Annotated in this window: 49 protein-coding genes (1 of these 49 cut by a window edge); 25 read left to right on the top strand and 24 right to left on the bottom strand. The window is 38.2% G+C overall.

The genetic code is table 11. The features are described 5' to 3' along the window. Positions 1-301 precede the first annotated feature (301 nt). Genes AAC026_RS06350 through sdaAB form a run of 3 tightly spaced genes read right to left on the bottom strand, consistent with a single transcriptional unit; the run spans position 302 to position 3,813 of the window. Positions 302-1,672: an HlyD family efflux transporter periplasmic adaptor subunit gene (locus tag AAC026_RS06350; protein WP_339696009.1), complete on the bottom strand. Its 1,371-nt coding sequence runs from the start codon at positions 1,670-1,672 to the stop codon at positions 302-304. A 1-nt stretch (position 1,673) separates the two neighbouring features. Continuing rightward, a complete protein-coding gene (locus AAC026_RS06345) occupies positions 1,674-3,122 on the bottom strand; it encodes a TolC family protein (RefSeq protein WP_339606180.1) in 1,449 nt (482 codons plus the stop codon). Positions 3,123-3,135: 13 nt separating this feature from the next. Then, positions 3,136-3,813, bottom strand: a complete 678-nt coding sequence (gene sdaAB, locus AAC026_RS06340; RefSeq protein ID WP_339606179.1) for an L-serine ammonia-lyase, iron-sulfur-dependent subunit beta — start codon at positions 3,811-3,813, stop codon at positions 3,136-3,138. A gap of 82 nt (positions 3,814-3,895) precedes the next feature. Here sdaAB and AAC026_RS06335 point away from each other — a divergent pair, with 82 nt between their 5' ends. After that, positions 3,896-4,702: an aminotransferase class IV gene (locus AAC026_RS06335; RefSeq protein WP_339696006.1), complete on the top strand. Its 807-nt coding sequence runs from the start codon at positions 3,896-3,898 to the stop codon at positions 4,700-4,702. Here the strand turns inward: AAC026_RS06335 and AAC026_RS06330 are convergent. The 9 genes from AAC026_RS06330 to AAC026_RS06290 form a co-directional block, all read right to left on the bottom strand. Next, positions 4,680-5,474 carry a thymidylate synthase gene (locus AAC026_RS06330; RefSeq protein WP_339696003.1) on the bottom strand — a complete coding sequence of 265 codons (795 nt, stop codon included), beginning with the start codon at positions 5,472-5,474 and terminating at the stop codon, positions 4,680-4,682. The two genes, AAC026_RS06335 and AAC026_RS06330, sit on opposite strands and share 23 nt — an antisense overlap. Before the next feature lie 336 nt (positions 5,475-5,810). Beyond that, positions 5,811-6,188, bottom strand: a complete 378-nt coding sequence (locus AAC026_RS06325; protein ID WP_339696000.1) for a hypothetical protein — start codon at positions 6,186-6,188, stop codon at positions 5,811-5,813. Between the two features lie 107 nt (positions 6,189-6,295). Then, the gene (locus AAC026_RS06320) at positions 6,296-7,435 is read right to left on the bottom strand and encodes a DUF4221 family protein (RefSeq protein ID WP_339695998.1); all 1,140 of its coding nucleotides are present in this window, start codon (positions 7,433-7,435) and stop codon (positions 6,296-6,298) included. 828 nt (positions 7,436-8,263) lie between these two features. Further along, complete coding sequence (locus tag AAC026_RS06315; protein ID WP_339695996.1) at positions 8,264-9,628, bottom strand: DUF5723 family protein; 1,365 nt, start codon at positions 9,626-9,628, stop codon at positions 8,264-8,266. A gap of 8 nt (positions 9,629-9,636) precedes the next feature. Next, positions 9,637-11,262, bottom strand: coding sequence for a hypothetical protein (locus AAC026_RS06310; protein ID WP_339695993.1), 1,626 nt, complete (start codon positions 11,260-11,262; stop codon positions 9,637-9,639). 27 nt (positions 11,263-11,289) lie between these two features. After that, positions 11,290-11,478, bottom strand: a complete 189-nt coding sequence (locus AAC026_RS06305) for a PspC domain-containing protein (RefSeq protein ID WP_339608288.1) — start codon at positions 11,476-11,478, stop codon at positions 11,290-11,292. Between the two features lie 23 nt (positions 11,479-11,501). Continuing rightward, positions 11,502-12,497 (bottom strand): endonuclease/exonuclease/phosphatase family protein, encoded by a 996-nt coding sequence (locus tag AAC026_RS06300; protein WP_339695992.1) that lies wholly within the window; start codon positions 12,495-12,497, stop codon positions 11,502-11,504. Positions 12,498-12,608: 111 nt separating this feature from the next. Next, on the bottom strand, positions 12,609-15,023 hold the full coding sequence (locus AAC026_RS06295; RefSeq protein ID WP_339695989.1) for an ABC transporter permease: 2,415 nt from the start codon (positions 15,021-15,023) through the stop codon (positions 12,609-12,611). Positions 15,024-15,112: 89 nt separating this feature from the next. Beyond that, entirely contained in the window at positions 15,113-16,216 is a 1,104-nt protein-coding gene (locus tag AAC026_RS06290; protein ID WP_339695986.1) for an alanine racemase, read from the bottom strand. A gap of 40 nt (positions 16,217-16,256) precedes the next feature. On the opposite strand from AAC026_RS06290, the gene AAC026_RS06285 reads away from it, so the two are divergent. From AAC026_RS06285 to AAC026_RS06270, 4 genes are all read left to right on the top strand, one after another. After that, a complete protein-coding gene (locus AAC026_RS06285) occupies positions 16,257-17,108 on the top strand; it encodes a DUF4349 domain-containing protein (protein WP_339695983.1) in 852 nt (283 codons plus the stop codon). A gap of 189 nt (positions 17,109-17,297) precedes the next feature. Further along, positions 17,298-18,149, top strand: a complete 852-nt coding sequence (locus AAC026_RS06280; RefSeq protein ID WP_339608293.1) for an SPFH domain-containing protein — start codon at positions 17,298-17,300, stop codon at positions 18,147-18,149. Between the two features lie 180 nt (positions 18,150-18,329). Then, positions 18,330-18,500 carry an Arc family DNA binding domain-containing protein gene (locus AAC026_RS06275; protein WP_339608295.1) on the top strand — a complete coding sequence of 57 codons (171 nt, stop codon included), beginning with the start codon at positions 18,330-18,332 and terminating at the stop codon, positions 18,498-18,500. After that, positions 18,500-18,880, top strand: coding sequence for an SdpI family protein (locus AAC026_RS06270; protein WP_339608296.1), 381 nt, complete (start codon positions 18,500-18,502; stop codon positions 18,878-18,880). Before AAC026_RS06275 ends, AAC026_RS06270 begins: the two co-directional genes overlap by 1 nt. A 12-nt stretch (positions 18,881-18,892) precedes the next feature. Here AAC026_RS06270 and AAC026_RS06265 read toward each other — a convergent pair whose 3' ends face one another. Continuing rightward, the gene (locus AAC026_RS06265) at positions 18,893-20,596 is read right to left on the bottom strand and encodes a glycosyltransferase family 39 protein (protein ID WP_339695980.1); all 1,704 of its coding nucleotides are present in this window, start codon (positions 20,594-20,596) and stop codon (positions 18,893-18,895) included. Between the two features lie 113 nt (positions 20,597-20,709). On the opposite strand from AAC026_RS06265, the gene AAC026_RS06260 reads away from it, so the two are divergent. From AAC026_RS06260 to AAC026_RS06250, 3 genes are all read left to right on the top strand, one after another. Continuing rightward, positions 20,710-21,096: a GtrA family protein gene (locus AAC026_RS06260; RefSeq protein WP_339608298.1), complete on the top strand. Its 387-nt coding sequence runs from the start codon at positions 20,710-20,712 to the stop codon at positions 21,094-21,096. A gap of 17 nt (positions 21,097-21,113) precedes the next feature. Beyond that, positions 21,114-21,653, top strand: a complete 540-nt coding sequence (locus AAC026_RS06255) for a hypothetical protein (protein ID WP_339695977.1) — start codon at positions 21,114-21,116, stop codon at positions 21,651-21,653. A gap of 134 nt (positions 21,654-21,787) precedes the next feature. Beyond that, entirely contained in the window at positions 21,788-22,423 is a 636-nt protein-coding gene (locus AAC026_RS06250; protein WP_339695974.1) for a peroxiredoxin, read from the top strand. A gap of 103 nt (positions 22,424-22,526) precedes the next feature. Here the strand turns inward: AAC026_RS06250 and AAC026_RS06245 are convergent, their stop codons facing one another. Beyond that, positions 22,527-23,234, bottom strand: coding sequence for a DUF4197 domain-containing protein (locus tag AAC026_RS06245; RefSeq protein WP_339695971.1), 708 nt, complete (start codon positions 23,232-23,234; stop codon positions 22,527-22,529). A 266-nt stretch (positions 23,235-23,500) separates the two neighbouring features. Between AAC026_RS06245 and AAC026_RS06240 the strand changes: the two genes are divergently transcribed. The 3 genes from AAC026_RS06240 (at position 23,501) to AAC026_RS06230 (ending at position 25,513) form a co-directional block, all read left to right on the top strand. Continuing rightward, a complete protein-coding gene (locus AAC026_RS06240; protein ID WP_339695968.1) occupies positions 23,501-23,794 on the top strand; it encodes a hypothetical protein in 294 nt (97 codons plus the stop codon). A 231-nt stretch (positions 23,795-24,025) separates the two neighbouring features. Continuing rightward, a complete protein-coding gene (locus AAC026_RS06235) occupies positions 24,026-24,532 on the top strand; it encodes a hypothetical protein (protein ID WP_339695966.1) in 507 nt (168 codons plus the stop codon). A 246-nt stretch (positions 24,533-24,778) separates the two neighbouring features. Beyond that, the gene (locus AAC026_RS06230) at positions 24,779-25,513 is read left to right on the top strand and encodes a hypothetical protein (RefSeq protein WP_339695963.1); all 735 of its coding nucleotides are present in this window, start codon (positions 24,779-24,781) and stop codon (positions 25,511-25,513) included. 127 nt (positions 25,514-25,640) lie between these two features. Here the strand turns inward: AAC026_RS06230 and AAC026_RS06225 are convergent, their stop codons facing one another. Together AAC026_RS06225 and AAC026_RS06220 are read right to left on the bottom strand one after the other, a co-directional pair. Further along, complete coding sequence (locus AAC026_RS06225; RefSeq protein ID WP_339695960.1) at positions 25,641-28,034, bottom strand: ABC transporter permease; 2,394 nt, start codon at positions 28,032-28,034, stop codon at positions 25,641-25,643. Between the two features lie 227 nt (positions 28,035-28,261). Beyond that, positions 28,262-29,125, bottom strand: coding sequence for a winged helix-turn-helix domain-containing protein (locus tag AAC026_RS06220; protein WP_339695957.1), 864 nt, complete (start codon positions 29,123-29,125; stop codon positions 28,262-28,264). Between the two features lie 177 nt (positions 29,126-29,302). On the opposite strand from AAC026_RS06220, the gene AAC026_RS06215 reads away from it, so the two are divergent. From AAC026_RS06215 to AAC026_RS06200, 4 genes are all read left to right on the top strand, one after another. Continuing rightward, complete coding sequence (locus AAC026_RS06215) at positions 29,303-29,920, top strand: hypothetical protein (protein WP_339695955.1); 618 nt, start codon at positions 29,303-29,305, stop codon at positions 29,918-29,920. 320 nt (positions 29,921-30,240) lie between these two features. Continuing rightward, positions 30,241-30,474, top strand: a complete 234-nt coding sequence (locus AAC026_RS06210; RefSeq protein ID WP_339695952.1) for a hypothetical protein — start codon at positions 30,241-30,243, stop codon at positions 30,472-30,474. A 115-nt stretch (positions 30,475-30,589) separates the two neighbouring features. Further along, positions 30,590-31,723, top strand: coding sequence for a DUF4221 family protein (locus AAC026_RS06205; RefSeq protein ID WP_339695949.1), 1,134 nt, complete (start codon positions 30,590-30,592; stop codon positions 31,721-31,723). Positions 31,724-31,844: 121 nt separating this feature from the next. Then, complete coding sequence (locus AAC026_RS06200) at positions 31,845-32,195, top strand: hypothetical protein (RefSeq protein WP_339695947.1); 351 nt, start codon at positions 31,845-31,847, stop codon at positions 32,193-32,195. Positions 32,196-32,679: 484 nt separating this feature from the next. Here AAC026_RS06200 and AAC026_RS06195 read toward each other — a convergent pair whose 3' ends face one another. After that, positions 32,680-32,925: a hypothetical protein gene (locus tag AAC026_RS06195; RefSeq protein ID WP_339695944.1), complete on the bottom strand. Its 246-nt coding sequence runs from the start codon at positions 32,923-32,925 to the stop codon at positions 32,680-32,682. Between the two features lie 129 nt (positions 32,926-33,054). Between AAC026_RS06195 and AAC026_RS06190 the strand changes: the two genes are divergently transcribed. The 3 genes from AAC026_RS06190 (at position 33,055) to AAC026_RS06180 (ending at position 37,187) form a co-directional block, all read left to right on the top strand. Next, on the top strand, positions 33,055-36,003 hold the full coding sequence (locus tag AAC026_RS06190) for a class I tRNA ligase family protein (protein WP_339695941.1): 2,949 nt from the start codon (positions 33,055-33,057) through the stop codon (positions 36,001-36,003). A 269-nt stretch (positions 36,004-36,272) separates the two neighbouring features. Then, positions 36,273-36,662, top strand: coding sequence for an endonuclease domain-containing protein (locus AAC026_RS06185; protein ID WP_339608994.1), 390 nt, complete (start codon positions 36,273-36,275; stop codon positions 36,660-36,662). 87 nt (positions 36,663-36,749) lie between these two features. Continuing rightward, positions 36,750-37,187, top strand: a complete 438-nt coding sequence (locus tag AAC026_RS06180; RefSeq protein ID WP_062592827.1) for a hypothetical protein — start codon at positions 36,750-36,752, stop codon at positions 37,185-37,187. A gap of 201 nt (positions 37,188-37,388) precedes the next feature. On the opposite strand, the gene AAC026_RS06175 is transcribed toward AAC026_RS06180, so the two are convergent. Together AAC026_RS06175 and AAC026_RS06170 are read right to left on the bottom strand one after the other, a co-directional pair. Next, on the bottom strand, positions 37,389-38,279 hold the full coding sequence (locus tag AAC026_RS06175; RefSeq protein ID WP_339695938.1) for an alpha/beta hydrolase: 891 nt from the start codon (positions 38,277-38,279) through the stop codon (positions 37,389-37,391). Positions 38,280-38,352: 73 nt separating this feature from the next. Continuing rightward, positions 38,353-40,515, bottom strand: coding sequence for a glutamine synthetase III (locus tag AAC026_RS06170; RefSeq protein WP_339695935.1), 2,163 nt, complete (start codon positions 40,513-40,515; stop codon positions 38,353-38,355). A 233-nt stretch (positions 40,516-40,748) separates the two neighbouring features. On the opposite strand from AAC026_RS06170, the gene mtaB reads away from it, so the two are divergent. From mtaB to AAC026_RS06155, 3 genes are all read left to right on the top strand, one after another. Next, positions 40,749-42,068 (top strand): tRNA (N(6)-L-threonylcarbamoyladenosine(37)-C(2))-methylthiotransferase MtaB, encoded by a 1,320-nt coding sequence (mtaB, locus tag AAC026_RS06165; protein WP_339695932.1) that lies wholly within the window; start codon positions 40,749-40,751, stop codon positions 42,066-42,068. Positions 42,069-42,246: 178 nt separating this feature from the next. Next, complete coding sequence (locus AAC026_RS06160) at positions 42,247-42,543, top strand: hypothetical protein (protein ID WP_339695929.1); 297 nt, start codon at positions 42,247-42,249, stop codon at positions 42,541-42,543. Positions 42,544-42,669: 126 nt separating this feature from the next. Beyond that, complete coding sequence (locus AAC026_RS06155) at positions 42,670-43,143, top strand: heme-binding domain-containing protein (RefSeq protein WP_339607799.1); 474 nt, start codon at positions 42,670-42,672, stop codon at positions 43,141-43,143. A gap of 103 nt (positions 43,144-43,246) precedes the next feature. On the opposite strand, the gene AAC026_RS06150 is transcribed toward AAC026_RS06155, so the two are convergent. Further along, positions 43,247-45,652: a thiamine pyrophosphate-dependent enzyme gene (locus tag AAC026_RS06150; RefSeq protein WP_339695926.1), complete on the bottom strand. Its 2,406-nt coding sequence runs from the start codon at positions 45,650-45,652 to the stop codon at positions 43,247-43,249. A 473-nt stretch (positions 45,653-46,125) separates the two neighbouring features. Between AAC026_RS06150 and ald the strand changes: the two genes are divergently transcribed. Beyond that, positions 46,126-47,241: an alanine dehydrogenase gene (gene ald / locus AAC026_RS06145; RefSeq protein WP_339607801.1), complete on the top strand. Its 1,116-nt coding sequence runs from the start codon at positions 46,126-46,128 to the stop codon at positions 47,239-47,241. Between the two features lie 218 nt (positions 47,242-47,459). Next, a complete protein-coding gene (locus tag AAC026_RS06140; protein WP_339695923.1) occupies positions 47,460-48,032 on the top strand; it encodes a hypothetical protein in 573 nt (190 codons plus the stop codon). Between the two features lie 185 nt (positions 48,033-48,217). Here the strand turns inward: AAC026_RS06140 and AAC026_RS06135 are convergent, their stop codons facing one another. The 4 genes from AAC026_RS06135 to AAC026_RS06120 all read right to left on the bottom strand — a co-directional run bounded on the left by AAC026_RS06135 (position 48,218) and on the right by AAC026_RS06120 (position 53,298). Then, positions 48,218-49,129 carry a DUF6607 family protein gene (locus AAC026_RS06135; protein WP_339695920.1) on the bottom strand — a complete coding sequence of 304 codons (912 nt, stop codon included), beginning with the start codon at positions 49,127-49,129 and terminating at the stop codon, positions 48,218-48,220. Positions 49,130-49,205: 76 nt separating this feature from the next. Continuing rightward, positions 49,206-50,297, bottom strand: a complete 1,092-nt coding sequence (locus AAC026_RS06130; RefSeq protein ID WP_339695917.1) for an HmuY family protein — start codon at positions 50,295-50,297, stop codon at positions 49,206-49,208. Further along, positions 50,294-52,564, bottom strand: coding sequence for a TonB-dependent receptor (locus AAC026_RS06125; RefSeq protein WP_339695914.1), 2,271 nt, complete (start codon positions 52,562-52,564; stop codon positions 50,294-50,296). Before AAC026_RS06125 ends, AAC026_RS06130 begins: the two co-directional genes overlap by 4 nt. A gap of 101 nt (positions 52,565-52,665) precedes the next feature. Further along, on the bottom strand, positions 52,666-53,298 hold the full coding sequence (locus AAC026_RS06120; protein WP_339607806.1) for a response regulator transcription factor: 633 nt from the start codon (positions 53,296-53,298) through the stop codon (positions 52,666-52,668). A 189-nt stretch (positions 53,299-53,487) separates the two neighbouring features. Between AAC026_RS06120 and AAC026_RS06115 the strand changes: the two genes are divergently transcribed. Next, positions 53,488-54,777 carry an aminopeptidase P family protein gene (locus AAC026_RS06115; RefSeq protein ID WP_339695911.1) on the top strand — a complete coding sequence of 430 codons (1,290 nt, stop codon included), beginning with the start codon at positions 53,488-53,490 and terminating at the stop codon, positions 54,775-54,777. Positions 54,778-54,783: 6 nt separating this feature from the next. Then, positions 54,784-54,810: the 5' portion of a GNAT family N-acetyltransferase gene (locus AAC026_RS06110; protein WP_339695908.1), read on the top strand. The gene runs 414 nt beyond the window's last position; the window shows 27 of its 441 coding nt (coding positions 1-27); the start codon lies at positions 54,784-54,786; the stop codon falls past the right edge of the window.

The following is a 54,810-nucleotide window of genomic DNA, read 5'->3' as shown; positions in this document are numbered from 1 at the left end:
CCGACAACAAAAGCTTCTGAGAAATCAGAGGCTTTTTTGTTTTTAGGCCTTCAATATTCTAGTTAAGAGGTCATAGGTGCGCTCCGAAGTCTCGGAGCTGCCACACTTACCTACGCCTTGTTAATTGATCTATGCGCCCTTATTTGAAGTGGATTCCATTATAAATAACCTACGCTTCTTCAGAGGCTTTCATTTCCTACTTAGGAACCATTCTTTCATATTCAAAAAAAATCCCTGTAAGTAGAAATTACTTACAGGGATAAACATACTTTTAAATGCCCTTTAAAGGCTTCTCTTGATCTTAGTTATTAGAAGTAGCACCAAAGTTCTTGGCAGCAGTTTTCTCAATTAAGTCTCCTTCTTTGATGGTTTTAGATACCACCAAGAATGGCCCTGATACTACAACATCACCTTCTTTCAAACCTTCTAACACTTCGATATTGTCGTAATCACTGATACCAGTTTTCACCACAACCATTTTAGCTTTTCCACCTTCATCAATGAATACCACTTCTTTGGTTTCATCTTTGGCAGATGCATTGGTAGTCGCTACCGCATTTGCCCCACTAGTCTGTCCTTCAGTTACCACTTTAGCGTTCGGGTTTCTGGTTGTTACAGCAGATAATGGTACAGAAAGCACTCCTGATTTTGTGTTAGTGATAATTTCTACGCTGGCTGTCATACCAGGTCTAAATGGAGAAGCACTTTGAATTTCAGAAAGCAAGTCTGCGAAAGACTCATTCAAGATTCTGATTTTCACTTCAAATTCAGTTACTGCATCAGCTGACGATTTAGTGTTTGCTGTGTTAGCAATTGAGGTTACAATTCCTCTAAATTTTTTATCCATTGAGCTGTAAGAATCAACATCAATCACTGCCGTATCTCCTTGAGTTACTCTAATGATGTCGTTTTCATTTACATCTACTCTAACTTCCATCATTGTCAAGTCTGCAATACGCATCATTTCAGTACCCGCCATTTGCTGAGTTCCAACAACACGCTCTCCTTTTTCAACATCTAGTTTGGATACTGTTCCAGAAGATGGAGCTCTTACTACAGTAAGCCTAACGTTCTCTTCTGCTTCTTCTACAGTAGCTTGACTTGACTTAATTACATACTCAGAAGCGTTAACGCTTTCTTTAGCAGCATCTAAATTCTTTTTAGCTACTTCATAATTGGCTCTCGCAGTTTCAAAATCTGATTCAGATATCACATTCTCTTTTCTTAACTGCTCAGAACGTTCAAAGGCTTGTTTAGACTGAAGCAATTGAGCTTCATTTCTAGCTACCTGTGCAATGCTTGAAGCCAAATTGGCCTTTTGCTGATTTAAGTTTGCTCGCGCTCTTTCTAGTGCAGATTGTAAGTTATCAGGTCTGATTTTCACTAAAATCATTCCTTCAGTTACAAATTCTCCTTCTTCAACATTTAACTCAATAATCTCACCCGCCACATCTGGACTAAGCTTGATTTCCGTTACGGGCTGAACTACACCAGAGGCAGTTACCTTTTCTACAATAGTAGCTTTTTTGGCTGATGCCATCTGAACTTTTAATGTCTTAGGCTGGCCAATGAAGCCCGCTTGCTTGCCAACCACGGCAATTACTAAAATCAGTACTACCGCTACTAACAGTATATAGATTAGTTTATTTGATCCTTTCTTTTTCTTAGCCATGTTATTGTAATGTAATTGGGTTCCCTAAATAGAAATCTAAAATCTTTGTTCTAAAAATGTACTCGTATTTGTTACGAATTAAATCTGCTCTTGCTGAAAACAGGTTATTACTAGCAATTTGGTAGTCAAGGTTGTTCACATCACCAACATTATATCGTTGTTCTGTAGCTCTGAACGACTCCTCTAATGCAGTTACACGCTTAAGTGTAGCATTATAAGTATTTAACGCTGCCAATGCACTGTTATAGGCCGACTCAATACTTTGTCTCAGTTGGTTTCTAGTAGTCAAGGAGGTGATTTCCGCACGCTGCTTGGCTATTTTTGCTCTTTGTAAGTTAGCGCTATTAGAATATCTGCTGAATATTGGCACACTCAAACGAATTGAAACTGATTGCCCAAGGTTATCATCATACTGATTGAACACCCCATAATTCTCTGCATAAATAGGTACGGTTTGTTGACTTGGGTTAGAAAAAACAGATTCGTTAGAACCTTGTACAAAACCAATTTCTCTGGCTGGAGTAGTTACTTGTTGCGTACCTATTAGTTGCCTCGCTCTTCCAGAATGGTTAGTAGAAATACTACCGCTTAAACTTAAACTAGGCAAGAAAGCACTCTTAGCAAGGGCTACTCCTACCTCACTGCTCTTTACTCCAAGTTCAGCACTTTGAATTTCTGGCTGCACTCCCATTGCGATATTATAAATCTCATTTGGGCTCTGAGATATAAATCCCATATTATCTACAGAAACCTCTGGTGCTTCAACTTCTAAAGGTTCGTCAGCTGGCATTTGCATTGCTTGTTTTAAACTTAAAACAGCAGAACGAAGACCGTTTTCAGCGTTTACTACAGAAACCTCGTTAGTTGCTACCTGAGATTCTAAATCCAATTGGCTTGTCATTGGAAGTGATCCTGCATTCACTAATTTTTTTGTTCTTTCTAATTGAGCTTGAGAAGATTCTAACTGAAATGTAGCATTCTTCAACTGCTCTCTTCCTAATAAAACATTCAAAAAGTTTGTTGCTACAGTTACACCAATATCATTTTTTGCCTTCTGTAGATCAAATTCACTTGCATCAAGGTTAAGCTCATTTCTCTTAATGGTATTTCTGAGCGCTCCTCCATTAAATAATGTAACAGAAGAACTAGCGGAAACCCCACTGCTCACGAAGCTTGTACTAATAAAACCGTTTGTAACTGGGTCAATGGTTCTACCAAATGATTTACTCAAATTACCTCCGCCACTTAGGCTCGGTAAAAGAGCAAATTTTGATTCCTTTAAGGCTATCTCACTATTCAACTTGTTCAGTTCACTTGAACGAACAGTTAAATTATTTTGCCATGCAAAATTAATACACTCCTCTAGCGTCCAGCTATTTTGCTGACCATAGGACGCAACCAGCATAAAGAGCCCCGCAAGACTCAAGTAAATTTTTCTTCTCCAAATCATATTTGATTGCTTTTTAAAAATCTATATCGGGTATATAAATGACCTTTTTGACCCAACTTAAATGGTTTAAATATTCAATTGTAATTTTATCTAATCCTGAATCTGCTTCGATACAGTGGCAAGCCATATCTGATTTTCCTTTACGATTAACCGACATGTTTGCAATGTTGCATTCAGAGTTGGCTAAAATATTTGCGATAAATGCAATCGCTCCTTTTCTATCTTCTGCTGTAATAATCAAAGTATGCAAATTAGCGTTAAAGCCAGTTGAGAACCCATTGACGCTTACAACCTTTATTACTCCTCCTCCTCTACTCTCACCAATTACTTCAATTGTTTCTTCTTTGGCTGTGGCTCTTATTTTTACCGTATTAGGGTGCATGGTAAGTGAATTACCAACTGACCTAAAAGTATAAGTAAAACCAGCTTTCTCTGCTTCATCAAATGATGTCTTGATTCTAGCATCATCTGTTTTAAAGTCAAGTAGCCCAGCTACTATTGCCCTATCGCTTCCGTGCCCTTCATAAGTTCGGGCGAAAGAATTATAAAATGTTATCTCTGCAGTTTCTGGTTGGCAGCCAAGAATTTTTCTTGCTACTCTTCCAATTCTAACCACTCCTGCCGTATGTGAACTCGAAGGACCTATCATTACGGGACCAATCATATCAAACACACTACTTTGCTCAGCCATAACCTTAATTTATTCTGCTTTCAATATTAGATAAATATCCCCTACTTGAATTGGCAATCTGTTTAAGTGGTTTATAGAATACATGAAAGCGATATTTAATTCCCGACTCATAGAAATTGATAGCTTAACACTCAACTCTAAAAATAGAGCGTTCTGCTATGGAGACGGCCTGTTTGAAACAATTGTTACAGGCCCCAACCGAATTAATTTGACTGATTTTCACCTTGAAAGATTAACACGGGCCTGTAGCGTTCTTCACCTTAACCCTCCACCCTTTTCAGGTCATGACCTGAAAGAAATGATTTCTCAACTCACTGATTTAAATGAACTTAACGGATGTTTAAGAGCTCGGATTCAGGTTTGGAGAGAGGATGGGGGGCTGTATTCCCCAGAACGTTCCGCCTCCTCTTTTCTTTTAGAAGTAGTAGAAACTACAAAACCAGCTTTTTCGCAGAAAGGCTCAATTGGCCTTTCAACTTTATCAAAAATCAGCCACACGGCTATCTCTTTTGCAAAAACCATGAGTGCATTACCTTATGTACTGGCGGGAATTGAGATGCAGCAAAAAAAATTGGACGATATTATTTTATTGGATGATCAAGGAAATTTAGCTGAAACTCACAGCTCAAATCTATTTTGGATAGAAGGTGATCAAATTTTCACTCCTTCCCTCCGAACTGGTTGTATTGAAGGTGTAATGAGAAGGCTTATTTTAGAAACGCTAGAAGTTACCGAAATTATAGCCAAGCCAGAAATGCTAATTAAAGCCGACTCTATATTTAGCTCTAATGCCAGCGGCATATGCTATTTTAACTCATTCAGAAATAATGAATATTCTAGCCCAGAAAAAAGACTTGCAAAAGTAATTAAACTGCTACAGCCCCTTTAATATGAGGGTGAGGATCGTAACCAACTAACTCAAAGTCTTCGAACTTAAAGTCAAAAATATTGTTGACTTCGGGGTTAATTTTCATTGTAGGCAATGGACGAAAATCTCTTGACAATTGAAGTTCAGCTTGCTCAAAGTGGTTGGTATAAAGATGAGCATCACCAAAAGTATGTATAAACTCGCCTGGCTTTAAGTTACAAACCTGAGCTACCATAAGCACCAATAGTGCATAAGAAGCTATATTAAAGGGAACACCCAAAAACACATCTGCACTACGCTGATACAGTTGGCATGAAAGTTTTCCGTCTGCTACATAGAATTGAAACAGTGCATGACAAGGAGGAAGCGCCATATTATCCACATCAGCTACGTTCCAAGCGCTCACCATCAATCTTCTGGAGTTAGGGTTTTTCTTGATTTGATCGATAAGCTTAGATATTTGATCTATTGTTCCTCCATCTCTAGCAGGCCAATTTCTCCACTGATAACCATATACTGGCCCTAAATCTCCATTTTCATCAGCCCAATCATCCCAAATAGAAACACCATTATCCTTCAGGTATTTGATATTGGTATCACCTTGAAGAAACCAAAGCAACTCATGAATAATAGATTTAAGATGAAGCTTTTTAGTGGTAACTACTGGGAAGCCTTCTGATAAATCAAAACGCATTTGGTAACCAAAAACACTTCGTGTACCTGTTCCCGTCCTGTCTCCTTTGTCCACCCCATTTTTTAGAATGTGTTTCATTAGGTCGTGGTACTGCTTCATAGTATGCGTTTTTCGAAGTGAAGAATTAATCTTCAAAATAAGGTATTTTAGAGATCAATCCGAAGTTTGACTTCAGGTTTTTGACTCCTATTTACTGAACAACACCCCTGTCCTAAATAATAATAAAAGTGGCTTGGCTTTTCCTAGATCGTTAATAGCTGCCAATGCTGTATTAGCCATTATGTTAATTATAATTTCATAAATCATCAATTAGAACTATTAGATTTCATATTTGAATAATTAATTTAACTACAACGAACGAGCTCAGCATAATATTAAAGGTTAAATTACATTACGAGTTCATGCTATTTCAATAATAATAATGAATAAATAGTATCATCTAGCACTTTCATTGATAAAACCAGAGAGTGTTTCATAGACTCCACTATTATTTAAATCGGCCAATTCTATCTTTAATAATTTGCTGCTTTGTCTGTAGAATATGATAGGATAAGTTTCATGAATTCCGCTAGAGTAAATAATATCTTTCAAGTCCAAAAAGATATTATCTTTAGAGATGGTGGATTTTCCCAATCGAATTTCAAGATTCTTTTTCGATTGAACTCCAGTAATTATATAACTAATATTCTTTGAGTCAGAATTCTTTTCCAGAAAATAAAGTGCCCTTGAGTAACAAACCGAACAACCTTTCATATTAATAAGCATTACTGTCTGGTTTTCTGAAATCATGTTGTCAATCTCCATTCTTTCCATGGCTATTTTTAAATTGCTATATAAGTTTGTCTCATAGGATGTGCTATGACATGAGATGAGGCTCCAAAAAATAATTGGAACGAGATAAGTTTTCGTTGTTAACTTTCTCACAGGGCAATTAACTTAAGTATGTCGAACATTATTATGTCCTCATTTTCGGGGGCTTTTAACCTAATGTTTAGGCCGTCTCTGGAAACAAATGTCATGTTTAAATCATACTTAAATCTGTTTAGACTATACTCTCCAATTTTCTTAAAGTTTTCATTGAGAATTATTATCATTGAAGGTTTGATGGTGGCCCGATCATTTGAATCAGAAGTCAGATCCGAATCATTAATCCCTTCAAATGCAAACCTATAGTAGACTTTTCTGTATTCATCATAGAGTATACGTCCATAGGAAGATTGAGTCAAGAATTTCTGATCATCTAGTTCTGATCCAGAGTCAGACATTTTAAGTCTTGGAGCTTTAATATTTGATAGTTTGTCAGAGCCAGCGAATGCCGAATCAATAACTTCTAATTTGTTTATATCTATTGTTCTAAGATAGTGGTCTGCGGCAAAACTCATGACCAGCAAATTTTGATCCGCATTAAATGTATGAGTCATATATTCAAATCCACCTCTCCAATAAGCTTTCAAATAGAACCACGGATATTCTCCAAAATAGCTGATCTGTTTCGACTCCAAATTTACAAAAGCCATAGTTGGGCGGTCAAATACTCCACCCATATAGCATTGAAAAAAAAGCTTATTATCTTTTAAAAAAAACGGGCTACCTGTCCACACATAAGGGCTTGGAGGACGAGCAAATTGAGTATTATCAGATATCGGATAGGTGTTTTCAATTTTAGAACCCTGATTGGTTAGATATATGAATTTTATCGCATCCGTTGAAAATATGCTGTCCTGATTTAAGTAGTAAAAATTTGAAGAATAGTTAGCATTTGGTCCTGAACGGAGAAAAAACTGTTTGAGAGAAGGATTAAAAGAATTCAACTCATAGTACATAATTGAGTTGTCATTTTTATTCCAAAGGGCAAGAATCTCAGAGGAATCTCTCAGGATATATTGGATATTATATGATATGGGGCCAGTTACACTGTCAAGATAAATCATGTTTTTCTGGTCGACCTCAAATGAATACTTACTATCAAAGTTTGAGTCGCTAGATTCAAACTTTGACCATACTGGATCTGAATTGCAAGAATATATTACTGTCAAAAATAGAATAAGATGAGTTCTCATTATTAAGTTAATTTTTGATAAGTAGGGAAAAAGTGCCCTACTTATCAAATTGTTAAATTATGACATCAATCATTCAATTGAGGGCATCCGAAAACTGAATCGAACCTATTACAATTAACTTTTTCAGGATCAGTTTCATTTTCGCATGACACTAAACTTCCACATCTTCCATCATTGATATTTCCACAAGAGTTGATACAATCAGCATAGCTTACTTGCGTAGTAAATAACCCTGCCAATAACAAAAGCATTGAACAGAGAGTGGTAATGGATTTTCTAGTTTTCATTTCTACTTATTTACAAATTACCTACTCGATTATAGGGTTTTCGGCAATCCCCTTTGTGTCTCAAAAGAGCGAAAACAGACATAATAGCATTTAAAAAACAATAGAAACTAGTATTATATCCATTTATTGTTCACAAACCTGATGAGATCATGAACCTCTTTCTTATATTTTAAACTAATCTAATAATAAATTTTTAATAAAAAAAGGGAGAAGAATTTAAAGTGATATATTTTATATGTCCCAACCCTGTTCTAAACAATAACATGAGAGGCCCTGGTTTTTCCTAAATCGTTAGGTTTAGAAAAAACCAGGACCTCTCATGAGCAATGTAGCACTGTTTTGTCAGCTTATCCGAAAGGTATATATACCACTTTCAACAAGCTGGTATCTATTAAGAAGGCAGACGAAGGGTGCAAGAGGTTATTTTCTGAGATGAAGAACAAAAAGATCTCTACTTAATCCATTATCAGTTTTTTGAACTGGCCCAGATTATTTAGGACAGTATTTACTTAACAACATGGAAGTATTGGAGAATGTATGTTTACAGAGAATCTAAATCCACAACATCCAATTTAGGTAACCACTTTTTGTAGCCAAACATAAGGTTGAATCCAAAACGAAGGTCAAATTTGGAATACTGCTCTGGCTTATTGGACACCAATGCATTATCTGTTGCTACATAAAGCTGCAGCGGACCAATATCGGCAGCTATATTCATTCCCATGTTGAACTCGTTTTGAGGGCCTCTATAACTACCTAGCAGTCCGAATGTGAATTTATTCACCGTATGGTTATAAGCAACAGCAAAAGATGGGTCAATTTCCTTAAATACATGATTATTGAATGCCACTACGGTAAACTTATCTCTCGAAGTCAAAAATAGAGAAGCTGCCAAATAGGTTTTCGTTGGCAAACTTGTACTGAATTCGTTTTGAGTCTCGTTTGATCTAAATTTGTTCTCAATACTATCTCTAAATACCTCAGAAGAATTTTCTAGACCTCTTAATTGCACTCCAGTAATTGTTACTGTGGTATCTGCTGAGTTGTAATTCCTTACCTGCTCCTTCCATTTAATGGTACCAATATCATTCATAGCAGCCTCCACTGTAAGCCAATCCAATACTTTGTACTTAGCCCCTAAATCAAAGGCTACGGTTTTGTTCCTGTTACTCATGGCATAGCTTGAGGTAGCATTGCTCTCGTAGTCATCACTGTTTAACAATAAGTCCAGGCCAGCAGTGTTCACCGTTGCGTTTTTTAGTGAGATTCTCCAGCTGTTATCTATTTCATTGGTATATAAAGTTCCACTTGCACCTTCAGCAGTCGAGGCATGAAACAATCCTGTTATGATTTTAACTCGAGCTCCTACGGTTAGCTTTTCTCCTAAGAATTTACGAGCATGCCCTACTCCTATTTCTTGGTATGAATTTGCAAATACTCTTGACTCGGAAAGATTAATTTCGGCTCCAATGCGGTTTGAATTGCCATTGGCCAAAAATTCCATAAAATCCTTACCGTACCTTAAATCTACGGTTGCTCTTGCATTCGCAAAAAGGCTATATCCTCCGTTCTTCGTTTTATATCCAATATGAAAAAGGTTGGCAGTAACATCTGTACTTACTCTATTAATTTCCGCTGAAGCACCTAGCAATACATTAAAGTTAACTTCAAAATTAATATCACCGTCAGGCTTAGAAATCAGTTCTCGCAATCTAAAATCGGACTGGGCTAAAAAACCTGCTGTGGGTAAGCCAAAAGTAAAAGTGTTTTTAGGAATAAAGGCTGGTTGTAAACTTTGTGTTTGAGGGACTAATTCTCTCAATTGAAAGTAAGAGAAATAAGCCTGAGAATAAGATAATTGAACACTAAAAATCAGAAGAACTGCGGCTAGTAAAAGTTTTCTCATGGCTATCATCAGTTCTTAGTGTTTAGTTCAATGTCAGCTTGAACAGCCAATTTCACAGTCAGATTATAATCTGAGTAAAACTTCACCACTTCATTTGAAGAAGCATCTGTTGTTGTAAGCCGAGTTACTACATCAATACTGGTAGCCTTTTCCAAAAGACGGATGTCGGCATCAGAAAAGTCAATGTCTACAATCTTAGTAACTACTTCAGTTGTCCTTCCATCGCTACCTACTGGAGCTCCATCGAACAAAGCCTTTTCATTCACAGTATAGACTACATCGCCCTTTTGATCTTTAAAGACTAATTCGACCTCTCCTCCTAGCGGTAAATCATTCTCTGTAATTAATCTTAAGGTCAGTTGCTTGGCTTGTTCTAAATCGCTGGCAACATCAAAATCAATATTCTGTCGAGAGACTAAGCCATTGATATTCACAATCATTGGCAACTCTAACAAGACTCCAACACTCAACTCACTGTTTACCGACACAAAGTTATACTGAGCAGGGGCACTTGCGGGATTAGCTTCCGTATTCACCTCTATAATTACCTTTTTGGGCATTGAGCTGATGAGCTCGGGGAGATTCGAATTTGTTGAATTCAACTCCAAAGTAGTATTCACGCTTGTTCCTATTGCTCCTATCTGAGGACCATTAACAATCCCTTCTGTATTCGCTGCACTTCCTGTTATTGGAATTATTTGACCTTGCTGGGTTATTGCTGCAATCTGATTGAAACTAACGCCTAGAGGAAATCCAAAGCTATTATCGAAAACAAAACTAAAGCGTGGTTCTGCAAAACTGATTGTTCCTTCTCTAAATGAATCGAAGAAATCGAGATTCAGCAACTCAAAATTTACATCTAACTTCCTTTCTCCAACATAACCATAAACCAAATCAAACTCTGGATTGGTCAAAGTCATTGAAAAACTTACTCCATCGGTTGACTGAATTAACGAAGTAGCAGAAACTCTTACTTGGTAGTCTAGCTTAACTAGAATTTTATTCCTTACCGCATTATTATTGGCATCTTTAGAGAAGTCCCCTAAGTACTTATTAAGTGCATCATTAAAACTTGTACTTGAATTTGGTGTGAGCGTACCCGACACAACCAAAGGCAAATTAGTATCATTATTCACTAACGAGCTTAGTGTGAGAGTATAATCAACTTCAGCATCTAACTCCGAGCTCATCAATATGTCAATATTGCCCCCACTGAAATTAACGCTATCGTATTCTTCATTCTGAGTGGCTGCTAAGTCAAACTCAAATACTTCATTAAAATTATGTTCTGAAGCAAAACCCTGCGCGTTAATATTCAATCCAGCATCAACACTTTGCCCAAAACTCTGATTGCTCAATGTTAAAAAACCAGTGGCCGTTTGAGACTGTAGTTGCGCCTCATAAGTAAGCATGACAATATTGTCTGAATTCTGACCAATGTCTACCCCTGCCTCACTTAGCTCATCGAATAAATCCTGTACCGAATATGACAGTTCACCTAAAGGTATTGCCAATGAGGGTTTCCAAACGAGGTCGTTTAGCTTGGCATCTGCGAAATATTCTAAATTACAACCTACTAATAGGGCTGTAGCGCATACTGCGAGCAGAAAGCTTCTTACTCTTCTTACAAACATAAAAATATAATTAAGTACACACTGTCGTTATTCCTGAGGCATAACTATCCACAATATTATGTAAACCAAAAGCCCTGAAAAGGCAGTGAAAATTGTGGCAAAAACATATAAAACTCTGACAAGACTTACATCCCAGCCTAACCATGCAGCAAGGCCTCCACAAACTCCAGCTATAACTTTGTCAGAAGACCTTTTAAGATTTTTATTTGATGACATACTTCAAAATGAAAGTCACTAAATTAATGACTTATTGAATAAATACCTACTACTGGAAAGTGATCAGAGTAGTCTATGTTGTTTAGCGTACTGAAATCAAGGGCATCTAACTGATTATTATAGAACTGATTATCAATTCTCAAGAATGGTAATTTACCATTATAGGTAAAGCCAAAGCCTCTACCTGCTCTTTCAAACGCGTTGTTGAATTTTCGAGAAATCTTAAAGTAATTATAGCTGTAAGGAATGTCGTTAAAATCACCTATTATCAAAATGGGATAGTTACAATCATTAGCATGCTCAAGCAAGTCTTTGATTTGAGCGGTTCTTTGTACCGAACCTGTTAAAAACTTCCGTCTTACAGTTTCATATTTTTTATCAAATTCCTTTTGGTCTATTACTTCTTGATCAACATTAATATTCATGGATTGCAGGTGAACATTGTAAACTCGAAGGGTATCCTTTCCTATTTTCAAGTCAGCAAAAAGAATATTGTTTGTAGTTTTCTCTTCGTAAAATACTCCCTTATTCACCATTGGGTACTTCGAAAATATAGCATAGCTATTGGCATAGCCTCCCACAAAACTATTGTACTTTCCATTTTCTGATATGGCCTTAATCACACTCTTTGAGCCTAAAAACTCCTGAAAGCATTTAATATCAGAAGTATTAGACACAATCCATTTGAGCATGTCCTTTTCGTTTCCTTTGTTCATCCTCATCATATTATAATTCATTACATGAAAAGATGAAGGCGCCTCGGTGGTTCTGCTTAGAGAAAAAGTTGATTTAATAAACGGAAAGCCAATAAGAAGAAGTACAGCAGGTAGGATCGCTCTTTTCGATTTTGAGAGCAACAGAAAAATGAAGAAAAGCAGGTTAAAGATCAGTATAAAGGGAATACCTAATGAGACTAAACCAGAATACTTGAAAAACTCAGGAGATACCCATACACTTCCGTAAACAACAAGGGTTACGAAACACCAAAGGATAATAGGGAGTTTTAAAATACTTTTCATCGGTTGGGCTATCGGCCACTATTCTAACCATTTTCGGGCGAAGTTCTTATATTCAGAGCATAAAAAAAGCAGTTCGTGCACGAACTGCTTTATAATCAATCAGATAATTTCTTACTCACTTCGTAGAGATTTTACAGGGTTCGCCCTCGCTACTTTTATAGATTGATAACTCATGGTAAGTAGAGCAATGACAAATGCCGATACACCTGCCAACACAAAGGCCAACAAATTAATTGGCGGACGATAAGTGAAATCTTGCATCCACCAGTTAACGCCCCAATAGCCCAGCGCTGACGCTAACACAAATGATATGAAGACTAAGATTGAAATCTCTTTTGACATTAGATAAACCAGCTGTATTACAGATGCTCCCAACACTTTTCTAATTCCTACTTCTTTTGTTTTCTTTTGGGCAGTAAAAGCCGCTAAACCAAACAAGCCTAAGCAGGCAATTACTATGGCCAGAGCAGCAAAAACAGTGAATATTTCTCCGAGTTTACTTTCCGCTTTGTACATATTAGTAAAGCGGTCGTCTAAAAATGAATATTCAAATGGTTGGCCCGGAGCCATTTCATCCCACTTAATTTCAACATTTTTCACCTGCTTTTTAAAATCATTGGCATTCAATTTTACACTTAGGTAGCCTGTGGTTTTCCCCAAACGCATAATCATTGGCTCAATTTCGCTTTTTAAAGATTCAAAGTTAAAATCTTCAATAATACCAATTACATTATAGCGATCGAGCACTTCTGCATTATCACCAAAGGTGCCTATAATACGGCCATCAATTTCTTCAATACCTAAATTTTTAGCTGCAGTTTCGTTAATCACCATGGCGGTAGAATCCGTTCCGTATTCTTTAGAAAAGAACCTTCCTTGCTTCATCTTCATACCAAATACATTGAGGTAATTTTCATCTACTCGCCAATTTTGGCAAACCATTCCTCTGTCTTTATCAATTACACCATCAGGAAAAAACACAGTTGACGAACGACTGCTTGAAGTTGGCAAGTAACTAGAAAACGATGCCTGCTCTACTTCTGGATTTTGTAAAACCATATTTCGGAAAGCATCAGAGTTATCGCCTAACATATAGGCGTTATGAATTACCAAAACCCTATCGCGTTCAAAGCCTAACTTCTTATTCTGAATAAAATTCAGTTGATTGAGAATACTGAAGGTGGCAATGATTAAGAGTATGGAAACAAAAAACTGAAAACTTACCAAGGCTTTTCTAAGACCGCCCGATTTTCCGCCAGTACTAACATCTCCTTTCAACACTTTTGCTGGACTAAAAGCCGAAAGGAAAAACGCTGGGTAAAGCCCTGATAAAAAGCCTACTAAAAGCGAGCCTATTGCTACAATTGGTAGATTAGGAAAAAACTCCAAAACCATTTGTCGATCAGTAAAATCATTAAAGAAAGGAATGACCACCACAGCTATAGAAAGTCCCAAAAGGCCAGCAATAAAAGTGATTAGCACAGATTCTGAAATAAATTGGCCTATCAACTGAGACCTAAAAGACCCTAGAACTTTTCTTACCCCTACCTCTTTGGCCCTATTGGCCGAGCGCGCAGTAGATAAATTCATGAAATTAATGCAGGCAATTACAAGAATGAAAATAGCGATTGAGGTAAATATATAGACGTAAGTAATATCACCCTCTGGCTCAAAACCTCCATAATTATCCGATTTCAAATGAATATCGGTTAAAGGCTGTAAAAAGTAGTTGAAGTTATTTCCGCCAGCTTTAAACTGTTCGAAACTCATGTTGAGGTATTGCTGTAATTCGAGCCCCATTTTATCAATAGCGATCTCGTTAATCTTGTTTTCTACAGAAGCAATATCTGCGTTTTTATTAATCACCAAATAGGTTTCAAAATTTTGACTTAGCCATTCTTGATTGTTATAATCTCCTTCTCGCGTAATGAAAGAAAGTATGAAGTCGAAATGAAAATGACTGTTATCAGGAATATCTTCATACACTCCGCTCACAATCCATTCTTCATCATTATCCAGTTTCAGTACTTTACCCATGGGGTCTTCCTCACCAAAATACTTTTTTGCTTGAGTCTGATTTAGCACTAAATGGTTTGGCCTTGAAAGCGCTTCTTCAGGATTACCTTGAATAAGATTTACAGAAAACACTTTAAAGAAGGTTTCATCTGCAAAAACCAGATCATCTTCATTAAAAACCTTATCGCCATACTGTACTACCCAGTCACCCGTGTTTCTAAACCGAAGGCGCTCTTCCACTTCAGGAATTTGCTCTTTGAATGTAGGACCGGCTGGAGATGGGTTCTGAGACCCTGTAAAATCACGACCGTTAAAGCGGCCTTCAATCACTACTCTATAAATCTGATCTTGATTACTAAAATGTTTATCAAAACTCAGTTCGTAGTTAACATACGTCATAATTAACAGCACACATGAAATGCCTATGGCAAGTCCGGTGATGTTAAGAAATGAAAAGAATTTATCGCGCAGAAGACTGCGGAATGCAATTTTGAGGTAATTTTTAAGCATACAGTTGTTGTTTGAGTTGTTTGACCTGAACCCGCTATCCTACAGGTTCAAAAACAAGACGACATCAATACGCGTATGGTTGCACCCACCTAAAAACTTTCTAAATGTTTAATTCCCTTACCATTAAGTGTGGTGTATGACTTCATTAAGTTGGCAGTAAGACATGAATGGATAGGAAGAACACCTAGAACATCACCTACTTCAATGGCTTCAAAAACTTCTGGAGTTGCCCTAAGCACTCCATGTTCTTGAGAAAGAGAAACTAATTTTACTCCCTCCACAATTGGCGACCAACCTTCTTCTTCGAGCACTACTACTTCTCCAAAAAACTTATCTTCATTAGCGTCAAAAAGGTGATCTTTCGAAAAATGAACTGCTCCGCCATGAATAATAATTTCATTTCTATCTTCATTTTTGGCGACTACTGGGCAAGCCATGGCTACAGCAATATCACTTTCAGTACATACATCCAGATAGTTCATCACCAAATCGTAGAACACGAAATTACCAGGGCCAATTTCATCTATACCTTGCATCTCTTCCACTAAAACACAGCCAGGCGTATCTCCTACTCTAATTTTTAATGAATCTCCCGAAGCTCCTAATGCAGTTTTCACCGCTGTCATTTTTTTAATTACATCAGCCCAAAGGCTTTGAACTTCTTCAACCGAGCTAGTATGATAAGTATTTCCTGGATGACAATACAAACCATAAAGGTTGGTTTTTGCTCCAGACTTAATTAGCTCCACCAACTGTTTCACTTTGGTTATGTCTTCTGTAAGAACACCAGACCTACCATAGCCTGCATCCATTTCTATAAATAGATCTACCGGAGCAATTAATTCTCTGTTCAGTCTTTCTACCGCTTCTGTATTTACTACAAACAATGTCAGCTTAATTTGCTGCTCTAGCATTCCATTAATGGTAGGGATTTCTAAAACATTAAAGGGAAAAGCAATTGTGATATTCTCCCAGCCAGAACGAGCAAAAAATTCAGCCATCTTTACAGAAGAAACAGTAATGCTTTCTACACCACAGGCTCTAAACCATTCGCCAATCTCAGAAGATTGGTGCGTCTTAAAATGAGGAACAAGTTGCACATTGAGCCTTTTGGCTTTGTCCACCATACGCTGAATATTAATTTTGCACTGTATTTCGTTGAGCAATAAGGTTGGTCTGGTAATTGCAATCATAGGGTTCTAACGATTTGAAACATTTAACAATAACATAGCCATGAAGAAACCATTTTTTCTCCTGATGTCCGTACTTATTTTAAGTAGCTGTGGCCCTAACAATGGAGCTTATACTGGACAAGAATTGAACGAAACAGCGCCTGCAGAATCTGAGTTTACCCCTAGGAATGAAAGCATGAAGCTTTCTGCCGACAGCTATTCTGGAAGAGCAATGGCTACCTCAAATTTCGTGGAGCAAGATAACACTTCAAAAATCATTACTACTGCAAACTTAAATATTGAAGTGGCGAGTTTAGAAAAATTTGAAGCAAGCTTAAGCGAGCTTTTGAGTAAGTATAAAGCCAATGTAACCAACCAAAGCAGGAATGATTCGGATAGAAGACTGGACGCTTACTTTACTATTAGAGTTCCTCAAGATCAGTTCAATAATCTGTTTGAAGAATTAAAGCCATTTGCTAAGAAAATCGAACATCAGTCCCTTAATCAGCAAGATGTTACTGAGCAGTTTATCGATGTTGAAACTAGATTAAAAAACAGAAAAGCTTTAGAAGCACGCTATTTAGAACTTCTAAAAAAAGCCAATAATGTGAATGACATGTTGAACATTGAAAGGCAGTTGAATCAAGTACGTTCCGAAATTGAATCTCAAGAAGGAAGATTAAAATACCTGAACGATCAGGTGGACATGAGTACTATTCAGTTGAATGCATATGAAGTAAAGCCATATGTTTACGAGCCAGAAAATCAAGACAACTTTGGTCAGCGCATTTTAAAATCTCTGGCCAATGGCTGGGCAGGTTTTATTAATGGAATTATGTGGTTAATAGGCTTATGGCCATTGATTCTCGTAATTGGTATAGTGGTATTGGTAATAAAAAAGAGAACAGCGTAACGAACACCTTCTCTAACAAGAATTATAGAAGTGGCCTAGGCCACTTTTTTTTATGCTCAAAAATCAAAACAAGGCGCTTTTCCGCCTATGTTAGAAAATAATCTGAACCCATTCGCTAAACTTTCCGTAAAATGAGTTACTTTGATATTAAATTAATATCACTTTAAATCAACTCAAAACATATACATCATGAAAGAAGAAAAAACATTTGAGCCAAGGTCAGGTTTCCCTATACTCCTTTTGGCCTTCCTGATTCTATTTGGAACAATAGCCGCTTTGGTGGTTACACACATGCCAATTTTCGCACTGTTCTTCCTAGTATTTTTTATTATGCTTTTCGGGTTTTTCGTTATCAATCCAAACTCTTCGCGAGTAATGGTGTTTTTTGGCGACTATCGTGGAACAGTAAAGAAAAACGGCTTTTTCTGGGCCAACCCCTTCTATTCAAAAAAGAAGGTATCGTTAAGGGCCTATAACTTTGATAGCGAAAGGTTAAAAGTGAATGACAAACTAGGAAACCCAATTATGATTTCGGTGATCTTGGTTTGGCAAGTAAAGAATACTTACAAAGCCATGTTTGAAGTAAATGACTACGAGCATTTCGTTAGGGTTCAGTCCGATGCCGCTGTACGTAAACTAGGCGGAAGCTATGCCTATGATAACTTTGAAGATGATGGCGAAATTACACTTAGAAGCGGTATGAACGAGGTGAACCATGATTTGGAAGAAGAACTTCGCGAACGTTTGGCCATGGCCGGAATTGATGTTATTGAAGCCAGAATTGGATACTTGGCTTATGCTGAAGAAATTGCAAGCGCTATGTTGCAACGCCAACAGGCCACTGCCATAGTAGCAGCCAGACAGAAGATTGTTGAAGGAGCCGTGGGCATGGTAGAAATGGCATTGGATGAACTCAATACAAAAAGTATTGTGGAACTGGATGAAGAGAAAAAAGCGGCCATGGTTTCTAATTTAATGGTAGTGCTTTGTTCCGACAGGGCGGTAACTCCGGTTGTAAATACAGGAACCCTAAACCATTAATTCATTTACTCATTAAAACACTAATGCTGTGGAATATAAAATAATACATAAAGGCTCTTTCGAGAAAATTGAAAGTTTCGAGAAAAAGCTTAATGCAATGGCTACTTCAGGTTGGCGGGTGATCACATCTTATAGCGGTGGTGCTTACCTAATAATGGGACGATCTAAACACTAAAGCTTATGCCTAAGAAAAAACCATTTGTACTGCGACTAGACCCTGACTTATTAGGGGCGGTTGAAAAGTGGGCTGCGGACGAATTTCGTAGTACAAATGGGCAATTGGAATGGTTGATCAATAAGGCGTTAAAAGACGCTGGCAGACTTAAAAACAAATCAAAAAATGAAGAATAATGGAAAGCAATGAATTACTCTGGGTACATCTGTTAGTAGGATTCTCTGTCATCCTACCTGCTGTTCTGATGAAGTTGGTCGTCACAGAATATCCGAACACTTTAGTGGGTTATAGAACTCCAGCCTCATTAAGAAGTAAAGAAGCATGGGATTTCGCGCAGGTTTATAGTGCCAATTTAATGCTATGGTCTTCAGGCATAACATTATTGACCCAAGTAACCACCTATTTTATTTTTCCCGATGAAACTTCAATTCTTATTACCTCAGGTGTTTTGGTAGTGGGTATTGCCATAATGATGATAATGACTGAATTGGAGCTTAAAAAACGCTTTGATAAAAAAGGGAATCCTAAAAGCAAAAACATCATTAGAGGAAACTAAAAGCAGGGGTGATTATTTAACAATCACCCGCTGTTTTCTACCATTAATTGGTGCTTCAATTCCTTCTACCTGAATAGAAAAACGTAGGTCGAATTTACCTTCAACGTCTGGCATTTTTACCTTAACAGTTTTGGTTAACTCTTCTCCTGGTTCAAGACGAATCTTCAGTATTTCAATTACATCTGTGCTTATAGGGTTAAGGCCTTTCAGAACATGCGCATTGAGGTAAACCTCTCTTTCATTCACATCAGAAAAATCAACGGCATAATCATAGTTGTTTTTCATGTTGATGCTAACCGTTACTTCTTCACCAGGGGCAAACTCATTATCTTCAAGCCCTTCTACCTCCACGTTCACATTTCGGAACGACCTAAAATTCTCAACCACTCTATAATGAATCCCTTTTCCAATAGTGGTAGTAAAAGTTTCATACTCCCCTTTCCTGTTGTGCCTATCAATTAAGAAAATCGTTTTGCCTTGAAGGTTCTCCTCCAAAGGCCATAAATCGTGTTGAGTTTCTCTGTAATCAAAGGTGTTATAGCAATGAACAATATCGCCAGTCAGATAGCTATATCTCGAAGCTCTTTCATAATGGTTAATAAATACAATTGGGAGTCCGCCCGACAAGTCTTCAACTTCCTCAGCCCAGCTGTCCCAATTATGAAGTACATCCCAACCTTCAGTCCATTTTGCTGGCAGAAAATCATACATCAAATAAATTCGAGCTGGAATAAATAGCACCAATGAAATCACGCAAAGTTTTATCATCCATCTTCTCCAATTTTCTCTACTTGTTATGTATTCATGGCCCAAAAGAATTAATGGAACCATAACTACGCTCGTCCAATGTTTATGTACTTCTACCCTGAAAGCGGAAATCAAGAAGAAGATAAGTACACCAACAATATTGAACTTTAATGCCCTATGAAAAGCCGATTCTGTTTTGTGTTTGTAGGCTGCTGCAAAAAGCAGAACGCCAATTAACGGCCCAAATACCAATGGCTGAATACTGACATAATAAAGAATAGTACCGAAGCTAAAACCTAAATCTATTCGGTTATACAAATGGAATTTGATACTGGCAAAATCATGAGTGTATTGCCAATAGGTATGTGGCAACATAAACACTACAGTTAAGCCAACAATTGCCCAAAACGATTTCTTTTTAAAAAGGGACAGATTAGAAATTACCGTAAATAAAACGACCAGTACGCCATGGTACTTGCTCATCATAACAAGCGCAATATTGAGTGCCAAAAGCACAACAGTTTTCCAATTATCTTCTTTTACATACTGCTTATAGAAATAGAAAAAAGTAGCTGTAAAAAAAAGCAAGGGCACATCGGTTTTAACCAATAAACCTCCCAAATGCACAGGCAATAAACCGAGCATCATCCATACAAAAAGCTTGTCATCCTTTACCTCTAATGTTTTTCGCAAAACAATGATGGTGAGAATATTGGTAAGTAACATTCCCATTCTCAAACCCATATCATTCGGAATTAACCAATAACCAGGTGCAGTAACTACACCTACCATAGGCGGATGATCCAAATAACTCCAATCTAAAAATTGAGAAAACAACCAATAATATGCCTCTTCTCCACTTACTTCAGTAAAGTAGTTCTGTATTAGGCCAGCAATTGTCCAAATAACCAAAAAGTAAAAAAAGAAACGCTCGTGCTTACCGTTTTGTGAGCCGTTCAATGAAGTCATGCCAATAGTATGTTAAAGTCAGGGTTCAAAAGTACAAGTTTTCCAGTTACGAAAATTGTTCCGCATATTTGTATTTAGACTTAACCCAAAACCTCAGACCTGCCCATTCTTAAATGTATGAATTAGGCTTTAAATTTTTAAAATTCAGTGCTGTTGGCCTTTCAGGTCTCGCCATCGACTTCTGCATCACTTTTCTGGTAAAAGAAAAATTGCGCTTAAATAAGTATTTCGCCAATAGCTTAGGCTTTGTGTTTGCGGCCAGCTCTAACTACCTGCTTAATAAAACCTGGACTTTTCAAGACACCAACCCTTACGCAGTTACTCAGTTTTCGAAATACATTCTTATTGCCATCATTGGTCTTATTATCAATAACTTAATAGTCTATTTACTGGTTAACAAAAAGAAAGTGTCCTTTTATTGGGCAAAGTTAGTAGCCATTGGAATTGTAGTTTTATGGAATTTCATTGCCAACTATAACTTCACTTTTGTTTCTGTTTAACCTTGTTAAATCGCACTATGAAAATCAAAATCGCTTTCATCTTAAGTATGTGCTTTTGGTTTTCCACCTCAAAGGCCCAAAGTATCGAAAGTTATGGACTTGAAGTTCAGGCATACCCAGCAGGTATAATGTTTATGGCTAAAACCGGATTCTCTCTAAACGACCACAATGTTCTAAATGCTAGAATTGGTTATAACATGGCCAGAAGAAAGAATTTTGGCAAACACGACAATGAAGAAGGAGGAGGACTAGGATTAAACGCAGGCTTCAGACATTACCTAAAATCAGTTCACACTGGTTTTTATTACGAGCTGAAAACCAGTGTGTGGTTTTTGAATATTGATTGGAGAGATAATAACCCAAATAGAACTGGCTCAACTTCTATTACTGTTTTTCAACCCACTGCCATGATCGGTTATGATTTCAGCCTGAACTCTAAATTCTCCGTAGGCGCCTATGCTGGGTTTGGCTACGAAATCAATGTAATTTCATCAGGAGAAGATGTTGGTCAAGGCGGAATTTCGCTAGCCGGCTTCTCTCTTTCACATAAATTTTAAGGGAAATAACCTCTTGCCTCCCCAGTTCTTTCTTTCAAAACAATTACCCTACTACTCCAATAGACTTTATGGTTTTTGAATCAAAAATAGCTAGGTTTGCGTATCAATCAGTTCACTATAAAACATAATTAAACATGAGCATTAGATTAGGAGATATTGCCCCAGATTTTAAAGCAGAAACTACTGAGGGCACCATTAATTTTCATGAATGGCTGGGAAATAGTTGGGGCATGCTGTTTTCGCATCCGGCAGATTACACCCCAGTTTGCACTACCGAATTGGGCAGAACAGCTCAACTTAAGTCAGAATTCGAAAAGAGGAATGTTAAGGTTTTGGCAGTATCGGTAGATGGTTTAGAGTCACATAAGGGCTGGGTTAAAGACATCAATGAAACACAGAACACTACTGTGAATTTTCCCATTATTGCAGATGAAGACAAAACTGTAGCCAATCTGTATGATATGATTCACCCAAATGCGAATGATACATTAACAGTACGTTCGGTATTCATTATTGGGCCAGATAAAAAAGTGAAGCTAACTTTAACTTACCCTGCCTCTACTGGTAGAAACTTCCATGAGCTTTTAAGGGTAATTGACTCTCTTCAGCTAACGGCAAATTACAGTGTTGCTACTCCTGCCGACTGGAAAGATGGTGAGGATACTGTAGTTTCTCCAGCTATTGCTACAGAAGATATTCCAGCAAAGTTTCCGAAGGGACATCGCGTGATAAAACCTTATTTAAGGTATACACCGCAGCCAAATAAGTAAACCTAATTATAAGTAGAATGGCTTCGTTTCGAAGCCATTCTATATTCAATTTATTACTTCAACTGACGGGTTTATGCTGTGCTTCGCATGACTAGCAAGTCAGTTATTTACCAAATACCTTTTTTAGTAATTCAGAAGTACGGGCACCAGCATTATCCCTGATATTCAATTCTTCCTTAGCAATCATCACAAAAAGTCCATCAATAGCTTTGGCTGTAACATAAGCAGTTAAGTCAGTCTCCACTTTCTTCACAAATGGCACCTTATTGTATGTACCCATTACATCTGACCAATATTTAGTTGCGTTTACTTTTTGCAATGATGCTTGAATAATAGGGTTAAATTTTCCCTCCAAAGAAGTAGTCGTTTCTCTTTCTAAAAATTGAGTTGCGGCATCCTTATCTCCTTTTACAATATTAATAGCATCTGTAATGGTGAGCGCTTTAATGGCCGCCACAAAAATATCTTTGGCCTCATAAGCCGCATCTTCCGCAGCACGGTTCAAAGACTCTACAGCCTGATCTACCTGATTACCTAATCCAAGGGCTCTTAGCTTACTTTCAACCGCTTCTGCCTCTTGCGGAAATGGAATTTTAATTTCAGGGTTTTTATAATAACCATCTGCTTTCGAAAGCAGATCAACGCCTTTAGAAGTACCTTGTTCTAAAGCTTCTTTCAGAGCATTGGCAGCTTCTTCTTTGCTAAATGTAGCCCCTCCTCCCATTAAGTCCTTGGCCTTTTTGAGTATTTGAGCCTCAGCGGCACAACCGAAAAACAAGAAAAAGGAAAGTAGTATTGATAGTTTTTTCATAATGATGATTCTTTATTTGAACGTAACGAACGATTAGGCAAATACTACACCAAATCCATATTATTTTTTAGTTAAACCAGATTCAAGGTTTATCAAAGATCAATTTATTAAACCACTAGATCTGCCCTTTTAAGCAAAAAACCACCAATGACAAACGATCAATTCACCCTAATAGAAACTTAAACTCTTCAATATGGTCTTTACAATTGTTTTAAATAGAAATTAATTACTTATTTTTAATTGAAATTTTAAAAATAACTTAAGTCATGGCGTATTCAATTAAACAAAACATCGAATCACTTCCAGAAGATAAAAACTTTGAGCACCAACTCACCACTACCTTAGACAAGGGTAAGTTTCTTGCTATTGTTGACAACAAATTAGAAGAAGGTGCTAACCAGAGAGTTATTACTGCTCAAATTATGTCTATGCAGGAGTCTGAAGGAGGAGAAACATCGTTGCCTATTACCTTAATTAAAGGAGAAACAGAAAACAGCGTAAAAGTAATACTGAACGATGAAGAAGGTAACCAAATAGCAAGTAGTGAAACCAACTATTGATTCACTCAAAAAACAACCACGAATATTCACTACATAACTGAGTATTCGTGGTTTTATCATTCTGGCCCTAAAAGCCACCCTCCCACTCAGCTTATCTGCTCCTTTCAAAAAGCCCAAGCTAGCAAAGCAGCCCACTCTTAATACTAACAAAAAGATGATGAGGCTCGAAAAATCATTAGATTGCTAAAACACATCAGTAGCCGTTACCCAATCATTCTTAAAAGTAGACCTATGAAAAAAGTCCTTTTCATTATTACATTCGTGTCCTGCACTTCAGCTTTCGGGCAAGCCATCGATAAAACATATGCTGAAGATGTTAAATCTATTGACGCAATCATTAATGCTTATTACGCTGTAATTTCAGGTTCAAGTGATGATCCATGGCAGTTTGAGCGAGACAAATACATTCACTCCGCTAATGCAGTTATAACAAGGTTAGACGAAAACGGAAATGCGGATTCTCATGCATTGGAAACAGAATACCTTCCAATGGCACTAGCACCAAGAGAGAGTTTTTATGAGAAAGAATTGAAGCGAGAGGTGAGCCATCACGGCAATTTAGCTCAAGTATGGAGTGCTTTTGAAATACGAACCAACCCTGAAATAGAATCAAACATTAGAGGACTGAATAGCATTCAGCTCCATTTTGAAAAAGGCCGGTGGTGGATTGATAGCTGGACATGTGAAATGGAGTCTGACAAAAACCCATTAGTATCGGGGTTCTTGAAAAAGAAGTAAAACCTCCAACCATTAACAACCATCATAATATTCTCTCCTTTTTCTTGCGCCCAAAGCTTTCACCAGTGGCCGTAACCTATGGCGAAAGACTAGCGAAGGAGCAGAGTAGGGTTAGGGAGGTGGTGGGGTTGAAAAAATTAGTAGATTGACAAAACTTAAAACATCACAAATGTAATTGCATTTACCAATTCGCTAGCCATAATCTAGACAATGAAAAAATCAATTCTAATATTTAGTTTTCTTCTGATGTTAGGTAGTATAACTTATGCCGAACGTATACATGGCCCAGCCAATATCCGAACATCCCCCAATGGAGCTCTCATAATTTCTTTAAATGACAATGTAGTGGTAGGCTGTTCAGAACTAATCAACGGATGGTATAGAGTATCGATAAATCTTAAAATAACCAAGGAACAATACGAAAGCACAACTCCTATTGTGAAAGGGGATTCCCTTTATAACTGGCAAAATGAATTTATAGGAATAGCTTTAACTGAAATACCTCATAACCAACAAAGCACTTGGTACTCGGGTGGAGCACCAGGAAACCCCAGGAGATATGGTATGGAAATTTATGCCTCAACATACAAATCCAACATTAAAACTGAATCAATACCTGAATATCGTTTGAGTTCGATACTTACTAATAGTAAGAACCAGCTTAGCAGACAGGATTTAAGTAATTTTATGACTGAATTCGGGTTTAGAAACAGTGGGATATTGGGTCGCTTAGTAGAGGGTTATGAAGAACAAATGATCTATGAAAGCACCATTGATGATCCGTCTCCGATGGATAGAATTCGACTCATTTTTAAGGGATCGGAGCTGGTTGCAATTGTTCACACAAGACCAATAAGTAAACTGCTCAACTCACAAACCTTAACGAGAGGAAGAAACATCATCATTTTAAAAGAAATGAATCAAGCTGATCTTCAAAAGTTCCTTGATATTAATAGAGAGGCTTATGCAGGGATTGATTGAGTTGGATAATAAATTAGTACAACCTCAACTTCCTAACACCTCCCTGCGATTACCCCTAAGCATCCAATATAAGAAAGGCTCATTCCGTCAATGGAATGAGCCTTTTAGATTCTAATTACTTTACGCCTTATTCACTCCTCAGTTTTTCCGCAGGATTAGCGGTGGCTGCTTTACATGCATGATAACCAGTGGTCAGCACGGTGACTACCATAGTGACTACCAATACAGTAGCGAATATTTTGAAACCTGGAATTATATGAAATTGGAAGTTTTCCAGCCAATCCATCATAGAAAAATAGCCAAACACCGAGGCTGGTATAGCAGCAATCACGATAAGAATCACAAAATCTTTAATAAGCAGACTAATCAACCCTTGGGTATTGGCGCCAAGCACTTTTCTGATGCTTATTTCCTTAGAGCGCTGTTCCGCAGTGTACGAAGCCAAGCCCAATAAACCCAAACAAGCAATCAAAATCGTCATGCCAGAAAAGCCCAAGAATAATTGTCCACGAATCTGGTCAGCCTCATAACTCGCCATAAATTGCTCATCGATAAATACATACTCAAATGCAGTATTAGGATATGTTCTTTCCCATGCCTCCTCAATAAAGGCAACTGTTGGTGCAACTTCTCCTGTGATTTTAACGATTGCCGAAGGATTGAGGCGGCCTGGAGTAAACATTAAAGCCGAAATTGGCTCGTAAAGTGACTGTTGATGAAAATCTTTAACAACACCAACAACCACAGCGGGCGGCAAAGACTCATCTCCTTGAATGTCTACCTTTTTCCCAATTGGATTGGTCCAATTCATTCTTCGTACCATGGCCTCATTTACCATTACCGCCTGCGAAGAGTCTGAAGGATAGTCCAATGAAAAGTTTCTGCCTTGAACCACTTCAATGCCTAGGGTAGAGAAAAATTCATAATCAACCTGATAGTGGTCTAACCCACGGTTATCCATTGGCCCTTCTTCAGTTTCAATGGACATTACATTTTTACCATATCCGTTTCCAGGCGTTGTACTCGCAGATGCAATTCCACCTATATTGGCATTTCGTACCAATTCATTTTTAAGAACATTCCATTTCTCGACATCGGCTCTACTTCTAAAGTCAATTTGCATCATTTGCTCTTTGTCAAAACCCAAGTCCTTGTTCCTAAGAAATTGCATTTGATTATAAATAACCAAAGTGCCAATCAACATGAAGATGGAAATGGAGAACTGAAGTGTCACCAAAAACTTCCTTAGAAATTTACTTCCAGATTTTCCTCCACCTCCTTTAAGCACAGCTGCTGGCTGAAAAGAAGACAGAAAGAATGCAGGGTAACAACCTCCCAAAAAGCCTGTAATAAATACAATACCGATAACCGCCAATATCACATTAGTATCAAGCAATGCCATTATAGACAAATTAGTACCTACAATGTTGTTAATTGCTGGTACTGCAGCCATCATTATCAAGATGCTTAAGATTAGAGAAATTACTGTAATCAGAATTGATTCAGTCAAAAACTGGCCTATTAAACCACCTCTTTGAGCACCCATTACTTTTCTTAAACCCACTTCCATCGACCTTTTGGCAGATCGTGCTGTAGCCAAGTTCATATAGTTGATGCTCGCAATTATGATAAGGAAAATTGCTATTGCTGTGAAAATTTGAACATACCGCATGTTGCCTACAGCCACAGGTTCACCCTCAAAATCTGATTGCAAGTGGATATCTTTTAACGGCACTGGTACCATTTTCACCTTGATATTCAGTGGGTCAAAAATCGGAGCAATATATTTCGTAACAGTCGCATCAAGCTTCTCTTGTAACGCTTCTTTCGTCACACCTTCATTCACTAACACATAGGAAAAAACGCCCCAGCCTCCCCAGCTGCCATCTCCCCCTGTGAAGATCGTCTTCCAAGAAATCAGTGCGTCAGCTATTAAATGAGAAGTGTTAGGCATGTCTTTATACACCCCAGTCACTTGTAAGATCATTTCTCTATTGCCTCCACTCTTAAGTGTTTGGCCAATTGGGTCTTCATTTTTGAAGATTTTTTGAGCCATGGACTGATTGATGACAATCGAGTTTGGCGCCTCCAATGCAGTTTTGGGATTGCCCGCTACAAATTCAAAATCAAATATTTCAAAAATCGTTGAATCCGCAGCATAGACATTCTCTTGATAGTAGTCCACTTGATTGTAGTCGAACCGTGTGCCGCCTTGCCCACTTATACCAGACAATCGAGCAGCTTGTTCTACCTCTGGATTTTCATTCTTAATCGTAAATGCAGCAGGCCTTGTCATATTGGCCCACTTAAATGAATTGTCAGGCTCCTTAATTTCCGTTGAAAGACGATAGATCCGATCACCCTTAGAGTGCTGTTTATCGAAACTCGTTTCATGAAAAATATATAGTAGAATTATTAAACTAGAGGCAATACCAACTGTGAGTCCAATAATGTTGAGGGCTGTGTAGCCAGGTTGTCTTAGCAAACTACGAAAAGCAACCTTAATATAATTTTTAAGCATGTGTGTTGTTTTTTAGATTTGAGAATCTGATTAAAAAAATTGACCGTTATAAATGTAACAAAAATATGTAAGTTGTTACCTAGCAAAGAGCCATATTTATAATTCTTGAGCATTATAAAAAAGCCCCTTAAACCCGTAGGGACAAATGAAAATGCCATAATGTTTACTAGGCAAATTAAACTGTGAGGAATAGAAGTCAAAAAAGCTACCTCGATAAACTCTCACTACTAATTTATCTCCAACTTATACCCCACACCATGCACATTGGTCAACTGAATAGCCTTGTCCTCTTTCAATCGCTTACGAAGTTTTGAAATAAAGGTATCTAAACTCCTACCCACAAAAACGCCATTGTCTTCCCAAACCCGCTTTGTGAGTTCTTCTCGTGTAATAATTTGATTTGGCCTGCTAGAAAAAATCTGCAACAGCTCACATTCCTTTTTGGAAAGGCTGATTTCCAAGCCGTCATTCATGAGCTTATTCTGTGTAGGATAAAATTCAAACATGCCAAGGGGAGATGACTCTTGATGAATTTCTTTCTTCTCTACAGACTGCTTTCTTTTATAAAAAGGAAATGCAAAGAATAGTAAAGAAACTATTGCTGGGGCTATCAGAAGTGCTTTTTGGCTTATGAGAGAAGGTTCTGTTTCAGTAAACTTCACTCGCAAAGTATATGCACTTTGAGGCAAATCTCTACTCAAACAAGGGATGATACTATTTTCACGGTCAAACTTCATCTCATAGCTGTATGCGACTTCTTGATCTGAGTTTTGGATAAGTTCAACACGGTAATAATTAGGTAGCCCCGAAGCTTGAAAACTTTCTTCAACCGCGGACACCAAGTAGTCTGGCGTCAATGAAAGTTCATTCTGAAATGAGAGTTGATACTTTGATTCGTTTAACTCAATGACAGGCAATACTAATGAAGTTGAGTCTTGATTAGAAAGCAGCAGTTGATTTCCCACAACCCTTAAAGCAACCTTAACTTGCCCCGAAAAGTCTTTCGCTCTTTCGTTGGGGCTAGAGAAAATCCAAGTGAGAAAAACGACAACAGCTAAAACGCTAAACGAATAAACCTTTCTTCTGCTCATAGTAAGTGTAAATAAGCTATAAAATGTCGATTTTCACTATCGTTGACACTTCTTGTGGCTTGTCGCTTTAGGTTTACCTCATATAAGTTTCGAATTATTTCCAAGGCCAAAAAATTCAAAACTACTCTGCTTTAACAGTATATAATAAACTTAAAATATTAGCAATAAATACACCGTATGAAAACAACAAGAAATATGCTTCTGGGCTTAATTCTATTCCTCAATTCATTGTTGAGCTTTGGTCAAGAGCAAGAAGCGCAGAAGCTTGCCGAAAGACTTTTAGAAGCAGACAGTACTTGGAGCAAAGAGCTTTTTCAGTTCCCTATCAGTTTTGCACGGGGAATTAATTTTCAAGGCGTAGAAGTGGCGCTTTTCCCGAAGGGTTGGTCAAATGAACAAAGCCCTGAATTTTGGTCCTATGCTTTTGTATGGGAAGTAAACGCCAATCAGCAAGTCACAAAACCTGTTCTTGAAGGTAGTTTACAACTCTATTTTGATGGTTTATTGGGTATAGAAACTTGGAAAAAAAGCGATGAGAGTATTCAGAATACCAAGGTACTATTGATGGAAAAAGAAACCAATAAAAGTACTTCTAGATATACAGGCCACCTCGATATTTTCGAGAGCCGCTATACACAAAAACCCATGACACTAAAGGTTACCATAGAACAACGTTACTGCGAGCAAATCAAAAAAGCCGTTATTCTATTTAAGTTTTCACCCAAAGATTTTGACCATAACACTTGGGAGAAATTGGCAGATATAGGCCTTTTAAAAAGTATTTGCAAGAATTAATCTAAGTAGAATACTCTCGCCACATGGCTGTAACGTATAAACATACTCTTTGATCTTTCTTGGAACTAACACAACAAACAATTTAATAAATACAGAAAATGAAACTCATCTATACTTCTTTCTTTTTAATCGTTGGTGGTTTATTTAATACTCAGGTAAATAATACACTGAATATCAATTAGTTGACTAACTAAATAAGTGATCCTATAAATTAAATTGACCTAGCCTTAAATATTTGAAATTTCATTTTTGCACTTTAATTAAATTTGTAATTGTAAATTAAACTATATAAATTTCTAACACATTAAAAAAACAAAAATATGAAAAAATCAAAAAAAAATTTAATTTTTTATGCAATAGCAATTGCTTGCTTTGCGGTTTTGGGTTTGAATACTGCAACTGCTGGCTGCAATCCTGCTGGCGCGCAAGGATACTGCAACCTTGTAAACACCCCTGTTGGTAATGGTGAGTATGAAATAAATCTTGAATGTGAAGAATTGATTGACGAAGACAATAATGTTGGTAGATGCAAACTCATAATAACGGTGGAGTAATCTTTTATTAATAATGTCTGTTTTCATATAGCAAAGACTATTAATTTCAATAACAACGCAGCTTATTTATAGGCTGTGTTGACCTATAATTCTATGTAAATCTATCCCTTTATTAATGATGAACCTAAAAACAAAGCTATCGCTCTTCGCGATAGTTATTCTCATTTCAAGCTGCTCAAAAACCAACAATGAGGTGTTCAATGACAAGGTAACGCTAGTGTTTAAAGAACATTTATTGTTCGAATTAGACTCCGAAACAAAAAGGAATAGTAAAATCGTAGGTTACAGCAAAAAACTCAATTCCATTTATCTTTTTAATGAATTTAATTATTCAATTTATTTTTTTGATCTAGAAACTAAATCACTTACTAATAAACTAGAATTAGAAAAAGATGGACCTAATGGAGTTGGTGAAATCAGCAAATTAACGGTTTTGAGTAAAGATTCCATTTTTGCATATAGTAGACACACTAATTATTTATACCAGATCAATAGTGGAGGGCACATAGTAGATAAATCTCAAGTTTTTTCACTTGATGAACCGGATCCTTCTATTCAAACTTACAGCCCATCCGTATTCTTCTTGGGCAAGACTAAAGATATTTTCCTACCAATAAGACCTAATTCAAGAACTGAACGGAAGAGACAGGCAGTCATGCTTAAATATAATGTTTCTAACGGTAAAAAGGAGTATATCAAAATTTGGCCTGAAGAGTATAGAGATTATTCAAACATTGGCACCACATCATATGCTACATTAAACCAAAGAAACTCTAAGCTGCTAATATCATTTTCTTTCGATCCCAACATTCATGTTATAGACTTGATCAATGGGAATGACGTTGTTCAATATTTCGGATCAGGAAAGGTACCAGAGATGAAAGAGTTCAAAGGAAGAGGAGATATGGAAAATGTCATCAAATATATGACATCTACCTCTTACTACAGAAATGTCTTTTATGATGAGCATAAAAATTATTACCTTAGATCGGGTATAATAGGCAAGAGCATTTTAGATGAGAAAATCGTTCCCAATAAAAAATACAAAACTGTAAATGGTGATGATATATTTAGCCTTATTATAATTCTCGATGAGAATTATAATAAGGTAGGAGAAGTCCATAAAGAACTTCTTCTAGATGAAGTTTTCTCCACAAAAGACGGACTCTATATTAAAGACCCTCTTTTTGATAGAGACAATGAAGACATTCTAGCGTTTAAGAGATTTGAATATGTTTCGAAGGAATAATTTAAAATCAATTCTATTATTATTTGGTTGTCTAATTCTGTCTTGCGGGAGTTCAGTTAATCATAGATATGAATTAATAGGTAACATAATTGATTCACATCAAGAGTTTAAAAAATTACAAATGGATGAGAAGGCCTTGGTTATAATTCCAAATGCAGGATGTACTGGTTGTATAACAACTGCGGAGGCATTCGTTTTAGACAATGTAGATAAGTCTGACAATGTCAAATTCATTTTTACTGGGACTTCATCTCTGAAAGGGCTTAGGTTAAAGCTTGGTGAAGATATTTATGAAAATGAGAGGGTGTATATTGATAGAGAAAATCTATTCTATTCACCTGATTTGATAAGTATTTATCCTCTAGTTGTTTACCTACAAAACGGCCTTGTAACGACTATTGAAGAAATGTCACCAGACAACCCAACCACATTGGCAAAATTAGAGTTAATGATTATCGCTAGTAATAACTGAACTAATATTCACCGTATATAGACACACTACTCCAGGCCCAAGCTAGAAGAAACTCCTGTCGCAGGCTCCCCGAACCTGTGACTAATTATTAAAAAGGGACTCTGTCCCGGTCAAACTAACTCAACATTTACCAAGCCATTTCTCCAGCATAAACCCCTGCGCTAGAATAAACATAATCTTCTGGAGCGAAGCATGTACCTGCTCTCACAGGATCAAGATGGATATAATTTAGTCTTTCTTTAAACATATTATTTCTATCCAGCGGAATGGGACGGTAATGAAGTGAGGAATCTCATTTTCAGAAAAGCAATAGGCAGTGCTCATTATTAAACATACTAATAATGCTTAGTCTACTTAATATTTAAGTATGGTATGATTGCAGACAGAGTCCTAGAAATCATAGTGAGTCAAAGGTTTGGGAAACCTGCGCCAGTAGTACTCGAACTAGTAGTTGTGATGGAATCAAAAAACAAGCCTTTACAACTCAATTCTTCTTCAAAATCACTTTCTGATTCTCGGTAATCGCATCCACCATACGCACATAACTTACGCGTTCTCCAGTTTCAATCGACTCGTAAAAAAATACCAGTTCTTCCAACACCACTTTACAATCACCCAAATCATAGCGCAACGAGGTCACTATATCACCCTCGTTTATGGGGTTGCTATTCAGATCGAGTAGTTTTGGCGTCTGCTTTTCTTTGGGCTTCTTTTTAAATAAACCGAACATAGATTTCTATTCAATGATTAAATATAATGGCTCTTGCCCAAAGGGCACGAATAATCTCGAAAATGATTTCTTCAAGGGCGAAAAACACTATTTTTGCACACTTTAGATATTAGAAACGGTTAAGCGGCAATGGCAGATTATAATCACAAGCATATAGAACCTAAATGGCAGGCATTCTGGAACCAAAACCAGACGTTCAAAGCTACAGTAGACAAGAGCAAACCCAAGTTTTACTCGCTCGACATGTTCCCCTACCCTTCGGGCGCTGGGCTTCATGTGGGTCATCCGCTAGGCTATATCGCTTCTGATATCGTTTCGCGTTTCAAAAGAAACAAGGGCTTTAACGTATTGCACCCTATGGGCTTCGATGCCTTCGGTTTACCTGCTGAGCAATATGCCATTCAAACTGGGCAGCATCCTGCCATTACCACCAAAGAAAACATCGACCGCTACAAAGAGCAGTTGAAGAACATCGGTTTTTCCTTTGATTGGGACAAAGAAATTCAAACCTGCGACCCTGCCTACTACAAATGGACACAGTGGATTTTCCTTAGAATTTTCAATAGCTGGTACAACAAAACAACCGAAAAGGCCGAAACTATCGACCAATTGGTAGCCACTTTTGCTCAATCGGGCAATGCGAATGTAAATGCCGCTTGCGATGAAGATACTCCGTCTTTTTCAGCAGACGAATGGAACGCTTGGTCGGAAGAAGAGCAGCAGCGCATGTTGCTCAAATACAGGCTTACTTACCTTTCCGAAACCTCGGTAAACTGGTGTCCCGAACTAAAAACCGTATTGTCTAACGATGAAGTAAAAGATGGTTTTTCGGAACGTGGTGGCCATCCTGTAGTAAAGAAAAAAATGAAGCAATGGAGCATGCGCATTACTGCCTATGCTCAAAGATTACTCGAAGGTTTGGACAACCTAGATTGGCCAGAACCATTGAAAGAAATGCAGCGCAACTGGATTGGTAAATCCATTGGTGCCGAACTGGCCTTCCCTGTAGTTGGTCATGATTTAAAAATCAATGTGTTCACCACGCGTATCGATACGATTTTCGGGGTGACATTCTTGTCTCTAGCACCTGAAAGCGAAATGGTGGCCGATTTGACCACAGAAGACCAAAAAGAAGCGGTGGCTGCTTATGTAGAAACGGCCAAAAACCGTTCGGAACGTGACAGAATGAGTGATGTAAAAACCATCTCAGGCGTGTTTACGGGTAGTTATGCCACCAATCCGTTCAACGGAGAAAAAATTCAAATCTGGATTGCCGATTACGTTTTGGCAGGTTACGGTACTGGCGCAGTAATGGCCGTGCCTTGTGGCGACCAACGTGATTACGACTTCGCGAAGCACTTCGATTTGCCGATAGTTCCGGTAATTGAGGGCGCTGACATCAGCGAAAAAGCCGACCCGACCAAGGAAGGTGTAATGATGAACTCTGGCTTTTTGAATGGTTTGAATTGCAAAGACGCGATTGCCAAAGCCATTGAGTTTGCCGAAGAAAAGAAAGTCGGAAAAGGCAAAATCAACTTCAGAATAAGAGATGCCATTTTCGCGCGCCAAAGGTATTGGGGCGAACCGGTGCCTGTCTATTTCAAAAATGACCTTCCTTATTTGGTAGACGAGGCCGACTTGCCAATTATTTTACCAGAAATTGATAAATATTTACCTACGGAAGATGGCGATCCGCCATTGGCTAGGGCCGAGAACTTTAATTATAAGCCAAAAGGCGAAACGGAAGCTTATCCACTAGAAATGAGCACCATGCCGGGTTGGGCTGGCTCAAGCTGGTATTGGTACCGCTATATGGACGCCAAAAACGACACCGCTTTTGTAGACAAAGACATTCAGGAATATTGGGAGAATGTGGACTTGTACATTGGTGGTTCTGAACACGCTACGGGTCACTTGCTATATTCTCGTTTCTGGAATAAAATCATGTTCGATTTAGGCATTGTAAACCAACAAGAGCCTTTCAAAAAGTTGATCAACCAAGGGATGATTCAGGGAAGATCGAATTTTGTTTATCGGTTGTCGTATCGAATAAACAACATAGAAACCAAAGATTTGCCTCAAGTATTTGTTTCCAAAGATATTGCAGATGGACTTATCAAAATGGAGAATGGAGCCCCTAATATGGATTTACACGGGGAGGCGGAGAGAACAATTAGTGAAAAGCTCAAAGAAATAATCGATAGAAGATTCCCAGGCAGTACTATTAAATATAAAAATTACGGAAGTGTCAAAACTGGTCTGCATGTGGATGTAAACATCGTTCACAACGATGAACTCGATATGGAGGCCTTCCGCAGCTGGCGACCTGATTTAGCTGATGCTGAGTTCATTACTGAAGAAAACGGCAAATATGTTTGCGGATGGGAAGTAGAGAAAATGTCGAAGTCGAAGTACAATGTGGTCAACCCAGACGACATTATTGAGCGTTACGGGGCCGATACTCTTCGTTTGTATGAGATGTTCCTTGGGCCTTTGGAGCAATTCAAACCTTGGAATACCAATGGCATTGATGGCGTTTCTAAATTCTTGAAGAAGCTTTGGAGACTCTTCCATAACCAAGAGGGTGAATTTGCAGTAAGCGATGAAGCGCCAAGCAAAGCAGAGTTGAAGGTGCTTCACAAAACCATCAAAAAAGCGGAAGAAGACATTGAGCGTTATTCGTTCAATACTTCTGTCAGTAGCTTTATGATTTGTGTGAATGAGCTTACTGCATTGAACTGCAATAACCGTCAGGTGTTGGCTGATTTAGTTGTATTGATTTCGCCTTACGCGCCACACATTACAGAAGAACTTTGGAGCTTGTTGGGCAATAAAGGCAGTATTGTAAATGCGCCCTACCCAGTATTGAATGAAGAGTTTTTAGTCGAAGACGAGCACGAATACCCAATCGCCATTAATGGTAAAATGAGGGTGAAAATGAGTTTCGCGGTGGATAAGCCAAATGCTGAAATTCAAGCAGAAGTACTCGCCAACGAAAACGTTCAAAAATGGCTCGAAGGTAAAACCCCTAAAAAGGTAATCGTAGTACCAAAGAAGATTGTGAACATCGTGATTTAGTCGATAGTCGATAGAAAAAATGAAATATTGAAAAGCCTAATTCGAAAGAGTTGGGCTTTTTGGGTTAAATTACTATATCCCCCTCCGGCTGCGCCACCTCCCCCAAGGGAGGACAGCAGCAGAGGTGCAGAAACTTCAGATAACAAAAAGGAAAAGTTGCAAAAAAGCATTGAGACCTCAGAAGCAAAACCAAACAACAACCGTAAATCTCCCCCGCTGGCGGAGGCAAGGGGTGGATAGTAAGTGAAATATTTTCTAACTTAAACTTAATGCCATCTAACAATCACTACAATAAGCATCTAAAACATCCCGCAAAAAGGCTCAGAAATGAAATGACAAAAGCTGAGGCTTCTTTATGGAAATACATTCTCAGTAAACGTCAAGTTTATGGGCAACAATTCAGACGTCAAAGACCTATAGACAACTACATTGTCGACTTCGTTTGTTTACCGTTAAACCTCATTATTGAAGTTGATGGTATTACTCATACTTATGAAGAAGTTACCGAAAATGATAAAATAAGACAATTGAAACTAGAGTCTCTAGGCTTCAAGATCATCCGATTCACAGATGAAGAAGTATTAACTTCTATAAGCTCGGTTTACAGAAATATAGCTTATGAAGTGGAAGTGCTAATGGCCAAGATTCAGAACGAATAAAAATCTCCCTCCAACCTCCCCAACGGAGAACAGCAGGGGAATAACCTTTTTTTTACAAATAAACTCTTTAAACTATCTTTAAATAGAATGGCCAACAAGGTGAGGTTTTATCATTTATGGGATAAAAAAGAGGTTCTAGGGAACCTTATGTTTTGGATTCTCATAATTACATTATTCATCATAATTTTCAACTTCTCTAAAATTACAGAACACTTTAAACTCACCACATATGACTCTGAAACCGTAGGAACTTTAATCACTACTGATATAAAAACAGGAATGCGTCAAAGTTTGGAAGGTAATAAAACAGAGGTCAATCACATTCTAATTCAATACGAATATAAAGTGGGAACAATGGAGTTTACCCAAACGGACAGAGTCGCGCCAACACAAGAAAATTTAGAAAGCCTAGATCGAATAATCAATGACCCAGACAAAAAGGTTTATGTGAAATATCGGTTTACAGAACCTCAAAAAAGCGCAATCAATTTGAAAAAAACACCTCCGACTGATTCAACAATGTAAATCATTTGACTTGAGTGCAAATCCCCCTCCAACCTCCCCCAGGGGAGGACAGCCGCAGAGGTACAGAAACTTCATATGATAGAACAAAGTAAAGAAACCTCATAAGCCAAAATAAGATCACCACTGCCTATATCCCCCGCTGGCGGGGGCTTGGGGGTGGATAGAAAACATAGCGAGGGCAAGCGATAGAAAAGAAAAAGCCTAACCACCACTCCTAATCCCTTCCAACATCTCCAAAATTGTTTTTTTAACGAGCTCAGATTCGTTCCAAGGCAAAAAATGGTTTTGCTTAGGCAGCATTATGATTTTATGAGGCGCATTGACCAGAACGCTATCGGCAAATGCTCCATTTCCGGGATGAACTAGATCATCGGTTTCGCCTTGAATTACCACGCTGGGCACAGTAATGTTCTTCCAAAGCGGCATCATTAGCTCAAGTTCTTCTCTTAAAAAAATAAGCTCTTCGTTAGAAATTCTAAATATTTTAGGGAAGACACCTTCAATAATTGGCCAACGCATTGGTACTCTAAACCAATCTTCATGCGGTTCCAATTCGGCAGAAAGTGCTGGTGCCAACATAATAATACCATCTACCAGCTCTGGAAAATCCATGGCCATTCTGGCGACAACTGGCCCACCTAGCGAATGACCTATCAGAATTCTTGGCGCTGGGTACTTCTCCAAAATAGGCGCTAAATACTTGGCTTGGGTTTCTAATGAAGCAATTGGTTTACCATAACTCGACTTCCCAAAACCTGGTCGGTCAGGTGATATTATTACGGCTTTATTATAAAGGGTACTATCTACAAAATAGTCTATAAATGCGCTCCAAGAACCGGGCGTTCCGTGTATAAAAACGAACGTGGCTGGTTGCTCTAAGTCCAGCACCTTATAGTGCATTTTGTAACCATCTATCGTATAAGATTCGCTAACTGGTTTCACGGGTTGATCTTCAAAAAATTTAGCTACCTCTTTATCGCTTTTCGAAAAACTGATACAGCCACTTACAATTTGAGATAAAACTATAATCAGTACCAAGCTTGAAAGACAGCCAATCCTTATTCTTTTAAACCACTTCGTTTTCTTCTTCATAACAATTAGAAACTTACCATAAAAAAACCACTCCCTTTCGGAAGTGGCTTCAAAATTTATCAAATCGTTTTTCTTATCTCAAGAAAAGCATCTCTCTATACTTCAATAAAGGCCAGTCCTCATCATCTACCAAAAGCTCAAGCTTGTCTACTGCGGTACGAATTTCATCAAAGTACTTTACTTTAATTCTATCGCAATAAGCAATGGCTCTATCTCTTGATTCTTCAATTAGGTTTACTTCACCTCTCTCTTCATTCATCGCATCCACTTTCGTCTGAATAGTTTTAATGTAACCATTCACCTTGCTCACTACAGCAATTGTATGCGCATTATCCAAACCTAAGCTTGCCAATTTAGTGGCATTGTCCATAAGCCTACTTTGATAATCTATAGCAGCAGGAAGAATCATATTCATTGCAATCTCACCCATTAATCTGGCTTCAATCTGCAGTTTCAATATGTAATTTTCTAGTTGGATTTCGTTTCTGGCCTCCAATTCAACTGCATTCATTACCTTAAACTCTTCAAACATTTTGATAGAGTCTTTATCGATATAAGCATCAAGTGCTCTAGCGGTGTCTTTCACATTCGGAAGACCTCTTTTCTTTGCCTCTTCTGCCCACTCTTCAGAGTATCCGTCTCCTTCAAACAATACAGATTTAGAATCCTTGATGTACTTTCTGAGTACATTAACAATGGCAATTTTCTTATCCTCACCTTTGCCAATCAACTTGCTTACCTCATTATAGAATTCCTTAAGCTGGTTGGCTACAATTAAGTTAAGAACCGTCATTGGTTCAGCCACATTTTGGTCAGAACCAACAGCCCTGAACTCAAACTTATTCCCTGTAAAGGCAAAGGGAGATGTTCTGTTTCTATCTGTATTATCTAAGATGATTTGAGGTATTTTATCAATCCCCAACTTCATGTACATATTGTCGCCTTTATCTACTTTAAGGTTTCCATTATTGGCCAACTCTTCTAAAACCGAAGTAAGTTCAGAACCAATGAATACCGACATAATTGCTGGAGGGGCTTCGTTAGCACCTAGTCTATGGTCGTTACCTGCAGACGCAATACTTGCTCTCAACATTCCCGGATGTTCATGAATTGCCTTGATAGTAGTTACCAAGAAAGTAAGGAACTGTAAGTTTTCTCTTGCGCTTGAACTTGGTTGAAACACGTTCACACCCGTTCCAGTAATCAACGACCAGTTATTATGTTTTCCAGAACCGTTAAGGCCTGCAAACGGTTTTTCGTGGAAAATAACTTTCAGGTCATGTCTTTCAGCAACACGGTCCATCACATCCATCATTAATGAATTGTGGTCTGTTGCAATGTTAATGTCTTCGTATAAAGGAGCAACCTCAAACTGAGCTGGAGCCACTTCGTTGTGACGGGTCATTACTGGAATACCTAATTTCAAAGACTCGATTTCGAAGTCTTTCATAAAATTGTAAACACGGCTTGGAATAGCACCAAAGTAATGATCATCTAACTGCTGTCCTCTGGCTGGGTGGTGACCGAAAATGGTTCTTCCACTCATAACCAAGTCTGGGCGCGCATTAAATAAGGCTTTGTCGATTACAAAGTATTCTTGTTCAACCCCCAATGAAACATTCACATTAGAAACTGTTCTATCAAAGAGTTGACAAACCTTAGTTGCAGCTTTGTCTACAGCTTCAACCGCTTTTAGCAAAGGCACTTTATGATCGAGCGCTTCGCCAGTATAGGAAACAAAGATGGTAGGAATACATAATGTTCTACCCCAAATAAATATTGGAGAAGTAGGATCCCAAGCAGTATAACCACGCGCCTCAAAGGTACTTCTGATTCCACCGTTAGGGAAAGAAGATGCATCTGGTTCTTGCTGAATCAACGCGCTACCCTTCAGTACCTCTATACCTTTATGGGCGTCAAAGAAAGAGTCATGCTTTTCAGCAGTCGACCCTGTCAATGGTTGAAACCAGTGTGTGTAATGAGTAGTACCTTTTGAAAGTGCCCAAGTTTTAACCGCAGAAGCTACCTCACTGGCAGTTTCTAGGTCGATCTTTTTTCCTTTCTTAATTACTGCTTCAACTTTTTTGAAAGTTTCTGGGGTCAGGGTTGACCTCATTTTCTCAAGCGTGAATACATCATCGGCAAAGAAATCTGAAATTTTGTCTGCTGGAGCGAAAACACGCTCCGTAGTTCTAGTTTGAACGATATTGAGCGCTCGCTGACGTTGATTTAACATAGGATAGAACAGGTTGGTTAAAATTTACACCCAAAAATAAGGTAATCACATGGATTAATTTAGAAACAGGGTATTTTTTTAACCAGTTTTTTCAGAAAAAACAAAAAACACCTCAAAATAAGATTCAAAAGAACATTTCAACATCTAAGACAATGACATTTTTCTTCAAGTAGGTTCGCTATGAGGCTAAAACTTCTGAATCAGAAGTTAAATGCTTAGATTTGCAGCCCGAAATGAGAAAAGTAGCATTTTATACATTAGGCTGTAAACTGAATTTTTCAGAAACCTCTACCATTTCCCGCCAATTTGCGGAGAAGGGTTATGAAAAAGTGGAATTTTCTGAAACTCCAGACATTTTTATTATCAATACCTGCTCGGTAACCGATAATGCAGATAAAAAATGCGCAAAGATTGTTCGCGAAGCCCAAAGCATAAACCCAAATGGCTATGTAGCCATTATTGGCTGCTATGCCCAGTTAAAACCAAAGGAGATTTCTGAAATCCCTGGTGTTGACGCGGTTTTAGGTGCTGCAGAAAAATTCAGGCTTATTGAATTATTGGATGGTTTTGTAAAACCAGAAAACACTCAAGTGCTGGCTTCAGAAATCAAGGAAGCTACAGCTTTTAATAATGCTTACTCTATTAATGACAGAACTCGCACTTTCTTAAAAGTACAAGATGGCTGTAATTACCATTGTGCTTTCTGTACCATTCCTTTGGCCCGTGGCAAAAGCAGAAGCGACAGTGTGGAGAATATTTTGAACTCAGCTCGAGAAATTGCAGCTTCTGAAGTAAAAGAAGTAGTACTGACAGGTGTAAACATTGGTGATTTCGGAATTCAAGACGGAAAAAGAACTGAGCGTTTTGTAGACTTAGTGAAAGCTATTGATGAAGTAGAAGGCATTGACCGAATTCGAATTTCTTCTATTGAACCTAATTTGCTTACCAACGAGATCATTGAATTTACTTCAACATCGAAACGTTTTGCACCCCATTTTCATATTCCGCTACAATCAGGGAATAACAAAACACTCAGACGAATGCGCAGACGCTATCTGAGGGAGTTGTACGAGGATAGAATCAACAAAATCAAACAACTGATGCCCAATTGCTGTATTGGCGTAGATGTTATTGTTGGCTTTCCGGGCGAAACGCATGAGGACTTTTTAGATACTTATAACTTCTTAAACGAGTTAAACATTTCTTACCTCCACGTTTTCACTTATTCTGAAAGGGCAAATACTGCAGCGCCAGAAATGGAAGGACGAGTACCATTGAAAGAGAGAAAAGAGCGTTCCAAAATGCTTCGTATTCTTTCAGAGAAAAAGAAACAGCAATTCTATAGAGAGAATCTGGGTTCTACGGCTACCGTTCTTTTCGAGAATGATATAGAAAACGGCATGATGCATGGTTTTACCGAAAACTACGTGCGTGTTGCTGCTAAATATGATCCAATGCTGATCAATGAGCTAAAAACGGTAACATTAAAGTCCATTAACAAAAACGGTACTGTTGATGTAGAAGAACCGGAAATGGTTTTTGAAACACATTAGACTTAATACTTTCTTCAGTAGACAAGAAAATCATTTAAAAACTAGGTTGAAAGGCCAAAACAGAGACCTTACACTTCATCTCAAACCCTTTACCTTAGTCTCCTGCCACTTACCATTAGCCAAGAACCTACAGGTTCATTTTTACGAAAACCTACATGTCACTAAACTTAAAAAAATCATGGCAAGCGGATTAGGTTTCATATTAGATGCTAACAACAGAATGGTAAACAATAGAGCTCTTTTAAACAGAGCGGGCTCTTTTAACATTCGGTCGGCAAACAAATTCATTCAACCATCTGGGCGCAAATACACTTTCAAAAAACTCAGCGTCCTAGGTTCACAGAAAATAAGAACAGAGATTCAAAAGGAGAAATTAGAAGAAAGAAAAAGAACTCTACTTCTAATAACCGCCAGCACAGCTGCATCTCTTTTAATTTTTTGGGGAGTTTTCGAATTCATGAATTACATCTTCTAAAGTATAACCAATAGCCGCAGGTGCTTAAGTCTGCGGCTTTCTCGTTTTTCTACCCTTACCTACCTTTATACAAATTTATTTTTCATATTTGGAATCGCTCCGATTTTCTAAAGCTAATTCCCGATCATGAAAAAGATACTGCGCTACATTCTGCTTTTTATACTCTTCGTATTTGTTGTCATTCAGTTCATTAACAGACCCGAGAAAATAAGTGAGCCTGTTACTGAAAACGACATTATTCTTTCACTCAATGTAGATCAAGAAATAGCGGCAATGTTAAAAGCATCATGTTATGATTGCCACTCCAACCAACCTCGATACCCTTGGTATTCAAATATTGCTCCTTTAAACTGGTGGATTGGAGGTCATATTGAGCATGGAAGAGACGAGTTGAATTTTTCACTTTGGGGTACTTTTACTGCCAGAAGAAGAGATCATAAACTAGAAGAAGTAGCCGAATTGGTTGAGAAACGAGAGATGCCGCTTCCTAATTACCTTCCCATGCACAAAGACGCAGAGCTTTCTGATGAACAGATTGAAAAGCTGAAGAAATGGGTTGAGGCTGAAAGAGCAAACATTGCTGCGGAAACAGAAAATTAAACTCCAATGATATTTCATTAATAAGGCTTCAACCAATTTTGATTGAAGCCTTATTAATTATTTCAAAACCAACTTAACGGTTTCTAATATTCTCTCCTCTTATTTAGTATAAATCTGGGAATTTCACTGGGTCTACTTCATTCATTAACGCATAAGCCGTATCGAAAACAGTTTCTACGCTTGGCTTAGAGAAGTAATCACCATCAGAAGCATACGCTGGCCTATGTGCTTTTGCTGCAATAGTTACTGGCTGCGAATCTAAATGGAAATAAGCACCCTGTTCCTCCACTACTTTCTGCATCATATAAGCCGAAGCACCTCCTGGTACATCTTCATCGGCAAATATTACTCTGTTTGTTTTCTTAATTGAATCCACAATAGAGTGGTGAACATCGAAAGGAAGTAGGGTTTGAACATCAATCACTTCAACAGAAATACCAATTTCTTCTAGCTCCTCAGCCGCTTGCATTACAATACGACACATAGAACCATAAGTAACAATGGTCATATCGGTACCTTCTTTTAGTACCTCAGGCACACCCAAAGGCAAAGTAAACTCACCTACATTGTTCGGAATTCGTTCTTTCAAACGATAACCATTCAAACATTCTATAATCAATGCTGGCTCATCGGCTTTTAACATGGTGTTATAAAAGCCAGCCGCTTGCGTCATATTTCGAGGTACCAACACGTGGACTCCTCGAATACTACTCAAGATCATTCCCATTGGCGAACCTGAATGCCATACGCCTTCAAGCCTATGTCCTCTTGTTCGAATAATCAATGGTGCTTTCTGGCCACCAGCAGTTCTGTATTGAAGAGAAGCTAAGTCATCGGACAGAATCTGAATGGCATAGAGCAAATAATCCAAATACTGAATTTCAGTAATTGGCCTTAAGCCTCTTAATGCCGCGCCAATTCCTTGTCCAATAATGGTAGCTTCGCGAATACCAGTATCGGTAACTCTCAGCTGTCCGTATTTATCTTGTAAGCCAGCAAAGGCTTGATTTACATCGCCAATTTTACCCACATCTTCGCCAATGGCAAAAACTCTTGGGTCGCTAGCCAAAGCAGCATCAAAGCAAGCTTGAAGCACTTCCCTACCATCTACCAACGGAGATTCATCAGAAAACTCTGCTTTAACCTCTTCTACCTTTAAAGCTGACTTTGCAGACTGACTAAACAAATGTGAGCTAAATCTTTCTTCGTTTTTAGCTAAGGCATTACTAAGCCATGCAACTAACTCTGAACGTGCTTCAGTATTTTCTGAACGCGTGAGCCTAAGCACTTTCTTAGCTGCCTTAATGGAATCCAAACGAATTGGATTCATTGTTTTCTTTAGGTCAGAAGCAGCTTGATGTATTTCACCAATGAAATTGCTTTCTTCTGCACATTTCTCAATTACAGCGATTGCTTCAGACTGCTCTCTCTTAATATCTTCCATAAAGGCGTTCCAAGCAGCAGTTTTAGCTGTCTTAGCTCCTTCTTTGGCTTCTTTTTCTATTATATCTAAATCGGCTTCTTGGGCCAATTCATTCTCCAAAATCCATTCCCTCATCTTCTTGAGGCAATCAAAATCAGCTTCCCACTTAAGTCTGTCTTTCGACTTATATCTTTCATGAGAACCAGAAGTAGAGTGCCCTTGTGGCTGGGTCATCTCTGTTACATGAATAAAAGTAGGCACATGCTCTTCTCTAGCTATTTTGGCAGCTTTTTCAAAAGTTTCAACCAAAGCCATGTAATCCCAACCTTTTACTACAAAAACCTCATAACCGGGCTTATCTTTTGTGCGCTGTATTCCTGCTAGAAACTCAGAAATACTACCTTTGGTAGTATGGTATTCTTTTGGAACTGAAATTCCATATTCATCATCCCAAACCGACATTACCATAGGTACTTGTAATACACCTGCGGCATTTATCGACTCAAAGAAGGGGCCTTCAGAAGTTGAGGCATTACCAATAGTACCAAAAGCTACTTCGTTTCCTGTGATAGAAAAATCTGTGAATTGATGTAGTTCTTTATTTTGGCGATAAAGCTTTGAGGCATAAGCCAAACCTAAGAGTCTTGGCATTTGGCCAGCAGTTGGAGAGATATCTGCGCTGGAATTTTTCATTTCCGTTTGCTTCTTCCATTCTCCGTTTTCGTCTAAAAGTCGGGTACCGAAGTGGCCATTCATTGACCTTCCTCCACTGGCAGGTTCCGCTTCAACATCGGTATGAGCATACAGTTGAGCAAAGTACTCTTGAACGCTAAGTTGACCAATAGCAAACATGAAGGTTTGATCACGGTAATAGCCTGAACGGAAATCGCCATTCTTAAAGGCTTTGGCCATGGCAATTTGAGCAACCTCTTTACCATCGCCAAAAATACCGAACTTGGCTTTCCCCATGAAAACTTCCTTTCTCCCCATTAAACTCGCCTCTCTGCTTTCACATGCTAGACGATAATCGTTCAATATTTCCTCTACTCCTATACTCAGTTTTCTATCTGTTTTAGTCGCTCCCAATATCTTAAACGTTAAATTTATAAAGCACCTTTTACCCGAAGGTCAACAAAAATACAATTTTACTGATACGAATCAAATTTGGATCAACCTATCTTATGAAGCATTCAGCAAAATAAAAGATTGTAAATTTTAATTTTAAAAAATTAAATTCCGACCAAGCTAATGAATCGAAATTTAATTTCTAATTATCAATAAGTTGAAAACTTTCCTCGAAGGAGTTCTAAATCTAAAATAAACCACTACAGACTGAAGACACCATAGTTTTTGGCAAGGATGAGAGCCCATTTGAGTGTCGGCACATTAAAATATACGATTTTAGAAGCTAGCGTAAAATGCATTTAAAGCGCAGAGTTTCAACTCAGTTTGTAACGACTAAAAACCTTTTATATCAACGGACGCTTTTTTCTCTGACTTTGCGGTCGTTTGAAGTCTAGCTTACTATATTTGCCGAGTAACATTAAAATTCAAATATCATGATCATTGGTGTACCAATCGAAATTAAAAACAATGAAAACAGGGTTGCTTTAACCCCGGGTGGTGCCTTAGAACTTATTAAGCGTGGTCACACGGTTTATGTTCAGGATAATGCGGGCTTCAATAGTGGTTTCCCAAATGACTTATACGAAAGTGTAGGGGCTAAAATATTGCCTACTATCGAAGCTGTATATGACATTGCGGAAATGATCATGAAGGTAAAGGAACCGATTGAAAGCGAATATAAATTGATCAAAGAAGATCAGTTGTTATTTACTTACTTCCACTTTGCCTCATATGAGCCATTAACAAAAGCGATGATTGAAAATCGTTCGGTTTGTTTGGCTTATGAAACTGTTGAAAAAGCTGACCGTTCTTTACCTCTTTTGATTCCTATGTCGGAAGTAGCTGGTAGAATGGCTACCCAACAAGGTGCTAAATACCTTGAAAAACCGATTAAAGGAAAAGGTGTTTTGCTTGGTGGTGTACCAGGTGTTAGCCCAGGTAGAGTGCTTGTTTTAGGTGGTGGAGTCGTTGGTACTCAAGCTGCTAAAATGGCGGCTGGACTTGGTGCTCAAGTAACCATTATGGATATTAACCTTGATCGTTTGCGCTATTTGAACGATGTAATGCCTGCCAATGTAGTAACTCGTTATTCAAGTGAAGTAAACATCCGCGAACTCATTCCAATCATGGATTTGATTATTGGCGCGGTATTAATTCCAGGTGCAAAAGCGCCTAACTTGATTACTCGAGATATGTTGAAAGACATGCAAAAAGGAACTGTTCTTGTTGACGTTGCCGTTGATCAAGGAGGTTGTATTGAAACATGTAAGCCAACTACTCATGAAGACCCTACTTTCATTATTGACGACATAGTTCATTACTGTGTGGCCAACATGCCGGGTGCAGTACCTTACACTTCTACTGTTGCGCTTACAAATGCAACTTTACCTTATGCTATACAATTGGCGAACAAAGGATGGAAGAAAGCTTGTACTGAAAACAAAGAATTGGAGCTTGGACTTAATGTAATTAAAGGTGATGTGGTGTATAAAGCCGTTGCTGAAGCTTTTGACTTACCTTATGTAGATGTTAAAAATCATTTGAACTAATCATTGTTCAAACTACAAATATTGAAAGCCGCCTTAATAGCGGCTTTTTTTATTCCTCCTCAGTCTGATCACATCAATTAGCCACCACTAATAAAGAATTAGAAATGATTTAACACTAATCACTTGCAACGATGTTGCATTTGCACTATTGTTGCATTTACAATGCTCGTATCAATTGTGATATTTAGTTATAATTAAAAACACAACGTTCAAAGATTATGAAATTAACACGTATCAAGCTTTATTCATTAGCCGTATTGGTAGCTCTTATAACAACAACGGCATGTGGTTCTGACGATCCGGAACCGGTTAACGAAGAAGAACTTATTACTACATTAAGGGTAACCTTTACTGGAACTGGCCCTAATGAAGGAGAAACGGTAGTTGCTACTTTTAAAGACCTTGATGGTGCAGGTGGAGATGCTCCTGAGGTAGTCAACCCAGTATTAAGCGCTAATGGAACGTACGATGTCAGTGTGGTTTTCTTAAACGAAGCGGAATCTCCTGCAGAAAACATTACCCTAGAAGTAAAAAAAGAAGCAGATGAACATCAAGTATTTTTTGTAGCCAACAACTTAAATTTCACTTACCAGTATGGTGATCAAGATTCAAACGCTAAACCTCTTGGTCTTGAAGGATCTGTTTTAATTGGTGATGCGGGCAATGGAACTTTACAAATACTCCTTATTCATGAGCCAAACAAAGATGGCTCAGGTGTTAGCGGTGGCGACCCTACAAATGCTGGAGGAGAAACCGACATTAGTGTGACCTTCAATGTAAGCGTCCAATAAGAGATCAATCGCAGATTGATTTAGTTTTTAGTTAGTTAATTAGTTACACGTACCGAAATGATCGGTACGTGTTTTTTTTGTTATGGTCTACCAACAAAAAAGAGTACCTCTTCCGAAGTACTCTTCTTGATAAAAGTATTTGGCGCAAATTCCCTTGACGATCTTCCACCCAACTTTTACACAACCTAATCCATATATGATTTAATAATTTCTGACACCTTAGTTCGCACCTCAGCGCTATTGTAGCTATCAGCTGCAGCCATTTCATCACCTAAAGCGAATAGTACTTCGTAAAGCATTTTATCATTCAGGCTTTCAGCATAACTAAAGCTAGGGTTTGTTGAGTATACCTCGCTCCAAACCAATCTTACATCAGCCCAATACTGTTCGTTTTTCTTCCACCACTCTTGTGCAACTACGCACTTACTGTCGTCTACCTTAGTGTATACATTCATGCCCTTTTCTTCTGCTAAAAGCTCATCTCCGCTTTCAGTACGATTTACCTTGCCGTTGTCTTGCTCGTGAATCCATCCAAAATCAGTAAGCTCATGTCTATTTGTACGAAGCATTACATTATAGTCACTGCGTTTTGAATATTCCCTTCTTGGTAATGGTGAATCTGATGCGCCTTCCCAATAATGTTTCCCATCCACATGTACCCATGAGGCTGAGCTTTCGTAACGCGGGCTATCATCTACATGATAAACCTTCTGAGACCACTGACCTTTTACAGCTGACTTTGGTAAGGTGTTAAGCTTCCAACCATTGTTCTTTACATAGCTATAAAGTTCAGTGTTTTCGTAAAGCCAATCTTGTCTCCAATGCTTTACAATGTGGCCTCCACCTACAATTAGTAAATGCTGCATAGATATTTCGTTCTTTTCATCCTTTACCAATTGTACCCACTCAAACCCTTTGGTTCTATAATTATCATGAAACTGGTAATCTCTTTGGTAATCAAAGGTTTCGGCAAAATTGAAAGTGATTTCATAACAGCCACACATTTCTTTAATTGCCTCTTGATCTTGCTTCTTTTTACTTTGAGCCATTGCTAAAGTAGACATCACTAGCATTAGGCAAATCAGTATATTTTTCATTTTGATATTTATTTTGAACATGTTTTAGTGCTTATTTAACCTGAAAGATTTGAGTTTTTGACCTTTAATCTTGTGCTTATTGCGCTAGCAAATCGTATTGGATTTGAGGATAGCCTCTTTCGCCAGAAACTGGATCAAGCATTCTAGTGAATTTGAGCTTGTAATAGTTATTATCACTATCCTTCACTACGTAGAAAATATCTGGGTTCACTCCTGTTTCTTTGTCTGAACCAGGCTGAGCAACAATTCTCCAATTACTTCCAATCGTAGTTAAATCTGACGAGTAGTTTAAATCTGTAGAGTTAGCATAGGTAAAGTCAGCGTAGGTAAAATCAGCTACAGCTACTTCTGCAACCTCAATAAAGGCTCTATTCTGGATCACAAAATCCTTATAAGCATATGGTATTTTGGTTGTAGCGTCAATTGGTAAAAGGTTAGTGAAAATGGTGAAGCAAATGTCCCATTTCTTTTTTTCTGGCTCTACATTTACCAAACCTTGATTAAGGTTTACATAATTGAAGTTATAATCGCTGTTTTTAGTGATTTGTAACTCGCTAAAAGTGGCAGAATTGATTTCGGCATATTGCATTTTATATCCACTTCCATCTCTTAAGAAACGCGCCTTCATCCAGCCTCTAGCAGTTCCATCTGCGTTTTTACCACGATTTATGATGTAAACTTTATTTTGGTCTGCGGTTGCCGACACCTCTGCAATGGCTGTACCTTCCAATGAACCGTCAGGCTGGTCCATCCAAGTTTGAGCTTGTGGCAACCATTCTGCTGGAGCACCAAACAATGAACCAAAAATAGCATCAATATCCATTTTAGCGCCCATTCCCACTGTATCTTCAGCAGTCACTTGTGCTAAATCATTTTTATCAATCGACTGAGCAAGCATGCTTGCTGGGTTATTCAATATTACTCTGAATTCGCTGCCAGAATAAAAACCTAAATCCCATGAAGCACGATTTACCACCGTTTGGGTTTTAGAAGAAAAGTCGATAAAAACTTGGTTTGGCTGATTGGCCCCTCCCACTTCTGCATCTATGATTGCGCTCGAAACCGCTGGATCTACTTTTGGCTGATCATCTTCAGAGTCGCAAGCATTTAGAAAGCCAACCGCTACTAGTGCAAGGATTAACTTCAATGTGTATTTACTGTTCTTCATTTTAATTTTAGGTTATAGTTTAATTTTATAAAATAGCTTCTTCCGTAGGATACCGGCACGGAAGCACCTCCTGAGTGCGTTCCACCAGAAACTCCTGAGTTATTGATTCTTTGAATGTCTAAAAGGTTTTTTGCTCCAAAAACAAGGTATAGGTGATTAAAAAAGGTTTTCGACAGGGTTAAATCCAGCCAATGATAGTCCTCTACTTCACCAATAGTTACCTGCTGCTCGCCCTCCGAGTCTTCAGAAAAAAGATAGTTTCTTAGGCCACCTGTGTACTTATAAAAAACATTGATTTTAGTATCTATCTTCTCCCAATCATACTGTAGGTTGGCGTTGACTTCTGGGGTGTAGAAAAAAGTGTTAAGCTCTTCTTCTTGATCTTCATCTAGTCTGTTATATCGGCCTATGTAGGAAAGTCCAAGGCTGGCAGAAAACCTACTCCATTCCATTTTTTGGTTCAACCCAAGCCCTATTGTCTTGTACTTATCTACATTGATGTAGGTAGTAGAAGTGGCATCGGAAGCCGACTGAGCCATACCAATCTGATCTTCAATGGTATTGTAGAAGATATTAACTCCTGCCTCTGACTTAGCCGACATAAGCTCGAATGGCTTGGAGAAATTGGCACTAATGTGATGTGAAAATTCGGGAGTAAGGTCTGGGTTTCCGAAAATTCTATGGTTCGAATCCACAAATTCAAAGTAGAGTTCACGAACCGAAGGAGACCTATAGCCTCTTCCGTAAGCCAATCTTAAACTAGCGTTATCAAAAGATTTCTTGATTTGAATAGAGGGGATTAACTGAGTGCCAAAAACACTATTCATAACCAAGCGAACACCGGGCCGCACGGTGGTATGATTAAGCATTTCCCATTCTAAAGAACTAAAAATAGCTACATCGTTGATTTGCTGTTCGCCTTCCTGAATTCTGCCACCACCTACTTTCTCGAAACTTAAATTATATCCAGTCTGCAAATCAACCAAATCAGAAAAAGCCAAATAACCTGTACCACCAAATTCCCAGACCTTATAAGTACTTATATCCTGATCGCCACTTGCTGTGGTCAATTGCTTCTCTCCTGTTACCAAGTTTTTAGAAAACCTAGATTTTACCCTTTCAAAGTCTGAATAAGATGCAAAAGCATTATAGCGATTTAAGAAAGGGAGTTTACCCTCTGCTTGTATTTGATGAATAGTACGCTGAGTTAAATACTCTTCATCAATAGCAAAGGGCTGATTTTCTCCCGTAGGTAAATAATTATCATTTGATCGCCCAAGGTCGTCAATCGTCTCATCTAGGTAATCAAAACGGTAATAAACAGAGCTGTTTTTAGGACTGAACTTAATCAGCGCATTGGTCTGAAATTGCTCTTTCGGATTCCATTCTTTTGGCCTACCAGTTAAGCTTCCTTGATAGCCTTTGAAATCGCTATGTAATACTCCAATTTGAGCAAACCATTGACTCGCTATCTGCTGATTAATGTTTATATTTTGAATGTGCTTTCCTTTGTCGGCTCCAAACTCAGACCCAACGGTTTCTTCCTGAATTCCTACTGAAATTTCAGTAGTATGTTCAGCATCTTTATAAGAAATAAGGTTGATTACTCCCGCCAAAGCGTTAGCTCCGTAGTTCACTGCCATTGGCCCCTCCACTATCTCAATCCTTTCTATATTATTGAGGTTAACTTGAGATAAATCAGCCGCATTTCCATTTCCGTTTCGATTGACCAAAGGAATTCCATCCAATAGAATTTTCACGTTCTGACCAGAAATGCCTTGCATACTAATGCCTGTGCTGCCTAGCGCCAAATCTTGCGAATAGCGAATATTCAAACTGTTAGAAAGGGCTTCAGCAAGGTTAATTGCCCCTCTGGCCTTAATATCCTCTTGATCTATTACCTTAACTGTAAAAACGGATTGTTCAGCAGACTGTGGATTGAACTGGCCTGTAACAATAAAATCATCTAGTTGAACCTTCTTGGGTTCCAATCTAATCACATAGTCTTTCGCTACCCCAAGGGTATCGGTAATTGACTGATACGCTACGTGCTGTGTGCGAATTACAATAGGAAAGTCAATGGCTTTGAGGTTAATAGCTCCGTTTTCATCAGAAATAACGTTGCCATTGTACCCACCGTCAATTGGTTGAAACATGAAGGCTACCCCTTCGATTGGTGCCCCCGATGTATCGTCTAGTAATGTGATTTTTTGGCCAAAAACAACTTGGCTGAAGAGGGTTAATATGAGAGAAAAGGCGGTACGCACAAGTGTTATTTAGATTAATTCTTAATAACACAAAGGTAGTTGGCTTTTAAGCTGAGGAACAATCGCTATTGCTAGGGAAAATAATCACTAGAACTAGTGATTTATTTTCTTTCTAAACTAACCCAGCCTTGCTCTGCAGCAAAGATAATTAGCTCTGTAGGGGATTTAAGTTTAAGCTTTTTCAGAATGTTTTTACGATGGGAGTTCACTGTATGAATGCTAATATTCAAGTTATCGGCAATTTCAGATGAAGAGTTTCCAGAGGCAATCAACCTTACTACTTCTTTCTCTCTTTCAGAAAGCTCAAAATATTCATTCCCTTCATCAACAAGCGCCTTTAACACTCGGTTACAGAAAAACTTCTCACCAACCTTAATAGACCGAATGGTTTCTAAAATTTCGCCTTCGCTACACGATTTCGTCAGAAAGCCCTTCACTCCCATTTTTAGTACCGCTCGAATTCTAACACTGTCCAAGTCATCGGTAATTACTAGAATATTCAGGCCGGGGTATAACCTAAGCCAGCGGCTTATTTCATTAACAAAGTCGCCATCTCCATGAATATAATCTAGAACCACCGTTTCGCTGGTATGGCTTCCTATCACAGCTTTTAGTTCGTCAATATGCTCAAACTCTTTAACGCTATCGAAATAGCCGCTTCCGCTGGCCAAAGTTGCTAGGCCTTGTCTGAGTAGGTACTGTGGAAAATGGATGTAAAGTGGGGCGCGACTCAATTATCTATTCTTATTTAGACTAATTCCACGCAAAGGTAAGGCAAAAACAGAAATAAGAAATAGAAGCCACAGATAAAAAAACTTACCTGAGCCGAATGATAAAACAATCATCAATAAGACTTAATGTCCTTTTCTTCCTTTTCTCCCTTTTTCCTAGTTATTTCGTTCGAATTCATAAAAACACAGATTATGAGATACGAAGCGATAGGAAAAGATTTGTTTATCAAAAACAGAGCAAAACTAAAAGCCCGTTTAAAGCCAAACTCAGTTGTTGTAGTTTGTTCTAACGATGTAATGCCCACCAATGCAGATGGCACTATGCCATTTCGCCAGAACAGCAATATGCTATACCTTTCTGGAATAGATCAAGAGGAATCGATTTTGGTGATTGCACCAGATTTTCCAGACCCAAAGTTCAGAGAAGTACTTTTCGTGCGCGAAACCAATGAGCATATCGCTGTTTGGGAAGGTCATAAATACACGCAAGAGGAGGCAACAGAGACCTCAGGAATTCAGACGGTAATTTGGAATGACAAATTCGAAAACACTTTTAACACCATATTGGCAGAAACAGAAAACATCTATCTCTACCAAAATGAGCACATTAGAAATGCAACTGATGTAGAAACCCGTACTGATAGGTTTACAAAGTGGTGTCACGCCACCTACCCTAGTTATGAATATGAAAGACTTGCTCCAATTATTTATGATTTAAGAACTGTAAAAGAAAAACGTGAAATAGAGCTCATGCAAACCGCCTGCGACATTACCGAAAAGGCATTTAGAAAAGTGCTTGCTCTAACCAAGCCAGGTGTTTGGGAGTATGAAGTTGAAGCTGAGTTTCAGTATGAGTTTGCAAAAAGGCGATCAAAGGGTTTTGCCTATACCCCTATTATTGGTGGCGGAGCTAACGCCTGCGTACTTCACTACATTGAAAATAAAGATCAGCTGAAAGATGGCGACTTGATGTTAATGGATGTGGGTGCTGAATATGCCAATTACAATGCGGATATGACCCGTACAATCCCTGTGAATGGCAAGTTCACGAAAAGACAACGTGAGGTTTACGATGCGGTATTAAGAGTAAAGAAGGAAGCCACTGCCATGCTAAAACCGGGAAATAGAATTCCTGAATACCATAAAGAGGTAGGGAAAATTATGACAAGTGAATTGCTTGGATTAGGCTTAATTGACAAAACCGATGTAGCCAACGAAAACCCAGACTGGCCAGCTTATAAAAAGTACTTTATGCATGGTACATCACACCACATTGGCTTAGATGTTCATGATGTGGCCAGCATTTACACAGAGTTTAAGGAAGGCATGGTATTCACCGTTGAGCCTGGAATATATATTCCTAATGAAGGTCTTGGTATTCGTTTGGAAGATGATGAAGTAATCACAAAGGATGGCACCTTCAACTTGATGCGTAACATCCCGATTGAGGCCGATGAAATTGAAAGCATAATGAACGCCTAATTTCGAATGGTAATAGATATTCAAAAAGGAACA

It is taken from the genome of uncultured Roseivirga sp. (genome assembly GCF_963973945.1).
Taxonomy (GTDB): Bacteria; Bacteroidota; Bacteroidia; order Cytophagales; family Cyclobacteriaceae; genus Roseivirga.
This window is presented reverse-complemented; position numbering and strand designations above follow the sequence as displayed.

Bases quoted from the DNA above. Each gene is read 5' to 3' on its own strand.
- AAC026_RS06350 (WP_339696009.1), bottom strand. From the start codon at position 1,672: ATGGCTAAGAAAAAGAAAGGATCAAATAAACTAATCTATATACTGTTA.
- AAC026_RS06345 (WP_339606180.1), bottom strand. From the start codon at position 3,122: ATGATTTGGAGAAGAAAAATTTACTTGAGTCTTGCGGGGCTCTTTATG.
- sdaAB (WP_339606179.1), bottom strand. From the start codon at position 3,813: ATGGCTGAGCAAAGTAGTGTGTTTGATATGATTGGTCCCGTAATGATA.
- AAC026_RS06335 (WP_339696006.1), top strand. From the start codon at position 3,896: ATGAAAGCGATATTTAATTCCCGACTCATAGAAATTGATAGCTTAACA.
- AAC026_RS06330 (WP_339696003.1), bottom strand. From the start codon at position 5,474: ATGAAGCAGTACCACGACCTAATGAAACACATTCTAAAAAATGGGGTG.
- AAC026_RS06325 (WP_339696000.1), bottom strand. From the start codon at position 6,188: ATGGAAAGAATGGAGATTGACAACATGATTTCAGAAAACCAGACAGTA.
- AAC026_RS06320 (WP_339695998.1), bottom strand. From the start codon at position 7,435: ATGAGAACTCATCTTATTCTATTTTTGACAGTAATATATTCTTGCAAT.
- AAC026_RS06315 (WP_339695996.1), bottom strand. From the start codon at position 9,628: ATGAGAAAACTTTTACTAGCCGCAGTTCTTCTGATTTTTAGTGTTCAA.
- AAC026_RS06310 (WP_339695993.1), bottom strand. From the start codon at position 11,262: ATGTTTGTAAGAAGAGTAAGAAGCTTTCTGCTCGCAGTATGCGCTACA.
- AAC026_RS06305 (WP_339608288.1), bottom strand. From the start codon at position 11,478: ATGTCATCAAATAAAAATCTTAAAAGGTCTTCTGACAAAGTTATAGCT.
- AAC026_RS06300 (WP_339695992.1), bottom strand. From the start codon at position 12,497: ATGAAAAGTATTTTAAAACTCCCTATTATCCTTTGGTGTTTCGTAACC.
- AAC026_RS06295 (WP_339695989.1), bottom strand. From the start codon at position 15,023: ATGCTTAAAAATTACCTCAAAATTGCATTCCGCAGTCTTCTGCGCGAT.
- AAC026_RS06290 (WP_339695986.1), bottom strand. From the start codon at position 16,216: ATGATTGCAATTACCAGACCAACCTTATTGCTCAACGAAATACAGTGC.
- AAC026_RS06285 (WP_339695983.1), top strand. From the start codon at position 16,257: ATGAAGAAACCATTTTTTCTCCTGATGTCCGTACTTATTTTAAGTAGC.
- AAC026_RS06280 (WP_339608293.1), top strand. From the start codon at position 17,298: ATGAAAGAAGAAAAAACATTTGAGCCAAGGTCAGGTTTCCCTATACTC.
- AAC026_RS06275 (WP_339608295.1), top strand. From the start codon at position 18,330: ATGCCTAAGAAAAAACCATTTGTACTGCGACTAGACCCTGACTTATTA.
- AAC026_RS06270 (WP_339608296.1), top strand. From the start codon at position 18,500: ATGGAAAGCAATGAATTACTCTGGGTACATCTGTTAGTAGGATTCTCT.
- AAC026_RS06265 (WP_339695980.1), bottom strand. From the start codon at position 20,596: ATGACTTCATTGAACGGCTCACAAAACGGTAAGCACGAGCGTTTCTTT.
- AAC026_RS06260 (WP_339608298.1), top strand. From the start codon at position 20,710: ATGTATGAATTAGGCTTTAAATTTTTAAAATTCAGTGCTGTTGGCCTT.
- AAC026_RS06255 (WP_339695977.1), top strand. From the start codon at position 21,114: ATGAAAATCAAAATCGCTTTCATCTTAAGTATGTGCTTTTGGTTTTCC.
- AAC026_RS06250 (WP_339695974.1), top strand. From the start codon at position 21,788: ATGAGCATTAGATTAGGAGATATTGCCCCAGATTTTAAAGCAGAAACT.
- AAC026_RS06245 (WP_339695971.1), bottom strand. From the start codon at position 23,234: ATGAAAAAACTATCAATACTACTTTCCTTTTTCTTGTTTTTCGGTTGT.
- AAC026_RS06240 (WP_339695968.1), top strand. From the start codon at position 23,501: ATGGCGTATTCAATTAAACAAAACATCGAATCACTTCCAGAAGATAAA.
- AAC026_RS06235 (WP_339695966.1), top strand. From the start codon at position 24,026: ATGAAAAAAGTCCTTTTCATTATTACATTCGTGTCCTGCACTTCAGCT.
- AAC026_RS06230 (WP_339695963.1), top strand. From the start codon at position 24,779: ATGTTAGGTAGTATAACTTATGCCGAACGTATACATGGCCCAGCCAAT.
- AAC026_RS06225 (WP_339695960.1), bottom strand. From the start codon at position 28,034: ATGCTTAAAAATTATATTAAGGTTGCTTTTCGTAGTTTGCTAAGACAA.
- AAC026_RS06220 (WP_339695957.1), bottom strand. From the start codon at position 29,125: ATGAGCAGAAGAAAGGTTTATTCGTTTAGCGTTTTAGCTGTTGTCGTT.
- AAC026_RS06215 (WP_339695955.1), top strand. From the start codon at position 29,303: ATGAAAACAACAAGAAATATGCTTCTGGGCTTAATTCTATTCCTCAAT.
- AAC026_RS06210 (WP_339695952.1), top strand. From the start codon at position 30,241: ATGAAAAAATCAAAAAAAAATTTAATTTTTTATGCAATAGCAATTGCT.
- AAC026_RS06205 (WP_339695949.1), top strand. From the start codon at position 30,590: ATGATGAACCTAAAAACAAAGCTATCGCTCTTCGCGATAGTTATTCTC.
- AAC026_RS06200 (WP_339695947.1), top strand. From the start codon at position 31,845: ATGGATGAGAAGGCCTTGGTTATAATTCCAAATGCAGGATGTACTGGT.
- AAC026_RS06195 (WP_339695944.1), bottom strand. From the start codon at position 32,925: ATGTTCGGTTTATTTAAAAAGAAGCCCAAAGAAAAGCAGACGCCAAAA.
- AAC026_RS06190 (WP_339695941.1), top strand. From the start codon at position 33,055: ATGGCAGATTATAATCACAAGCATATAGAACCTAAATGGCAGGCATTC.
- AAC026_RS06185 (WP_339608994.1), top strand. From the start codon at position 36,273: ATGCCATCTAACAATCACTACAATAAGCATCTAAAACATCCCGCAAAA.
- AAC026_RS06180 (WP_062592827.1), top strand. From the start codon at position 36,750: ATGGCCAACAAGGTGAGGTTTTATCATTTATGGGATAAAAAAGAGGTT.
- AAC026_RS06175 (WP_339695938.1), bottom strand. From the start codon at position 38,279: ATGAAGAAGAAAACGAAGTGGTTTAAAAGAATAAGGATTGGCTGTCTT.
- AAC026_RS06170 (WP_339695935.1), bottom strand. From the start codon at position 40,515: ATGTTAAATCAACGTCAGCGAGCGCTCAATATCGTTCAAACTAGAACT.
- mtaB (WP_339695932.1), top strand. From the start codon at position 40,749: ATGAGAAAAGTAGCATTTTATACATTAGGCTGTAAACTGAATTTTTCA.
- AAC026_RS06160 (WP_339695929.1), top strand. From the start codon at position 42,247: ATGGCAAGCGGATTAGGTTTCATATTAGATGCTAACAACAGAATGGTA.
- AAC026_RS06155 (WP_339607799.1), top strand. From the start codon at position 42,670: ATGAAAAAGATACTGCGCTACATTCTGCTTTTTATACTCTTCGTATTT.
- ald (WP_339607801.1), top strand. From the start codon at position 46,126: ATGATCATTGGTGTACCAATCGAAATTAAAAACAATGAAAACAGGGTT.
- AAC026_RS06140 (WP_339695923.1), top strand. From the start codon at position 47,460: ATGAAATTAACACGTATCAAGCTTTATTCATTAGCCGTATTGGTAGCT.
- AAC026_RS06135 (WP_339695920.1), bottom strand. From the start codon at position 49,129: ATGAAAAATATACTGATTTGCCTAATGCTAGTGATGTCTACTTTAGCA.
- AAC026_RS06130 (WP_339695917.1), bottom strand. From the start codon at position 50,297: ATGAAGAACAGTAAATACACATTGAAGTTAATCCTTGCACTAGTAGCG.
- AAC026_RS06115 (WP_339695911.1), top strand. From the start codon at position 53,488: ATGAGATACGAAGCGATAGGAAAAGATTTGTTTATCAAAAACAGAGCA.